Raw genomic sequence first — 56,533 nt, forward strand, 5'->3', positions numbered from 1 at the left:
CGCCTCCGGCTGTTCCGTGTCGTAGGCGGTGGCCGCGGCGTTGTAGCGCACCATGTACGAGGCGAAGCGGGCGAGGTCCTCCTCGGGCCAGCCCGAGAGCCGCTCGCGGAACAGCGCCCGGCGGCTGCGGGTCACCAGGGCGAGGACCGCCGTGCCCACGGGCGTCAGATGCAGGACGTGGACCCGGTGGTCCTCCGGGTCCAGGCGCCGCTCGATCAGCCCGGCCCGGTCCAGCGCCGTCACCTGACGGCTCACCGTGGACTTGTCCAGCGAGTAGTGCGCGGCGAGGTCCGTGGCCCGGCAGCCGCCGACCTCCTGCAGGTGGCCGAGGAGGGTGTACGAGACCAGGGACAGCTGGGGGTGCATGCGTTCCGCCGAGGCCCGGGCCCGGCGGGCGAACGCGGTCATCTCCCGCTGGATGATCTCCACCGCCGCGTCGGCCGTCACGCCGTCGGCCGTCACGCCGTCGGCCGTCACGCCGTCGGCCGGCGATCCGGCGCCGTCGACGTGTCGAACGGACTCCTCGGATGCCATGACAGGACCTCCTCGAGCTCCCCTGGTTGCAGGGTACAACTTGGGGCGTAAGGCGCGAGAGCGGCACGGATCGGCCTCGGGGGATCCGGTGACGGGCGGACGGCACGCGATCGCGCTCCGTCCCCGCCCGCCGGTTGATCGTTCCTGTAATGTGGCCGTCCCGGCCGTGGACCGCATCGGCCGACGAGTCGCCGAGGAGGTGGGACCCATCACCGCTGTGTCAGGTCGGGTGCTCCCCTCTCCGGGCAGCGCGGCCGCCGTCTGACGGTGGCCGTGGGAGCGCCCTTCGGTTCGTCGAAAGGCCCTCGGTCTCATGCCTCCCTTCTCCCCAGATGTCCCCGGCGCGGAAGACCCCATGGTCGCCGCGCTCCGCTCCGCCGGCTGTGTCTTCGCCGAGGACGAGGCGGAGCTGATCCGCTCCGCCGCCCGCACCCCGGACGAGGCCGCCGCGATGGTGGACCGGCGCGTCGCGGGACTGCCCCTCGAACACGTCCTCGGCTGGGCCGAGTTCCACGGTCTGCGCATCAGCCTCGACCCCGGCGTCTTCGTGCCGCGCCGCCGTACCGAGTTCCTGGTCGAGCAGGCCGTCGCGCTCGCGCACGGCGCGTCCCTCGTGGTGGACCTGTGCTGTGGCTCGGGCGCGGTCGGCGCCGCCCTGGCCGCTTCCCTCGGCGGCCCCGAACTGCACGCCGCCGACATCGACCCGGCGGCGGTGCGCTGCGCCCGCCGCAATGTCGCGCCGTTCGCGGGCCGGGTCCACGAGGGGGACCTCTTCGCGGCGCTGCCCGCCACACTGCGCGGCCGGGTCGACGTCCTGGCCGCCAACGTGCCGTACGTCCCGACCGACGAGGTCGGCCTGCTGCCGTCGGAGGCCCGGGACCACGAACCCCTGGTGGCCCTCGACGGGGGCGCGGACGGACTGGACCTCGCCCGCCGGGTCGCCGCCGAGGCGCCGCGCTGGCTCGCCCGCGGTGGCTGCCTCCTCGTCGAGACGAGCGAGCGCCAGGCCCCCACGGCCGTCGAGGCCTTCGCCCGCGCCGGACTGATCGCGCGGCTGGCCGTCTCGGAGGAGCTGTACGCCAACGTGGTGATCGGCGTGAAGCCCTGACCGGGCGGGCCGGACGCGGGCGACATGCCGCGTTCGGCCCCTGGTCGGCCGATCTCCCCGCCCCGCGCGCCACACTCCGACCGACCGCAGGTGTCAGAGGGAGGCCCGGACATGAGCAGCACCCCCGAGAAGTTCGACGCGTGGGACATCAAGGAGTCGGGTCCCGCCGACGCGGACAGCCGCGTCCTGCTGCTGCCCGGCGGCATGTGCGGCACCGTGTTCTACGACGACCTGATGGCCGCACCGCCACTGGCCTCCGCGCCGGTGCGGCTGGTGGCCGCGACCCTTCCGGGGCACGCGGGCACCACACCGCCGCGCGATCTCTCCATGGAGAACTACGCGGCGCTGGCGGGCGCCCTGGCCGCGGAGCGGGGCTGCGGCGTCGTGGTCGGCCACAGCATCGGTGCCAATGTCGCCCTGGAGATGGCGGCCGGCGGGCACTTCACCGGACCCGTCGTCCTGCTCTCCCCGACGTTCTCGGCGTCCGACGAGGCGAAGGCGCTCGCGATCGCCAACGGCCTCGGGCGGGTGCCGGGCATCGGGGCGCTGACCTGGATCGGCATGGTCAAGGCGACACCGCGGGTCGTGGGGCAGATGCTGCCCCCGGAACGCCGTGAGGCGCTGGGCGCCGACCTGGCGAAGAACGATCCGGAGTTCTGCCGGCAGGTGATCCGGCGCTACTTCGACCACCTGGACCGGTACGGGACCCTGGTCTCCCGGCTCCGCGACTCGGGCGTGCCCGCCTGGGTCGTACGCGGCGACCGCGACGAGGTCGGCCTCACGGACGAGGAGCGGTCCGGCCTCGAGGCCAGCCCCAACGTGACGATGGTCCCGGTCGCCGACGCGGGCCACGTGGTGATGGTCGACCAGCCCGACGCGGTCGCCGAACTCGTGGCCCGGGTGGCCCTCGGCTGACCCCGCCTCCGCCTCCTGCAGAGTGACCCTCCTCATTGTGCAACTAGTTGCATAACGCGTGGCCCGTCGTCTACAACAGACGTACGACACCGCGCACGGAGGGCCCGATGAGCCGTTACCCGCACCTGCTGAACCCGCTCGACCTGGGCTTCACCACGCTGCCCAACCGCGTACTCATGGGCTCCATGCACGTGGGCCTGGAGGAGGCCGAGCGCGGCTTCGAGCGCATGGCGGAGTTCTACGCCGCCCGCGCGCGAGGCGGCGTCGGTCTGATCGTCACCGGCGGCATCGCGCCCAACGACGCCGGACGGCCGTACGAGGGCGGCGCCAAGCTGACCACCGAGGCCGAGGCCGAGCAGCACGCCGGGATCACCGCCGCGGTGCACCGCGAGGGCGGGAAGATCGCGATGCAGATCCTGCACTTCGGCCGGTACGCCTACCACCGGGACCTGGTCGCCCCGAGCGCGCTCCAGGCCCCGATCAGCCCCTTCGTGCCGAACGAGCTCAGCGACGCCGAGATCGAGCGGACCATCGACGACTACGCCCGCGCGGCCCGGCTCGCCCGGCAGGCCGGCTACGACGGCGTCGAGATCATGGGCTCCGAGGGCTACCTCATCAACGAGTTCATCGCCCTGCAGACCAACCGGCGCGACGACCGCTGGGGCGGCTCGTACGAGAACCGGATGCGCTTCCCCGTCGAGATCGTCCGCCGCGTGCGCGAGGCCGTCGGCGACGACTTCATCATCATCTACCGTCTGTCGATGCTCGACCTGGTGCCCGGCGGCTCCTCGCTCGACGAGGTCATCACGCTCGCCCGCGCCGTCGAGGCCGCCGGAGCGACGATCATCAACACCGGCATCGGCTGGCACGAGGCCCGCATCCCCACCATCGCGACCTCGGTGCCGCGCGGCGCCTACGCCTGGGTGACCAAGAAGGTCATGGGTTCGGTCTCGATCCCGCTGGTGACCACCAACCGCATCAACACCCCGGAGATCGCCGAGCAGTTGCTCGCCGACGGCCACGCCGACATGGTCTCCCTCGCCCGGCCGATGCTCGCCGACCCGGACTTCGTCACCAAGGCCGAGGCCGGACGCCCGGAAACCATCAACACCTGCATCGGGTGCAACCAGGCCTGCCTCGACCACACCTTCAGCGGCAAGATCACCTCCTGCCTGGTCAACCCGCGCGCCTGCCACGAGACGGAACTCGTCCTCGCCCCGACCCGGCTGCGCAAGACCGTCGCCGTCGTGGGCGCCGGTCCCGCCGGACTGGCCTGCGCCGTCAGCGCCGCCGAACGCGGTCACGACGTCACCCTGTTCGACGCCTCGGACGACATCGGCGGCCAGCTCAACGTGGCCCGCAAGGTCCCCGGCAAGCAGGAGTTCGACGAGACGATCCGCTACTTCCGGACCCAGCTCGAACTGCACGGCGTGGACGTCCGGTTGAACACCCCGGCCACCGTGGAGACGCTGGAGACGTACGACGAGGTCGTCATCGCCACCGGCGTCACCCCGCGCACCCCCGAGATCCCGGGCGTCGACCACCCGAGCGTCGTCGGCTACCTCGACGTCCTGCGCGACGGAGCGCCCGTCGGCGACCGCGTCGCCGTCCTCGGCGCCGGCGGCATCGGCTTCGACGTCGCCGAGTTCCTCACCGACAGCGGCGACAAGGCGAGCGAGGACCCGGCGGCGTACTTCCGCGGCTGGGGCGTCGACATGGACTACCGGGCCCCCGGCGGTCTCGCCGCCCCCGAGCGGCCCGCCCCGCCGCGCACGGTGCACCTCCTCCAGCGCAAGGCGTCCAAGGTCGGCGCCGGACTCGGCAAGACCACCGGCTGGATCCACCGCACCGAGCTCAAGCACCGGGGCGTCACCATGGTTCCGGGCGTTCAGTACGACCGGATCGACGACGCCGGACTGCACGTCACCGTGGACGGGCACAGCCAGGTCCTGGAGGTCGACACGATCGTGCTGTGCACCGGGCAGGAGCCGCGCCGCGACCTGTACGAGGCGCTGCGCGCCACGGGCCGCGGTGTCCACCTCATCGGCGGCGCCGACGTGGCCGCCGAACTGGACGCGAAGCGGGCCATCAAGCAGGGCACCGAACTGGCGGCGGCGCTCTAGCGACGGGTCGCAGAGATACGTCGGCGGTGTTCGGGGCGCCGGCGGAGACGAACCACGAGAGGGCTGTCGTGGTGTCCGGGGACACGGCCGGGCACCGGGCAGCCCTCGCGGCCCTCCCTAGGATGACCCCATGTCACTCCCGCACGCGATCCTCACCGCTCTGCTCGAGAAGCCCTCGTCGGGCCTCGAACTGACCCGGCGGTTCGACAAGTCGATCGGCTACTTCTGGTCGGCGACGCATCAGCAGATCTATCGCGAGCTGGGAAAACTGGAGGCCGCGGAATACATCCGGGCCCTGCCCCCGCAACAGCCCACCCGGGGCCAGAAGAAGAGCTACGAGGTCCTGCCCGCCGGCCGGGCCGAACTCGCCCGCTGGACGGCCGCCTCCCAGGACCCGAAACCGCTGCGTGACACGATGCTGCTGCGCCTGCGGGCCGCGGCCGTCGTCGGCACCGAGGGCATCGAGGCGGACCTGCGCCGCCATCTCGAGCTGCACCGGCTCCAGTTGGCCGAGTACGAGGAGATCCAGGAGCGGGACTTCCCGCCGGAGAGGAACACTCCCGAGGACCGTCTGCGGCACCTCGTCCTGCGGGCCGGCATCGATCTGGAGACCTTCTGGACCCAGTGGCTGACCCACGCCCTGACGGAGTTCGAGGAGCCGCCGGGGCACGACGGCCTCTAGCACGCCGGTCGTGAGCCGGCGGATACGGGAGGACGGGGGCGGGCCCGGGGCCCGTGAACCACTCCCCGGCATCCGCCCCGAGTTGTCGTCAACTACCTCGCCACCAGGGCGTATACCCGGCCGAAGAGAAATCCGGCCGGGCCGGGATCCTGCCGCCGCCGACCACCGGGACGGGCGTCGCGGCCGCGCGTGAGCCCATGCGTCAAATGGGTGACCCCGAGTCGGCACCCGCATCCGGGTCCTCGCTCGCCTCGTTGCCCCCACGGGGCAGGAGCAGTGGTCCGTCGCAGCCGCACCGGCCAGCGAAACCGCGGTAACTGCGTTGCCCCGTCAGCGTTTCACCAGGTTCCGTGAACAGGTCAATGAAGGGCCGAGGATTCCATGCGCAAGCTTCAGCACGTAGCGCTCGTTGTCGCAGCAGCCGGCGGTTTGTCCGTCATCGGCGCCGGTTCGAGCTTCGCCGCCGCCCCCAACGGTGCTGTGCAGCCCTCCGTTTCGCAGTCGGGCGCCCAGGCCGCCGCGGCCAGCTCGGCCCAGGCGACCACGCAGGGCTACGGCTCGTCCGCCCCGCTGCAGGCGGCTCCGCAGCGGACCGCCGAGGTCGCCCCTCAGGTCAGCCCTCAGCTGAGCCCGCAGCTCAGCCCGGACTTCTCCCCGCGGGCTCCGCAGGCGGGGCAGAGCGCCCAGCTGAGCCAGACCAACCTCTTCCGTCCGTACCAGGAGTGCAGCCCGCAGACCCTGATCTCCGCGAACGTCCCGGTCGCCCTGCTGGGCCACTCCGAGAACAAGGGCGTCGAATGCACCCAGATCAACAGGCAGGTGAACTCACTCGCCAACGCCCAGGCGCAGTAAGGCTCTTGAAGAGCCCGGCGTCGTCGCCCGGCACGAGCCTTCGGGGATCGTGCCGGAGGGGTCCGTTCCCCGGCGCTAGGCCTTTCGGGTGGCTTCCGCTTCGAAAGTCGGCAAGTCCGGCGCGCCAAAAGCCCGTTATGGCCGTTTTGCACTACTCTTCCGAATTGTAAAAAGTCGGTCTCTCGCAGATCGCACCTCTCACTACACCGGAGATGAAATGCGCAAGCTTCGCAACGTAGCCGTCCTGATCGCCGCGATCGGCAGCATCGGACTCGTGGGCGGCACGGCCCACGCGGGCGACTACAGGGGCGACGACGGCAACAAGTTCACCGTCACGCAGAGCAGCAGCTGCAAGTCGCACGACCTGAACCTCGACGTTCTCGGCGAGGTCGGCATCCTCAACGGCCTGCTGGGCAACGCGCTCAACGGCGAGGGCAACCCGGGTGGACAGGCCACCTCGCTCGGCTCCACCCAGGGCTGCAACAACAGCGCCTTCTGAGGTTCTGACAGGCACGCGGTCGCCGACCGCTAGCCGGTCGGCAGCCGGCCGATAGATGGTCCCGGTACCCAGCCCCAGGGCAGGGTGCCGGGACCATTGCATGTGCCGCCCCGGTCATCGCCGGGACGGCACGGCGGACGGCCCCGGGGTCGAAGGGGCCTGGACCGGCCGCCGGCCGACCGGCACCGGGGCGCGGAAGCCGATGCGGGACGCGCGACGGCGGAGCCGACGGGAAAGTGGTGCCGATGCCCCGGTCCGGGGCCGCGCCGGCCGACCGGGGCATCGTCGTGAACGGCTGCGGACGACAGCCGCGCTCCGGAGTCTCTGCCGGATCCGGAACCGTTTGGGCCTGGCCGACGGCCCGGGTGCCGGGAATTCTCGTCTCGCCGGCAGGCGTGCTGCCCGAAAAGCGAAAATGCCGGACCGGGAAGGATCCCGGTCCGGCATTTTCGGCAGGACTCAAAACCTGATCTGCGGCCTCTGGAAGCCCTTGGGCAGCTCGGCCTTGTTGGAGCAGTCCACGACCGACCCGGTACCGCCGGATTCGCGGTCCCCCGGCACCGTCACGTGCGGCCGGTCGGAGGTCGAGCAGCTCTGCTCCTGCTGGAGCGTGTGCTCACCGTCCTTGTCGGTGCGGATCTCGTTCTTCTGGACGCAGACGACGCCACCTTGCGGGGTGCTCCTGCAGTCACCCGAGCGTCCGTCTGCGTACGCGTGCCCTGCCCCGAGGCAGATCGCGGCGAGACTCCCGACGATTCCCGAGACGGCGACGATCTTCTGCGAAGTGAACATGTTCTGCATTCCTTTACAACCCAAGCTCGGGCGTCTGCCATGGACCGGTGTGCGCCCGAGCTCGAGAAGGTCGAAACCGGCTGTTCTGCGTCTGGACGCCCTGTCGGTCGCGCCCGGCGGCGAGATCACCGCATCCCGGACGCACACCTGTGAGCCGCCGCGTGTCCGGACTGCCTTCGTCACGGCTGCCGTTCGGCGCACGGAATGAGTCCTCGATATGTCTTTGCAGGTCTTCGCACGCGAGCGTGGCGTCCCGTTCGACTACTGCAAGTAATCATAAGCACACGCTGGGTGGCGTATCGGGATTTACGCTCCCGGTGTCGTGCCAGACGTCCGCTGTCCGTCGTCGGCTTCTCCGGGCGCCCCTACTTTTCGGGGGAGCAGGTCACCTGGGGCCCGATCTGCATGGTCCCGTTGCCCTGGACGGAGGGCACCGTCAAGCGCTGCACCGGCAGGCAGGTCTCCTGGTGGGGCGGGAGGGTGCCGCTGGGAACCCGGCCCTCGATGTGCTGGGTGCAGCTGACGCTGCCCTCGGAGTCGCGAACGCAGGATCCCTGGCTTCCGCCGTCATGGGCCGCCCAGCTGACGCCGGTGCAGGTCGCGGCGAGGCCGCCGACGAGCCCCAGGACGGCGGCGATCTTCTTCCCGCTGAACATATGGTGCGTTTCCTTCCTAGGGGTGTCCGGGCCCGCCCGGCTCCGCTCTCGGCGCGCAGGCGGCCGACCGGGGAGGGGCCCTTCGGAGTTCGGTTCCGAAGGGCCCCGCGTCAGGCGTCGTGCCCGGTGATGCCGTCGACCTCAGTGGGTGAAGGCGGTGTTGTGCTGGCCGCAGGTCGTGTCGAGGGTGCGGGAGAGCCCGAGCACGCTGATCGGGATGTCGTTCTCGAGCACCGTCTGCGGGCTGCACTCCTGGTAGGGGCGGAAGATGTCGGACGCCTTCGGCCCGTTCTCGGGGGCAGCGGTAGCGGTGCCGACGCCGATTGCGGACAGGCCGCCCGCGGCCACCGCTGCGATCACGACCTGCTGAAACTTGCGCATGGAACCCTCAGTTCTTTGCTGGCGCATCGAGAATGATTGCGCGCTGTGACGACTCAGACACTAGCAGTAGCGGAAGGTTGCTTTCCACACGGGATGTCCCCCCAATGGGTGCGGACGCGTGGCATGGCGGCCAATTCGCCGTGCAGGAAAGCGGGTTGCTCTTCGGTGTATGCCGTCACGTCATGCGAACAGACTTCAGGCACGGCTCGGCACCCGTACAACACGGCTGGAGGCGAGAGGAGTTGCCTCAAGAGAATGCCGCCTCCACGTCCCGCAGCTGATCGCGCGCCGATACGGAGACGATCAGATCCCGCAGTCCTTCGGCGTACCGCCGCACGTTCTTGTGCGCGACGGCGGTGTCCGGGTGCCGACAGGCGAACCACAGTCCCTCGTGCAGCCGGTTGACCCAGGCGCACACCTGGTCGCCGTACGACACCCGGATCAGCCCGTACGCCTTTTCCTCGGTCCAGCGGGCCGAGCCGGGAACGGAGCGTGCGTCCACGTACGAGACGATCGAGTACAGGTCGGGTGAGGTAGGACGGAAGTCCGCGCCGAGCAGACGGAGTACGCGCGCCAGCGGGATGCGCGCCAGCGACCGGTTGGCCCGCAGTTCGGCGCGGACCGTGGCGAGCGCGCTGTCGAAGTCCCGCGCCGCGGGCACCTCGATCGGTGCGCCGCCGACGTACCAGCCCACGGAGTCCGACCACGCGGAGTTCAGCCGGGTGTGGAACGGCACGACCGTACGGTAGACCGGCTGTCCGCCGAGTTCGTGGACGATCAGGCTGGTCGCGGCCAGGATGCCCACCATGCTGCCGCCGTAGGGTCGGCAGTACGCCTCGAACGCGGCGGCGGCGTCCGCGTCGACGAGCGGCTCGCACATCAGTTTCTGGGTGGGCAGCGCGCCACCGGGGCGCAGACCGAGATCGACGGGGAACTCCGGCAGCCTCCCGTCGCACCGGCTGATGAACTCCCGCCAGCGCGCGACGATCGTGTGGGTGTCGTCGATGCCGTCCGCTTTCGCCCGCTCCTGCTTGCAGAAGTCGACGTAACTTCCCACAGGCGTGTCGACGACGGGACGCCCCGTCACACCCGCGGTGTACAGTCCGCGGATCTCGTCCGGGATGCGCTGCAGGGAGTAGGCGTCGACATTGGTGTGGTCGAAGGCCATGTACACACTGGTGGAGTCGTCCCGGACGACCGCCGTGTAGATGAGGTTCGGCCAGCCGAGCGCGTCCGCCGCGACGTCGAACCGGTCCTGCATGTACCGGGTCAGCACCACCGCGTCGGCGAAGTCGCCGATCACCTCGCGGTGCAGCGAGACGTCGTCCTCGTGGAGCGTGAACCGGTGCATGTCGTCGCCGGCCCACCTGAAGCCGCTGCGCAGCGTTTCATGGCGCAACGTCCAGCCGTGGAAAGCCTGTTCCAGCGCGTCGAGGTCGACCTGGCCCGGCAGGTCGAACGCCGTGCCGAGCCAGGTCGGCACGAACAGACCGTCCTCGCGGACCGACCGCGCCGTTCTGATGTGCGACTCCTGGATGTGGGCCGGCGGCCGTGGATCCGGCTGCAGCGCCGCGGCGGCCGCGACGGTCGCCTTGCTGAACGTCCACTCGATGAGCCGTCCGGGCCGGACCTCGCAGCGCTGAATATCAGAAATTCGCACAGTGGCGTCTCCTTCATAGAAGACACAAGCTTGATCAAGGGAAAGCCGTCCGCGCGCGGTGCTGGATGTGTCGTCCGTTTTCCAGTGAAACGTGTGATGCCTCGAACGACGAAGCGAGATCCCGGCGGTGGGCGCGCACCGCGCATCGGCCTTTCCCCAGGGCGAGTTGACGGAACCGTTGGGCGGGGAGCCCTCGGTCCGAGGGCTCCGTCCGCGATGGGGCCGTGACCGGACCGAACCCCCGCGGCGCGAACCGGCTGCCGGAGCGAGAGGCGTCAAGCCGCTGGAGCGGCAAATGGGTGACGGGGCGTGGAGTGCCGTGACCGCGGCGAGAGAACCGTCGTTCACGAGGGGAAGCGGCGCCCTTGGACCAGCGGAATTCGCCACTGACTCCGATGCGAAGTCCCGTACCGCTCAAGATGACCGCTGCTGACGGTGCGACGCGCGTATCGCACCGGCCGCACGCACGACAGCACGGAACTCGACGGGTTCCCATTTTCAGTATCGAAGGGCTTTAATGCGCAAGCTTCACAAGGCCGCGCTCATCATGGCAGCGGCCAGCAGCCTGTCCGCCGTCGGCATCGGCGCCAGCCAAGCCGACGCTCCCGCCGGACGCGACAACGCCACTCCGGCGTCAGTCCCCGATCAGCCGATTGCCCAGGCCGCGGCTCCGGCGCCTGCCTCCGAGTCGGATGCGCAGTCCGCCCCGGCGGGGTCCCAGCAGACCAGTTACGCCTCCGCCTCGGCCTCGTCCCAGGGATCGGCACAGGCCTCCACCTCGCCGTACCAGCAGCAGGCCGCTCCTTCACGGCAGACCCAGGTCATGCCGCAGCAGGCCGCTCCCCAGCAGCAGGCTGCTCCTGTGCAGCAGGCCGCTCCCCAGCAGCAGGCCCAGGTCATGCCGCAGCAGGCCGCTCCTGTGCAGCAGACCCAGGCGATGCCGCAGCAGGCCGCTCCCCAGCAGCCCCAGGTCATGCCCCAGGTCATGCCGCAGGTCGCTCCGCAGGTGGCCGTGCCCCAGCCCTTCGGCCCGAACGCTCCGATGCATGTCGCCCCGCAGGTGAACCCGCAGCTCAACCCGCAGGTGAACCCGCGACTCAACCCGGAGGTCGGACAGCTCGGTTCACCGCAGCTGCCTCCGGTCGGCCTCGGACAGGTCGCGGCGCCCCCCGTCGGCCAGCTGGGGCTTCCCCGACTCGGCTGAAGGCCTGCCCGTAATCACCCGTAGTCCCGATTCGATGTCGCGGATCCGATCCGCTCGACCAACGGAGAACCAATGCGCACGTTCCAGAAGGCAGTCCTCGTGGGCGCCGCTCTCATCGGCAGTGTCGGCACCATCGGCGCCAACACCGCCTTCGCGTACGGCGATGAGGGCCATGACAATTTCGACGTCACACAGGGTGTCGAGTGCCGCTCGCACGACATGAACGTCCAGGTGATCGGCGACCTCGGTGCCGTCACCGGCCTGGCCGGCAACCTGCTGAACGGCGAAGGGGCCCCGGGGGCGCAGAAGAGCAACCTCGGTTCGAACATGGGCTGCAACAGCCGGGCGTTCTGACCGGCCCCGCCACCGCTCACTCCGGCCCGCACGGATCGTCTCCGGGGTCGGCCGAGACCCCAGGTCATGTCTGTGACCTGGGGTCTCGTGGTGTCGCGGGGCGGACATGTCCGGATCAGAGCCGGTGGGGCTTGGACCGGCGGCGCAGGAACCACACCGCCGCCACCGTGCCGGTCACGACCAGGGCCCCGCCACCCACGACCGTGGCCGTGCCGTAGTCCTTCACGGCTCCGCCGAGCCCGCCCATGACACCGCGCGACGGCGACGGCGACACCCTCGTCGAGATCGTGGGGGTCGCGGGGGCGGTGCTGGCCGCGCTCGCCGCGACGATGATCGACTGGGTGCCCGCCGTCGTGCCGTCCTGGCAGACGACGATGACCGTGAAGGTTCCGGGGCTCACGCCCGTCCAGGCCGCCGACTGGCTGCTGCTCGTCCCGGTGAGCGGCATCTGGCGCCCCTGGGCGAAGTTCGTCTGCCCGCTGGAGAGCAGCGAGGCGTTGCCGAAGCTGCTTCCGTTGCTCGGGCAGGCGCTGGTGGTGACCGAGACCGAGGTGCCACTGGTGCTCACGGAGATCCCGGAACCCCATGCGACGGCCGCCGGGGCGGACAGGGTGAGGGGAAGCGCAGCGGTGGCGGCCACGGTCAGGCCCGAGCGAAGAAGTTTCTGAGTGGTACGCATAGGAACCGCCCTCCAGCGGCACGGTTGGCGGTACATCCCATGCGCCGCCGAGGATCGGAAGGCCCGTGCTGCCTCAGTGCGAGCCAATGCGTCCCGGGCCTGGCCCGCATGCGGACGGGGACCGGGCAGGTGACGGATTCCGCCGTCCGGCGGACTGCCGGCACGGCCGACGGTCCGATCCCTCCGAGGGGCCACCGCCACCGCGTCCGGCACCAGGCGCGAGAGGACGCCTCAGCCGCGGCCCGTCGTCACCGTGCGCTCCGCGGAGAGCGCGCCCCACGTGCCGTCGGGCAGTTTCGCCCGGATCCGCACCCGGTACGTCACGTCCGCCTCCCGGCCGATGTAGAAGCTGTGGGTGCAGGTGCCGCTGGGCGGACTGCCGCCCCAGACGAGCGAGGTCACGGCACGCCCGTCGAGCTGGATCCGGTACTCCGTGATCACCCCGTCGACCTCGGGCGCGGTCCACGCCAGGTCGATGTAGTACGCCCCGTCGCGCCGGTGGGTCGTCGCCCGGAAGCCGGCGGGCGCCGTGTCCCGGCCGTCGTCCGGCCCCGGCGCGGTGGTGATCCGGACGGTGCCGCTCGGCGGCGAGACGTTGTCCGCGGCGTCGCGGGCCCGCACGGTGAAGACGTAGGCCGTGCCCGGCCGCAGTCCGGTGACGACGGCGGCCGTCTGTGCGCCGCCCACGCTGTGGATCTTCGATGCGCCCTGGTAGATGTCGTACGACGCCACGCCTCGCGCGTCGGACGACCTCGTCCAGGAGAGCTGGACCGCCCGGCCGCCGACGGCCTTCCCGCGCGGGCCGCCGGGGCGGGTGGGTGCGGTGCGGTCGGCCGTGACCGCGGCGGGGGTGGTGGCCCGCACCGGTTCGCTGAGCGGCCCCGGTACCCCGTCGGCGTTCCGGGCCCGGACCCGGAAGACGTACGAGGTGGACGGTTCGAGCCGGGTGATGTCCACCATGTGCTCCGAACCGGGCACCTCCTTGACCTTGGTGGTGCCGCGATACACCTCGTAGCGGGTGATCCTCGGGTCTTCGGAGGCGAGGTTCCACATGACGTGCACGCTGGTCGAGCTGCCCGCCGCCGCGGTCACGCCCGTCGTCGCGGCGGGCAGCCGTGCGCCCTGGCCGGACGCCGGGGCGCCCCATCCGCAGGAGGAGAGCGCGAGCAGCGCTCCGCACACCAGCGCGTGAGGGACGGCGGGGGGAACGGGTCGCACGGGTCTGTCCTCCCTCGGCGGGGATCGGCCTGCGCCTGATTGGTCTGTACCTATAAGACACGGATGGCGCGGTCACATCAAGAGGGCGGACGTCATCGACCGGGCCGTCGCGGGGTGCGTGTGCCGGTCCCCGACGCGATGTGAACTCACCGTGCCCCCGGGGGAGTTGCTGTTCGCGGCGCGAACAGCTGTCGTCGCCGGTACCGCGCCGCCGTGCGCGGTCGGGCGGCCGGAGCCGGTTCCGGCTCGGGCCCTCGGCCGTGCGGCGCCCGCGGAAACGGCCGTGCACCGTCCGGCCCCCTCCCGGTGGACGCGCTGTCGGACCCCCACCAGATTTGGGCAGATGAGCGTCCATGTCCCCCAGGAGAGGGTCTCCCATCGTGCGTGTCCAGTCGCTGGCGCTGGCCGCGGCCGCGTCGGCCGCCCTGCTCGCCTCGGCCCCGGTGGTGCTGTCCACGACCTCCACCACGGGCCGCCCCGGAAGCCCCGCCGAACCCGTGCGGGAAGGCTCCGTCCGGGCCGCCGACCTGCTGGCGAAGCTCGATGGCTGTACCGCCGTCTCGCGCGGGCGTTACCGCAGTGACGACGGAAAACGTGCCGACATCCCGGTCTGCGGCACCCGGGACGCGGTCTTCTGGACGGCCGACATGGACATCGACTGCGACGGCAGGGCGGGACCCCTGTGCAACAGCCGCACCGATCCGCTCTTCTCCGAGACCACGGCCTTCCAGCAGCCCGACGGCCGGTACCTGAGCGCCGAGACCCTGCCCTACATCGTCGTACCGGCGCCGAGCGGCATCTGGAACTACCGGGACCACGGCATCGGGCCCGGCTCGGTGGCGGCCGTGATCTACCGCGACCGCGTCCAGTACGCCGTCGTCGGTGACGTCGGCCCGCAGGACATCATCGGCGAGGCCTCGTACGCCACGGCCGCGGGGCTCGGTGTCCGCCCGGATCCCCGCGGCGGCGGCGCGCCTTCCGGGGTGACCTACCTCGTGTTCAAGAACGCCCGGGTGTCGCCCGTCCAGGACCACGGCGCCGCGGCGGCGGAGGGGGAGCGGCTGACCCGGAAGCTCCTGGGGGACGGCTGAGGCCGGCGGACCGTGGGCTCACCGGCCCGTCCACCCCGCCGGACCGCTCCACCGCGGTGCGGCTCGTCGCCGCCAGGGGACGGAAAGTCCTCGGAGCGGTGCGGAGATGGCTAGGATCACCGCAGCCCTGGGCAGCATCCGCGGACGGAACCGGGAACCGAGGAGTCATCAGTGCCGGACGGCGCGATCGGCGAACGCCCCGGTCCGGCTCGGGGCCGTACCGGACGGCCGCCGCTCACCGACGAACGCAGGGCCGAGATCCGGCTGGAGATCGCCCGCGCCGCTGTGGAACTCTTCGTGACCCAGGGCGTGACCGCCACCACCGGGGACCAGATCGCCCGGGCCGTCGGCCTGTCCACGCGGACCCTGTGGCGCTATTTCCCGGGCAAGGAGAGCTGTGTGAGCCCGCTGTTCGCGGCGGGCATCGACGCGATCGCCGCGGCGCTGCGGGCCTGGCCCGTGGGCGCTCCCCTGGAGGACGCCCTGGAGCAGGTGTCCACGAACGGCGAGGGGACGATGGCGATGCCGGAGCCGCCGAGGGTCCGCACGCTGCTGAGGCTCACCCGTACCGAGCCGGGACTGCGTGCCGTCTGGCTCCAGGCCCATGACGAGGCCGAGCCGGCGTTCGCCCGCGCGCTCGCCGACCGCGCCGGGCTGGGCGCCGTCGACCTGCGCTCGGAGATCCAGGCAGCCATGCTCAACGCGGCGCTGCGCGCGGCGGTCGAGCACTACGCGTGGCACACCGACGAAGCGGAGCCCGATCCCGCGACGGCCCGGGCGGAGCTGGCGGGCACCATCCGCTCGGCCCTGATCGTCGCGGCGGACGGAATCGCCTGACCCCGGCCCCCGCGCTTGCCGGATCCCGTACGTCCCGGCGCTCGGGCGGAGCGCTCCCGCGGCCCCGGGTCCCGCGCCCGCCGGTCCTCAGACCTTCCGGTAGGTGTACGCCTCCGCTGCCGCCGCCTCCACCGCGGCGAGGTCGGCGCCCGCCGAGGCCGTGACGACCGCGGCCACCGCTCCCTCGACAAAGGGGGCGTCCACCAGCCGTGTGCCGTCCGGGAGTTCGTCGCCCTCGGCGAGCAGAGCCTTGACGGTGAGCACGGCACTGCCCAGGTCGGTGAGTACGGCGACCCCGGCGCCGCGGTCCACGGAGGCCGCGGCGGCGGCGATCACGTCCGCGCTGGTACCGAGTCCTCCGTCCAGGGTGCCGCCCGCCGGCGCGACGGGAGCGAGCGTGCCGCCACCGGCCAGGCCCGTGGCCAGTTCGGCGACGGACGCGGCGACGGCGGCGCTGTGCGAGACCAGCACGATGCCCACGAACCGTTCCCCGGTGTCACTCACCGGCCGCCTCCACGAGTGCCGCGATCAGCAGTGCCGAGGACGTGGCGCCCGGGTCCTGGTGCCCGATGCTGCGCTCGCCCAGATAACTCGCCCGGCCCTTGCGGGCCTGCAGCGGTGTCGTCGCCACGGCACCCTCCTCGGCCGCGGACTTCGCCGCGGCGAACGACTCGGCGAGCGCGTCGACCGCGGGCACCAGGGCGTCGATCATGGTCTTGTCGCCGGGCGCGGCTCCGCCCAGTGCCATGACCGCGTCGACGCCCGTGCGCAGCGCGTCCGTGAGCTGTTCCCCGGTGACCTCGGGGGCGTCCCCGAGCGCCTTGCCGGTCCGGCGCAGCAGGGTGCCGTACAGCGGCCCGGACGCGCCGCCGACCGTCGAGATCAACTGCCTTCCGGCGAGCGCGAGTACGGCACCGGGAGTGTCCGGAGCGTCCTTCTCCAGGGCGGCGGTCACGGCGGTGAATCCGCGCTGCAGATTGCTGCCGTGGTCGGCGTCACCGATGGGCGAGTCCAGCTCGGTGAGCCGCTCCGCCTCACGGTCCACCGACGCGGCGGTCACGGTCATCCAGCGGCGGAAGAAATCGGCGTTCAGCACGGAATCTCCTTGCGTGGTACGGAAGTCGGCCTGGTGTCGGTCGGTGGCCGGGTGCCGGGCGGCACCCGGCCACCGACACCGACCGGGTTCACACGCCCCAGCGGAGCCCCGGCGTCTTCACCGGCGCGTCCCACAGCCGCAGCAGTTCCTCGTCCACCTGGCACAGGGTCACCGAGGCGCCCGCCATGTCGAGGGAGGTGACGTAGTTGCCGACCAGGGTGCGTGCCACGGGGATGCCGCGTTCGGCCAGCACCCGCTGCACCTCCGCGTTGAAGCCGTACAGCTCCAGCAGGGGAGTGGCGCCCATGCCGTTGACGAGGAGCAGCACCGGATTGCGCGGTGCGAGGTCGTCCAGGACGGCGTGCACCGCGAAGTCGGCGATCTCGTGCGACGTCATCATCGCGCGCCGCTCCCGGCCCGGCTCGCCGTGGATGCCGACCCCGAGCTCGAGCTCCCCGGCCGGCAGGTCGAACGTCGGGCTGCCCTTGGCCGGAGTCGTGCAGGCGCTGAGCGCCACACCGAAACTGCGGGAGTTCTCGTTGACCTTCCGGGCCAGTGCCTCGACCGCCTCCAGGGGCGCGCCCTCCTCGGCGGCGGCGCCCGCGATCTTCTCCACGAACAGCGTCGCGCCCGTGCCGCGCCGCCCGGCGGTGTACAGGCTGTCGGTGACGGCCACGTCGTCGTCGACGAGGACCTTGGCGACGCGGATGCCCTCGTCCTCGGCCAGCTCCGCCGCCATGTCGAAGTTGAGGACGTCTCCGGTGTAGTTCTTCACGATGAACAGCACGCCCGCGCCGCTGTCCACGGCGGCCGCCGCCCGCAGCATCTGGTCCGGGACCGGGGACGTGAACACCTCGCCCGGGCACGCGGCCGACAGCATCCCCGGGCCCACGAATCCGCCGTGCAGCGGCTCGTGCCCGGACCCGCCGCCGGAGACGAGACCCACCCTTCCCGCGACCGGGGCGTCCCTGCGCACGATCACACGGTTGTCGACGTCCACCGTCAGTTCCGGATGGGCCGCCGCCATGCCCCGCAGCGCGTCCGCCACCACCGTCTCCGCCACGTTGATGAGCATCTTCATGGGTACCTCCCGGTTTCAGTGACGGACTGTCAGGTGTATGGGGTGAGGTGATGGGACGCGAGTCGGTGAGAGGGCTGTCACCCCCAGTATTGACCTTGCCGTGGCGAAGGTCACGCGCGTGGACGCCCGGGGGCGTACGCGGCACGGGGCCGAGGTCGCCGGATGAGATGATGACCGGCGACATAAGGCGACGGCGGTACGAGGAAGCCGGTGTGAATCCGGCGCGGTCCCGCCACTGTGACCGGTGAGTGAGCTCCGGCAGGCCACCGCCCCGACCGGGGTGGGAAGGCGGAGCAGGCCAAGACCCGGGAGCCAGGAGACTCACGCGGTCGCCTCCTCGAACGACACCGGGGCGGATCTCCCCGGGAGGGGAGTGGCACGCCGTGCCCGAGACGCCGTTGGAAGAGACACCGGGAGAACCCGTGCGGGCGGGCGGCGCCGTGCCGTGCCGGGTCGTCGTCTGCCGGGACTGCTGCTGCGGCAGTCCCAAGGTGACCGGAGTGGACCACGCCGTACAGACCGCGCGACTGCGCGCGGACGTACCGGTGCGTATCTCCGAGTGCCTCGACGTGTGCGACCAGGCCAACGTCGTCGTCGTGCAGCCGTCCGCCGCGGGCCGGGCCGCGGGAGCACGGCCGGTCTGGCTCGGACTCGTCAACGACCCGGACGCGACCGAGGACATCGTGACGTGGGTGCGCGCCGGAGGCCCGGGAGTGGCACCGCCGCCGGACATCCTCGACCTGTACACCTTCACCCCGCCTCGGCGCGCGACGGATTCCTGAGGCCCGCGCACCCTGCTCGGGCCGGCCGGTCCCGCACCCGGGCGTTCAGTGGAGGATGCTGACCGCCCGGGCGATGACCAGCAGGGACGTGAGGAGCGCGGCCACGCTCTGGATGCTCATCAGGAGCTTCGCGCGAGCGGAGAGGGGCATCGTGTCCGTCGGGCTGAAGGCCGTCGAGTTGGTCACCGAGATGTAGAGGTAGTCCACGAGGGTCGGCACCCAGTCGGAGGTTTTGCTGGCGCCGTCGGCGACCTCCTCCACCGCGTCGTCGTTCTCGTCCTGCGAGAACCGGAAGTCGGCCAGGGGCAGGTCGCCGCGGGGGGCCTGGGTGCGCACGACGGGGCCGCCCCGATCGAGTTCCCAGTACGCGAGTCCGAAGGCGATGATGTTCGTCAGCCACACCTGCAGCGCCGCGAGCAGCAAGGAGCGCCCGTCCTTCACCTCGGCGTGGACCATCTGGTGGATGAGGACGCCGAGAGCGGTGAGGTTGCCGGTGGCGATGAGCAGGACGAGGGTCAGCGACAGGAACCGGAAGACCTTGGTCTGCCGGGTGAGCCTCCTGGGGTTGATGGCGATGAGCGGCACCAGCAGCAGGAGCTCCAGGGCCGGCAGCACGTAGCGGGGGGCGACGAGGAGCTGCTGGGGAAGTGCCACGTACAGGGCGATGGCGATGAGCGTGGCTGCCGCGGCGGGCAGCCGCGCTTCACCGCGGCGCTCGTGCCTCGGATGCCCGGTCCGGGCGACGGCACGGCTTTTCACCACGAGCGGTGCCCTCCTTCCGATGTCGGTCAGGGCGTCACGGGGTGCTCCGGCCGCGGGGGTGACCCCGCGCGTGAGGTTCTGCCCAGGGGTGATCGACTACCCCGTGCGGAATGGCGCAAGCGGGCGGGAGCCCGTGTTCGCGCGGGTCCCCGGCGCGGGCGGCCGGAGTGCGTGAAGGTGACCTGCCGTATGCCGGCCACGACACGGGGTCCGTGGAGCTGTCGAGGGTGAAGTACCTCGAATAGCTGGAATTCGGGCGGGTACCCCGCGGTCATGAAACCGCATCTCCCCGGCCGGAACGATCATCGTGTCGACGACGAGACCCGAGGTGAGCGCGCGCCCGTGCCGCCACCCGAAGAAGTCGGCCCCTCACCCGAAGTGGAGCGGCGCGCGCCGGACACACCGACCGACCTGCCGAAGCCGGCGTGGGGAGCCGTGCTGAAGGGCAGCCTGCGCGAGTTCAAGGACGACGAGCTGACCGACCGGGCCGCGGCGCTGACGTACTACGGCCTGCTGTCGCTCTTCCCGGCCCTGCTGGTCCTGGTGTCGGTGCTGGGCCTGACGGGGAAGTCCACCACGGACGCACTGCTGAAGAACGTCGGCAAGTTCGCCCCCAGCTCCGCCCGCGACATCATCACCAGCTCCGTCCACCAGCTGCAGAACAACGCCGGCCTCGGGTCGGTCGCGGCGATCGTCGGCGTCCTCCTGGCGGTGTGGTCGGCCTCCGGGTACGTGGCCGCGTTCATGCGCGCGGCCAACGCGGTCTACGACATGCCCGAGGGCCGCCCGGCCTGGAAGATCCTCCCGGTGAGGGTGGGCCTGACGGTCGTACTGATGGTGCTCGCCCTCGTCAGCGCCGTGATCGTGGTCTTCACCGGAGCCCTGGCCCGGCAGGCGGGCTCGGCCCTCGGGATCGGCGACACGGCCCTGACGGTGTGGTCGATCGCCAAATGGCCCGTCCTGGTGCTCCTGGTCGTCATCATGATCGCGCTGTTGTACTGGGGAACCCCGAACGCCCGGGTGAAGGGGTTCAGGTGGGTGACCCCGGGCAGCGTCCTCGCCCTGGTCATCTGGCTGGTGGCGTCCGCCGCGTTCGCGTTCTACGTCGCCAACTTCGGCTCGTACAACAAGACCTACGGCACCCTGGCCGGCGTGATCGTGTTCCTGGTCTGGCTGTGGATCAGCAACCTGGCGATCCTGCTGGGCCTGGAGTTCGACGCCGAGACCGTCCGCCAGCGGGCGATCGCCGGCGGACAGCCGCCCGGCAAGGAGCCCTACACCCAGCCGCGCGACACCCGGAAGTGGGACGAGGAGGACCTGCGCCGCCTGGACGAGACCTGACACCCGTGGAGCCGTGCCGGGCGAGGCGTCCTCGACCGCACCCGCGGCGGCCGACGGCTACGACGGTCGGATCTCGCCGGTACCGGCCAGGTCACCTTCGAGCGGGTGTCCGCAGGGCGAGGAGGGCGACGTCGTCGTCGTTGTCGGCGGGCCGGACCCGGCGCAGCAGCTGGTCGGTGAAGGAGGCCAGGGGGCGGTGGGCGAGGGCGGCGGCGTGCCGGCGCAGTCGCTGCAGGCCGTCGTCGAGGGTGTGGCCGAGCTCCTCGACGAGGCCGTCGGTGTAGAGCACGAGGGTGGATCCGGGGGGTAGCAGGGTGGTCGCGTCGGGTCGTCGGCCCGCTTGGACGCCCAGGAGGATGCCGTGGCCGTCGGTGAGGTAGTCGGCCAGGCCGTCGTGGCTGATCAGCAGGGGCGGCGGATGGCCGGCATTGCTCCAGGACAGTTTCCACCCGCCGCCCTCCGCCTCCTCCACGCGGGCGAGGATCATGGTGGCCATGGTGACGTCGGTGATGTGCCGGATCGCCTCGTCGAGCCGTTCGACTATCCGGCTGGGGGGCTCCGCCTGGGACCAGGCGTAGGCACGCAGCATGTTGCGGACCTGCGCCATGCCCGCCGCGGCCTCCAGGTCGTGTCCGACGACGTCACCGATGGCGAGGGCGGTGGAGCCGTCGGACAGGGGAAAGGCGTCGTACCAGTCGCCGCCGACCTGCGAGGCGTCGGGTGCCGGCAGGTAGCGGACGGTCATCTCCAGTCCCGGCACTCGCGGCATCTGGGGCAGCAGGTGGTTCTGCATGGTCTCGGCGACCTTGCGCTGGCGCTGGTAGAGGCGGGCGTTGTCCAGGGCGAGGCCCGCACGGCGGGTGATGTCCTCGATCAGGGGCAGATCGGCGGGGGCGAAGTCTCCCGGGTGCTTGGCGCGGCCCAGGGTGAGGGCCCCGAGGACTTCGCGCGTGCTGCGGATGGGGGCGATGGCCGCCGAGCGGATGCCGGTGGCGTCGAACAGGCCGCGCTGTTCCACCGCGATACCGGAATCCGGCTCCCGCCGGTAGGTCTCGGGCCCGGCCAGAGTGGAGGCCACTCCGCGCAGCGCCCGGGACAGCGGCATCGGGGACTCCTCCGGGATCGGCGGCATCGGGCCCTGGAGTTCCTCGTGGTACACCAGGGTGTCCCCCTCGGCGTGGACGACGGCCTTGCGCCACACCTCGTCACGCTCGGTGATCAGGTCGATGACGGCCCAGTCCGCCAGCCGCGGTATGACCAGGGCCACCAGCCGGCGCAGCGCCTCCTCGACGTCCAGGGTGGAAGTCAGCCGCGTGGTGGTCTCCGCCAGCAGCGCGAGCCGCTCCAGCTCCGGCAGCGGCCCGGCCGCCGCCTCCTCCGGCCGCGAACCCGCTTCCCGCGGTCGGGCGAGGGCCTCGAAGACCACCAGCGTGCCGTTCTCCGGGCCACCGATGTCGTAGGGGGCGATCATCCAGGAGATCGGCAGCACGGAGCCGTCCCCACGGAGGAAATGGTCGTTCTCCATCTGGGCGATGCGGCCGGCGTGGAAGGCCTGCCGCATACGGCACCGGGTCCTCGGCAGGGGCTGGCCGTGGGCGTCCCCGTGCAGCAGGTCGTGCGCGTCATGGCCGAGCAGATCGCCGGCGGACCGGGCCAGCAGGTCTTCGGCGTGGGCGTTGACCGCGATGATGCGTCCCTGCTCGTCGACGACGTACGCTCCGGCCCCGATGGCTTCCAGCGCCCTTGTGAGCGCGGCGGCGGGCGCATCCCGGCCGACGTTCTCGGCGGGCACCGTGTGCTCAGGCACTGCCATCCCTCGTCCCCTCGCTGATCGGCGACTTCCTGCCGGTCGGCGGCGAGCCCGCCGCCGGCGTTCGCCTTGCCGAGTGCCCCGGCTTCGACGGATCCAGCCTCGCTCTCGAACGCGTCCGGGAAACCGGGGCGCCCTGTGCGGCAGGTACCCCTCGGGCGCGGTTTCATGAGCCGGTGCGACGGATCCGCGGACCGGCCCGCCCGCACCCGCCGCCCATACGCTGACGAGGGCGTGAACTCCGGCCGACCGGCTCGGCACGCGTTTCCTCCGGGCCCGAGGCGCTCCCGAGGGCTCAGAGCATGAGCAGCAGGCGCGTGTTCGGTACGAGCTTCCTGTTGACGCTGGTGCTCTGCACGAAGATCGTGAAGTCGTCGTTGTGGTCGGGCTTGACGCGCACCTCCACGTCGGGGAGGCCGAGCAGGGCTCGGGCCTCGGGCCCCGAGTACACCCGGTCCGTCTTCTTCTCCAGCACCGCGATCTGCTTCCGCGCCTGGATCTTCTCGGACTTGCTCAGCTGGTAGAACGCGCCACCGGTGCGGTAGGTGTGCCCGCATTCGACGACCCAGTCCCGTATCGCCGCGTCACGGGTCACCGGGACCAGTCGGTAGCCCGACGGATCCACCGCGGCGAGACCGGCCGCCTTGATGGTGTCCTCGTTGACCGCCTCCGCGCCCATGGAGAACACCGCCCGCGATCCCCGGATGCCCTGGGCGCGGCCCACCATGAACTTCTCGGTGGCCTCCCGGATGACCTGCCCGGCCTCCTCCAGGCCCTGTGTGCTCGTGGCGTCCCAGACGGCGATGTTGTCCTTCGGGAAACCGCACTGCATGGCCTCGCGCTTGCCCATCTGGTCCGGCACGAGGACGGCCAGCGTCCAGTTGTCCTCCTGCGTCGCGATCATCTCGGCCACGGCCTTGACCAGTTCACGCGGATCCCTGGAAGGGGAGTCCGGACCGCGGTGGCTCGCGTTCTCCTGCCCGTCCGTGAGCACGAACGTCAGGAAGCTGTGGTCGCCGTACAGTTGGGCCGTCTGTGCAAGCTCGTGCTGCGACTTCAGCGCGGCCGCCAGCAGAGCCGTCATTCCACCGACCCGGTACAACTGCTTCAGCGAGGGCATCCGCAGCACGTCCTTGTCGTAGATGACGCACTCCACCTTGTCCGCGAAGACGTACACCGTGACCCGGGTCTCCTGGTCCAGCTCCCTCGACCGGCGGGCGAGGTACGCGATCTGCTGGTCGGCGACCTCGACGACCTTGCGGCTCAGATGCGACATGGACGAACTGGCATCCAGCACAAGAGCGACGTGATTGATGTAGTTCTGGCTTCCGGCCATGGCGGGCCCCCCTCGTTCCGACTCGATGCATTTACTGTCTCACCCGCCACTGACAATCGATCTTGGTCGCTGGAGGGGGACGGTCATGGCATCAGGGCTTGCCGACCGGGCCTTCGGTCTGCCCCCGATGACGGACTGTCAGCCTGAAGCCGCAGGTCACGATGCCGGTGCGGGGCGCGGCCGGCACCCGGGCGGAACGGCGGCTCGGGGGAGAGGGGAGGGGAGGGGGCGAAGCGCGTTGCTCCGGCGTGGGCGCATGGATGCCGACGGCCATGTGCGCGGGCGTTCCCCGGTGAGCGCGGGTTCCGCGCTCACCGGTTCCGGACGGTGTGGCCGTACCGCTCCCGCTACCTCCCCGCGGTCCGCACCCGGAGGCTGCCGCGGTCGCTCTCCTTCAGACCGCGACCGATGATCAGACGCTGGATCTGGTTGGTGCCCTCGAAGATCTGCATGACCTTGGCCTCGCGCATGTAGCGCTCGACCGGGAAGTCGCGGGTGTATCCGGCGCCGCCCAGTACCTGGACCGCGTCGGTGGTGACCTTCATGGCGTTGTCGGTGGCGACCAGCTTGGCGATCGACGCCTCGGACTGGAACGGGAGCCCCTCGTCCTTGAGCTGGGCCGCGGCCAGCGTGGTGGCGCGGGAGACCTGCACGGCGGCGGCCATGTCGGCGAGGACGAAGGCCAGTCCCTGGTGCTCGATGATGGGCCGGCCGAAGGTCTCGCGCTCCCGTGAATAGCGCAGCGCGTGGTCCAGCGCGCCCTGGGCGAGGCCCGTGGCCACCGCCGCGATGCCGAGCCGTCCGCAGTCCAGTCCGGCGAAGGCGATCCTGAGCCCCTCGCCCTCCTCGCCGAGCCGGCGGTTCGCGGGGACGCGCACGTTCTCCAGGCGCACGGTGGCGGTGGCCGACCCGGTCAGGCCCATCTTCTGCTCCGGGGGATCGGCCACCACACCGGGCGCGTCGGCCGGGACGAGGAAGCAGGAGATGGCGCGCGAGCCCGCGTCGGACGTGCGGGCCATGACCGTGTAGAAGTCCGCGTGCCCACCGTGCGTGGTCCAGGCCTTCGCGCCGTTGAGCACGTAGTCGTCGCCGTCCCGCACCGCCCGGGTGCGCATCGCGCCCGGGTCGGAACCGGCATGGGCCTCGGACAGGGCGTAGGCGCCGAGCAGCTCGCCGCCGAGCATGTCCGGGAGCCACTCCTTCTTCTGGTCCTCGGTGCCGAACGAGGCGAGGGCGAAGCAGGACAGCGCGTGCACCGAGACGCCCACCGCCACGCTCGCCCACACGGCGGCGATCTCCTCCAGGGCCTGGAGGTAGACCTCGTAGGGCTGGTCACCGCCGCCGAACTCCTCGGGGTAGGGCAGGCTGAGCAGCCCGGCCCTGCCGAGCGTGCGGAAGACCTCGCGGGGGAAGCGCCCCTCGGCCTCCGCCTCGGCGACGCGCGGGGCGAGCTCCTTCTCGGCGAGCTCGCGGGTCAGGGCGATCAGGTCGACGGCTTCCGGCGTGGGGAGCGTGCGGGTCGCGGGCATGGCATGTCCTCGGTGGTGGCGGTCCGCCGGACGATATTGATACGCCAGGCGATACAACAGTATCGTTTTTGGTACCGCCAGGCCATGCCGGGCGCCGACGGATCCACCGGTCGCGACCGGATGCCGTGTCTCTGCGGATGAAGGGTCCCGGCTCGCGGCCGGCCGTCCCCGTGGTTCAGGGGCGGACGCGGCGGCGGGAAGCCGCGGTGCCGGGGGACGGGGAGGGCCCGGACGGGCGGGTCGCCTCGACGGCGGTACGAGTGCGCCCCGCGACGTCGCGGGGCGGGGAGGCCGGGGCGGCGGGCGTCAGGGGGAGACGGCGTGCACGATGAGCGACGCCAGCTCGGCGTAGGCCTCGGCGTCGTTCAGCCCCGTGCGCGCGCCGACCTCGCCACGCTGGATCTCCTGCATGGTCGCGGCCACGACCTCGCCCACGAACGCGGCGTGGACGTCACGGAAGGCCCCGGCGGCCACGCCGTCCGCGATCAACTGCCGGATCCTGCCCGCGGCGAGGCGCGTATTGGCCTCGTACACCTCGCGGGCCGGCTCGAACCGGGCCATGTCGTCGAGGAACTGCCGGGAGAGCGGTCGCAGCCGCTCGGCGACCGCGTTCAGGTAGACCACCACGCGCTCGGAGGGCGCGGAGGTGTCGGCCACCTGCTTCTCGACGGCCTGGGCGGCCTCCCGGAAGTAGTGCTTCACCGCTTCCCGCACCAACTCCTGCTTGCTGCCCGCCAGTTGGTACAGCGTCGTCTTCGAGCAGTGCAGTCGCTCGGTCAGCTCGTCCAGGGTGAACGCCGCGAAGCCCTCCGCCGCCAGCAACGCGACCAGCCGCTCGAGCAGGTCGGTCTGGCGTGCGGTACGTCGTGTGGACGGCATGATCTCAGAGTAACCGTTCATCCTTCACCGTGACCGCTGCCCCTCCAGGGGCGTGATCCCGGGCCCGGGAGGCGGTCGGCGCACCCGGTCGGCGGTCCCTTCGGTGCGCGGGCCGCCGACCGGACGGGGGTGTCAGGAAGCCTCCCCGGGAGAGGGCGGTGCGGGCATCCCGAGGTCCTCCGCCTCCGGGAGCCGCTGTACGTCGACCCCGCGCACCTGCGCCAACTCATGCTTGAGTGCCGCGAGTTCGACGCCGCCCGCCATGTGGTCGGTGAGTTCCTCCAGGCCGATCTCGCCGCGGTCGGCGCTGAGTTCGAGCGTGCCGAGCCGCAGCACGCTGAAATGGTCGCCGACCATGTAGGCGTGGTGCGGGTTGTGGGTGATGAAGACGACGCCGAGGCCGCGTTCGCGGGCGGCGGCGATGTACTTGAGGACGACGCCGGACTGTCTGACGCCGAGCGCGGCGGTCGGTTCGTCGAGGACGAGGACGCGGGCGCCGAAGTGCACGGCACGGGCGATGGCCACGGACTGGCGCTGCCCCCCGGAGAGCGTGCCGATCGGCTGGTCGAGGTCGTCGAGGACGATGCCCATGTCGCGCAGTTCCTCGTCGGCGGTCCGCTTCATCCGGGCGATGTCGAGCCGGCGTACCGGCCAGGGGCCCCGGGTCAGCTCGGAGCCGAGGAAGAAGTTCCGCCACACCGGCATCAGCGGCACCGTCGCGAGGTCCTGGTAGACGGTGGCGATGCCCTTGGCGAGGGCCTCGCGCGGGGTGCTGAAGCGCACCGCCGTGCCGTCCACGAGGAACTCGCCCTCGCTGTGCCGGTGCAGTCCCGAGATGATTTTGATGAGCGTGGACTTTCCGGCGCCGTTGTCGCCGAGGACGCAGGTCACCCGCCCGGGACGGACGGCGAGCGACACGTCGTGCAGGGCGCGGACGTTGCCGTACGACTTCCCGGCGCCCCGCAGCTCGACGATCGCGGCGCCCTCGTCCCCGGGCGGGGCGGCCGGGGCGGGGAGGCCCGTGCTTCCGGTTCCGTTGTCTGCCATGGGTCGGTTCACCTCCGGGTCGCCGCGCGGCGGACCCACAGATTGACGAGCGTGGCGCCGAGCAGCATCACGCCGAGGAAGGCCTTGAACCAGTCGGGGTTCCAGCCGGCGTAGACGATGCCCTGGTTCACCATGCCGAACATGAAGGCGCCGAAGACGGGGCCGATCGCGGAGCCGTAGCCGCCGGTGAGCAGACAGCCGCCGATCACCGACGCGGCGATGTAGATGAGTTCCTGGCCGACGCCCTCGCCCGACTGCACGGTGTTGAACGAGAACAGTTCGTGCATGCCGACGAACCAGGCGCCGAAGCCGACCGCCATGAACAGCGTGATCTTGGTGAAGGTCACCGGTACGCCGACCGCGCGGGCGCTGTCCCGGTCGCCGCCGACCGCGAAGACCCAGTTGCCGTACCGGGTGCGCAGCAGCACCCAGGTGGCGAGCGCCGCGAAGACGAGCCACCACACGACCGTGATCTTCACCTGGACGCCGCCGACGTCGAACGACGAGGCGAAGACCTTCTTCGCCTGGCCGAAGCCGTCCATGTCGCTGATGTCGTCGGTGGCGACGTTGTCGGTGACCAGTTTGGTGACGGCGAGGTTCACGCCCTGCAGGATCAGGAAGGTCCCCAGGGTCACCAGAAAGCTGGGCAGTCCGGTGCGGACCGTCATCCAGCCGTTGAACGCCCCGATCGCGAGCGAGAGGACGAGCGCGATCACGACACCCGCCCAGACGTTCACGGTGAGCTGATAGCTCAGCATGCTCGCCGTCAGCGCCGAGGTGATCACCGCGACACCGGCGGACAGGTCGAACTCGCCGCCGATCATCAGCAGGGCCACGGGCAGGGCCATGAGGCCGATCGTCGATGACTGGTAGAGCACGGTCGCCATCGAACCGCCGGAGCGCACCGACGGCGCCGCGATCAGGAAGAAGACGAACACGGCGGCGGCGCCGAGGAACACCCCCACCTCGGGCCGGGCGAGCAGCCGCAGCGCCGGCGAACGCCGCGTGGTCCGCCCGTCGGCCGCGCGGGGGCCGGGAGCCGGCGGCACGCTCGCCGTCGGCCCGGCCGCGCTCATCAACGGGTGCCCTTCGCGGCGAACCCGGCGACGGTGCCGACGTTGCCCTTGTCCACGAACGCGGGACCGGTGAGCACCGGCTGCTCGCCGCCGCCGCTGTAGTTGCCGTTGTTCTTGTAGAGCCACAGCGAGTCGATCGCCAAGTAGCCCTGGAGGTAGGGCTGCTGGTCGACGGCGAACTGGATGGTGCCCTTGTCGATGGCGCCGGTGAGGTCCTTGTTGAGGTCGAAGGTGGCGATCTTCGCCTTGCTGCCGGCGTCGCTCACCGACTGCACCGCGGTCAGGGCGTACGGGGCGCCCAGCGCGACGACGTAGTCGATCGCGGAGTCCCGCTTGAGCTTCGCGGTGATCGTGGACTTCACGGACGGCATGTCGGTGCCGTTGACGTACAGGTTCTCCGTGGTGCCGCCGAACGTCTTCTTCACGCCGTCGCACCGTTGGGTCAGGCCGACGTTGCCCTGTTCCTGGATCACGCAGACGGCCTTCTTGGCACCCTCCGCGTTCAGTCTCTTCCCGAGTGCCTCGCCCGCGACGGTCTCGTCCTGGCCGAAGAACTCCATCAGGCCCAGCTTCTTCCAGTCGCTCAGGCCCGAGTTGAGACCCACGACGGGGATGCCGGCCGAAGTCGACCTGCCCACCACGGCCTTCATGGCGCCGGGCTTGGCCAGGGTGACGGCGATGCCGTCGACCTTCTGGTCGACCGCGTTCTGCACCAGGTTGGCCTGGTCGCCCGCGTTCGGGCTGTTGGAGTAGACGAGCCGGATGTTGTCCTTGGCGGCCGCGGCCTCGGCGCCCTTGCGGACGATGTCCCAGAACGTGTCACCGGGTGGCTGGTGGGTGACCAGCGCCACCGTCATCCGCGGTGTGTTCGCCTTCCCCGCGGTGCCACCGCCCGCGCTCTCCTCGGCCTTCTTGCCGCCCGAACCGCTGGAACAGCCCGCGGAGAGCAATAAGGCCGCGGCGGTCAGGGCGACGAGCGGGGTGATTCTCCGTGAACGGGGGCGGAACGTGCGATCCATCTTCCAGCACCTCACTGTGCGACCGGGGCCTGTGCGTCTCTTCACGTACATCCCCAGCAACAGGCGCCTCACGCATATGAACGGAATCAGGCCGACGGACAACGCCCTTGAACAGGAACCGCCTTGAGCCCCTGGCGGCGCGCGGAGTAGGCGAGGGGGAGGTAGCGCAGCCGCTCCGGGAGCAGGGGGACGGTCCTGCGTACGAGCGCCCCGAAGCGGCGCAGCCGGCGTTCGTCCCGGTCGCTCCACGTCAGGCCGAGCCGCTCCCGTGCCGCGGGTGGCAGCAGTCCGGTCGTGACGAAGACGTTCAACCGCGCCAGCGGCGGGCGCAGCAGGGGCCAGAGGCGGCGGAGCAGGGCGGGCGATCCGTCCGGCGGCGCGACGGGGCGGTGCGGGTCGAGGAGTTCCCGGACGACGGCCGTCGCCTCCAGCTCGTCGCGGACCATCGCGTCGAAGTACCGCCAGAACGCCTCCGGTGTGGGCGGCATGTCACGGCGGTGGATGCCGAGGATGTCACCGAGCCGGAGGAGTTCCTCGTAGAGGCGGTGCTGCTCGTCCTCGTCCAGGGGACGGGAGAAGCAGTCCGCCGCCCGCAGGAAGACCGGGTAGGCGGTGGCGTGGACCCAGGCGTAGTAGGCCGGAGTCAGGGCGTGGTAGGCGCGGCCGTTGTGGTCCGTGCCCGAGATCGTCCTGTGCAGGCGCCGCAGCCGGCGCCCCTCCTCCAGGGCCTGCTCGCCGCCGTAGATCCACAGTTGCAGGGAGTGCAGCGAGCGCCGCGCGCGGCCCCAGGGGTCGGTGCGGAAGACCGAGTGGTCGTCGACACCGGCACCGACGGCCGGGTGCGCGACCTGGAGCACCAGGGCGGTGGGCAGGGCGAGCAGCATCCGTACGTCACCCGCGATGTCCCACAGAAGGGAGCCGGGTGCGAACGGGACCGGCTCGGGCGGCGGCGTCCGCACCGTGCCATCGGGTCCGGACGCCTTCGGCAGACCTGGCATGGTGCCCCCGTCCCTCGTTCCGGCCGGGGTGCCGACGCCCCGGTGGACAGGCGAAGAGCTTCTGCGGCTTCGCCGCTGTCGACGATACGCCCCGCACCTTCCGCCCCTTCGGCGGAGTCCGGCTCCGGGCCCCCTCTTCACCGACCGCCGGTACGACCGCTCAGTCCTCGGCCGGCATCACCCGGGTCACCTTGCCCTTCAAGTCGGCGTCCAGATAGCCGGTGACGTGGTCGTCGGCGAGATAGACGGCCAGTCCCAGCGGGGTGTCGAACGTGTCGTCGGCGGGGCGGACCAGGACGTAGCGCATGGTCGGCCGCTCTACGTTCAGGTCCTTCTTCGCCCGCTTCAGCAGAGGGGGAAGGACGTCCCAGTCGAAGCTGTCGAGACTGAAGGGGCGGTCGCCGCCGATGATGGCGCCGCTGATGATGCCCTTCTCGACGCCCCGGCCCGGGCGGTAGGTGTAGCTGTCGTACTTGGCGTCGCTGCCCTTGACCATGATTTCCGCGGAGACGTACTCCGGATAGACGGTGAAGTCGCATGCGCGGTCCGTGCCGGTCGCGGCCTTGATCTCCTTCACCGCCGTCCGGATGCCGTCGGGGGTGAGCAGATCCGTCTTCGCGTCGGCCTGGGCCGCCGGGGCCGAGCGGGACGGTGTGGAAGCGGGGTCCGTCGTCCTGGTCGAGGTCGCGTCGGAGGAACCGGTGGGCTTACCGCTGTCCTTGTCGCCCCCGTCCGGCAGCTGGGTCCACACCAGGACTCCCACCAGCACGGTCCCGACGACGGACGAGGCGATCGCCGCTCGCCTCTTCGCCCGGCCGCCCGGCGGCCGTGCCGACGTCGGCCGTGTGGGGCCCGCCGGGTACGGAGTCGGCGGGCCGAAGCCCGAGGCCGACCCGAAGCCCGAGGTCGGCCCGAAGCCGGAGGGCGGTCCGAAACCGGCAGGTGGCCCGAAGCCGGAAGCCGGTCCGGACCCGGCCGGTGCGGAGGGCGTGGACGCCGGACCCGGCGGAGGGGCCAGCCGGTACGACGTGGTTCCGTCCGCCCCGCCGGGAGCGCCTCGCCCCGTGTCGCCGCCCTCGATCGCCTCGGCGAGCAGCCGGTCCGCGGTCTTCACGTCCGCCCGGTCGGCCGGGTCCTTGACGAGCACGGCGTTCAGGAACCCGGTCAGCACTCCGGCCCGGGCGGGTGGCGGAAGCTGCTCGCTCAGCATCGCCGCCAGCGTCGCGAGGGTGGTTCCCCGGCGCAGCGGGTGATGTCCCTCGACGGCGACGTACAGCATCATCGCCAGCGACCACAGGTCGGAGCCCGGGTCGCCCTCGCCGCCGGAGATGCGCTCGGGTGCCATGTAGTCGGGCGTGCCGATGACGGACCCGGTCGCGGTCAGGGCGGTCGAGTCCCTGATGGTCGCGATGCCGAAGTCGGTGAGGACGGGACGTCCGTCGGGCCTCAGCAGCACGTTGGCGGGTTTCACGTCCCGGTGCTGGATGCCGACGTCGTGAGCGGCCCGTAGCGCGGCCAGGATCTCGCGCCCCAGCCGGGCGGCGTCGACGGGTGCCATCGGCCCCTTCTCGAGCCGGTCCTGCAGCGATCCTCCGGTCACCAGTTCCATGACGAGCCACGGGTAGGTGTGCTCCCCGCCGTCCACCACGTGGTGGATGGTCACCACATTGGGGTGATCGACGCGGGCGAGCGCCCGTGCCTCGCGCAGTACCCGGGCCCGGAGCATCGCCGCTCCCTGCGGGTCGTACTCGGCGAGACCCGGATCGGGCGGCCGTACCTCCTTGAGCGCCACGGCCCGGTCGAGGACCAGATCGCGTGCACGCCACACCGTGCCCATGCCACCGCCGCCGAGCCGCTTCTCCAGCTCGAAGCGCCCCTCTATGACCCGTCTGCCGGAATCACCCTCACTCATGGCCGGAAGCCTACGAGATGCCGGTGACACGGCCCCACGCAGGTGACGCAACGCTCGCGGTCTGCTAGGCCTCCAGCGTCACCCATGCCCCCGACGCCGCCGAGCGCGCCATCGCGTCGAGTGCCGTCGCGCTGCGGACCGCGTCGGCCAGGGTGGCCCCGTACGGCCTGTCGTCGGCGATGGACCGCAGGAAGGCGTGCGCCTCGACGACCTTGAGGTCGTCGTAGCCCATGCCGTTCGCCGCGCCGGGCTGGAAGGCCCCGTAGTCCCCGGCCCCCGGACCGACGTACACGGTGCTGACCGGCTGGTCCTGGTACGACGTCCCCCGGCTGACGCCGAGTTCGCCCATCCGGCGGAAGTCCCAGAACACCGCGCCCTCGGTGCCGTGGATCTCGAACCCGTAGTTGTTCTGCTCGCCCACCGAGACCCGGCACGCCTCCAGGACGCCGCGCGCGCCGGAGACGAAGCGCAGCAGACAGTTGACGTAGTCCTCGTTCTCCACGGGCGCCGGCTCGCCGCCCGACGCGCGCGCGTGACCCGCGGTCGCGCCGGCCGGACGGGCCCGCAGCGGCACGAAGACCGCGGTGTCCGCCGCCAGCGCCTCGATCTCGCCCAGCAGGAAACGGGCCAGGTCGACACCGTGCGAGGCCAGGTCCCCGAGGACGCCGCTGCCGCCCCGCTCCCGTTCGTAGCGCCAGGTCAGCGCACCTTCGGGATGGGCCGCGTAGTCGCTGAAGAGGCGGATGCGCACGTGGGTGACGTCACCGATCCCACCGGAGACGATCAGCTCGCGGGCCGCCACGACGGCGGGGGCGCCCCGGTAGTTGAAGCCGACCGTGCCCCGTACCCCGGCCTCGGCCACCGCACTCGACACCGCCCGGGCGTCGTCGGCGGTCAGTCCCACCGGCTTCTCGATCCAGATGTGCTTGCCGGCCCCGGCCATGGCCACACCGATCTCACGGTGCAGGAAGTTCGGCGCGGTGATGCTCACGGCCTCGACCCGGGGATCGGCGGCGATCTCCCGCCAGTCGCGTACGGCGGTCGCGAAACCGTACCGCGCGGCGGCCTCCTCGGCCCGGCCGGGCACCTCGTCGGCGACGGCGACCGGTTCGGGACGCAGGGAGAGCCGCGGGAAGTGGTGGAGGACGCGGGCGTACGCCTGTGTGTGCACCCGTCCCATCCAGCCGAACCCCACGACAGCGACACCGAGCGCACGCACCATGACCGCCCTCCTTCGTGCCGGCCGCTCCGACCCGAAGCGCGCCGGGCCGACCGGACCCGAAACGCGCCGGGCCGACCGGACCCGAAACGCACCGGGCCGAACCCGGCCGGATCGAACCGGACCGCGCCGGAACGGGCCGAAACCGGTACCGCCCGCGACCAGGCTAATGCGGACACGCGGCCTTCAGCGGGTGGCGGACGCCCGTTGTTCCAGGACCAGCAGCGCCCGTTCCGCCCAGTCGATGATGGCCCGCTCGAAGGCGCGTCCCCCCAGGAGGGTGAGATACGGGCCGACGCGCTCGGCCGAGGCGAGGTACTCGTCCTCGGCGCGCCCGTCGAGCAGGCGGGCGCCGATCCGCTCGTAGTGCGCCAGCTTGGCGCGCGCCCCCTCCAGCCGCTCGGTGATCGCCACCCGGACGGCGTCGGCGTCCCCCATGTCGAGCGCGTACACCTTGACCATCAGCTCGTCGCGGATCGCGGTGGGTTTCGCGGGTCCCGAGGTGAAGGAGGCCAGTGCTTCGAGCCCCGCCGCGGTCAGCGAGAAGAGCCGCTTGTTGGGCCGGCGTTCCTGCTGCACCACCCGGGCCTCGATGAGCCCCTCGGACTCCATCCGGTCGAGTTCCCGGTACAGCTGTTGCGGGGTCGCCATCCAGAAGTTGGCCACCGAGGCGTCGAACCCCTTGGCCAGGTCGTAGCCCGACGCCTCGCCCTCCAGGAGCGCGGCCAGTACCGCGTTGCGCAATGCCATCCCGCAAGGCTAGACGGCCCCTGCCCACAGGACTAATCTTATCTGCACTTAATCAATTAATTGAGTAGAGGAGATGGGTGCGATGAACTCCTTCCGCAAGGCCGTGGAGGCCGGAGACCTCGACGCGGTCGAGGAGCTGCTGGCCGACGACGTCGTGTTCACCAGCCCCGTCGCCTTCAAGCCCTACCCGGGCAAGCCGATCACCGCGGCCATCCTGCGCGGCGTCTGGCGCGTCTTCAGCGACTTCCGCTACGTCCGTGAGATCGCCGGGGCCGACGGCCGTGACCACGCGCTGGTCTTCACGGCCAAGGTGGGCGACAAGGAGATCAACGGCTGCGACTTCCTGCACTTCGACGAGGACGGACGCATCGACGAACTCATGGTGATGGTCCGCCCGTTGTCGGCGGCGCAGGCGCTCTCCGAGGCCATGGGGGCGCAGTTCGAGCAGATCTCCCGGGAGGCGGCCGGCGCCTGAGGCCCGGCCTCGCGCCGTTTGAACCGACTCCCTCCGGCTACCCGCCTGTTCGTGACGACGACGCCTTCACAGCAGGAGCTGTTCCGGTACCTGGAGGACCGCTTCGAGTGCGCCCGGGCCTGTGCCGAATGCGCCAGGACCTCCACGCTGCGCGCGAGCCTCATGGATCCCGGCGGGCCGAAGAAGCAGGAGACCGCGCGGCGTTCGGGCATTCTCTGCGCGGAGGTGTGCGAGGCGACCTGCCAGGTGCTGTCCCGTCATCCGGGGCTGAGCGACCGGGAGCTCCGCGCCCGGCTGGAGTGGTGTCGTGACGTCTGCCTGGAGTGCGCCGAGGCGTTCGACGAATGTCCCGGGGCGGAGGCCGCCGCGCAGAACTGCCGTGACTGCGCCCGGTCGTGCTCGGACTTCATCGCCACGCTGCGATGAGGTCGCGCGCCGCCCGGAGCGGGCCGGTCAGACGAGCGGGCGTCCGGCGCGGACGTTCCAGCGCCCCGCGCGCCCGCTCAGCTCCGTGACGGTGAGCGGCGGCACGTCCACCCGCCAGAACGCCGACTCCGGTGCCCCCAGCGCCCGTACCACCAGGGCCCGTACGACCTCGGGCTCCACCACGGCGACGGTCCGTCCGCTGAACTCGGCCGCCGTGTCGAGGTGTTCCGCCACCCGGTCGCAGAACTCCCGCACCGACTCGCCGTCGTGCGGCGCCGACACCGGATCGGCGAGCCACCGCGCCACTGCCTCCGGCTCCTTCGCGCCCACCTCGGCGAGCGTCGCCCCGCGCCAGCGGCCCACGTCCAGAGGGGCCAACTCCGCCGTCTCGAGGCCGTCTTGAAGCCCGAGTGCCTCGGCGGTCTGCCGGCACCTCACGGTGGGGGAGACCCACAGCCGCCCGCCGGCCGGAACGGCACCCGCTTCGGCCGCCGTCCGGGCGGCTCGCAGGCCCGAGGCGTCCAGCGGACTCCCGTCGTCGAAGCGGGCCTCGCGCAGTGCCTCGCCGATCGCCGCTGAAACCAAGAACATCCGGGTGGTCATACCGTCATTCTCACAGTACGCCGGGGGCGTGCGCCCTTGGCCGGGGTGAGGCTTCGCGGTACGGTCGCGTGGATATTGACGACGGTTCGACGGAAGCCCGGTGGAATTCCGGCACGGTCGCGCCACTGTGAGCCCGGCGCACGCCACTCCGGCCAGGGGTGACGGACGCGGGTGAGTCAGACCCGTGGCCGTCGTCCCGTGCACCACCGAGATGGGACGCGAGTTCCCCAGGAGGTTCTGCCCCATGGCGCAGTCCGTCGTCCAGCCGACCGTCACGCCCACCGCCGTTCCCGCCAAGCTGCCGATCGGCGCGATCGTCCCCTGGGCGGCGTTCTTCGGTGTCCTGATGCTGGTCCTGCTCTACTTCGTCGGTGCCGAACAGGGCGCCACCTCCCTGGTCTCCGGCGAGAACGTCCACGAATGGGTCCACGACGCCCGACACCTGCTCGGCTTCCCCTGCCACTGACGGCCACGGGGGCGTACGAGCGACGGCATTCCGCGACGGCCGGGGGAACCCGGCCCGCACGAGGGGCGGTGCCCGGGTGACCGGACACCGCCCCTCGCGTGTGCGCGCACGCCCCTCGCGGCCGGCGGCCCGCCCGCACCCCTTGGCCCCGACGCGCGTCCAGGCGGCGCCCGTGTCATCGGCATTCCCAATTTCTGGAACACGTTCTACGGTGTGCGCCGTCAGGTCGGGCCCGGGAGGCAGGAGGCGCCGTGCATCTCGAATACACGCCGGAGCAGCAGCGGTTGCGGACCGAACTTCGTCTCTACTTCGCCGAGTTGGTGCCGGACAACGCCTACGCGCGCCACGGCGACCCGGCGGCGCAGAAGCGCTTCTACCGCGAGACGATCAGGCGGCTCGGCGCGGACGGCTGGCTCGGGGTCGGCTGGCCAGAGGAATACGGCGGGCGGGGCCTGACCCCGATGGAGCAGTTCATCTTCTTCGACGAGGCGGCTCAGGCCGGGGTGCCGCTGCCGCTGATGGCGCTCAACACCGTGGGGCCGACGATCATGCGGTTCGGTACGGAGGAGCAGAAGGCGTACTTCCTGCCGAAGATCCTCTCCGGCGAGATCGACTTCGCGATCGGCTACAGCGAGCCGGGCGCCGGGACCGACCTCGCCGCGCTCCGGACCAGGGCCGTACGGGAGGGCGACGAGGAGACCGGCCACTACACGGTCGACGGCCAGAAGATCTGGACGACCAACGGTGACACGGCCGACTGGGTGTGGCTCGCGGTCCGCACCGATCCGGACGCCCCGCCGCACAAGGGCATCACCATGCTCCTCGTGCCGACCTCCGACCCCGGCTATTCGTGCACCGTCATCAACACGCTCGCCTCGCACGACACCACCGCCAGCTACTACGAGAACATCAAGGTCCCCGCCACGCGCCGGGTCGGCGAGGAGAACAAGGGCTGGCGGCTGATCACCAACCAGCTCAACCACGAGCGCGTCACCCTCGCCGCGCACGGCACCATGGCCATCCGCGCCCTGCACGACGTCCAGCGCTGGGCGACGGAGACCAAGCTCGCCGATGGCCGCCGCGTCGTCGACCTCCCCTGGGTGCGCCGCCTCCTCGCCCGCACGCACACCAGGCTGGACGCCATGAAACTCCTCAACTGGCGCATGGTGAACGCCGTCCAGGAGGGCACGCTCACCCCGCAGGACGCCTCCGCCGTCAAGGTGTACGGCTCCGAGGCGCGCCGGGACGCGTACGCCTGGCTGATGGAGATCGTGGCGGCCCCCGGTGTCCTCAAGGAGGGCTCCGCCGGCGCCGTCCTGCACGGCGAACTCGAACGCGGCTACCGATCGGCCGTGATCTTCACCTTCGGCGGCGGCAACAACGAGATCCAGCGGGAGATCATCTCGTGGATCGGACTGGGGATGCCCCGGGTGCGGCGCTAGGCCCGTGTGACGAGGCTTTTCAGTCGGCACAAAAGCGGGACAGTCGGCACCGAACCGTCGGCACGGACTGGAGGGGAGTGTGACTCGGCACGCTGACTGTCGGGTCAGCACCGGATCTGTCGTCCACCTGCAGCCCCACTGAAGCGCGACGTCTCCCTCGGTCTCCGGGCTGCCTGGGTGCGCTACCTGGTCGAGTCCTTCGCTGCCGGTGCCCTGACCCGCGGTCGATCGGTCGAACAGTTCCTCGGCCCCTCGGACCCACTGGACGGTTTCGAGCCCAGAGTCGACCGTCGTGTGCTGCAGGCTGCCCTGCCGGCCCCGATTCCCGGGGGTCGGCAGGGCAGCCTGTTCCTGGTCAGTCCCGGCGGGCGCCCTGGATGATCCGGTCGATAACGGCTGCGGCCTGTTCCGGGTGTTCTCCCAGCCACCTGCCGAGGTGTTCCTGGACAGCCTGTTCGACGCAGGCGCGCACGGCGGCGTTACCCAGCCGGCCGCGCGTGGAGCCCTCGAACTCGGGATGGTCCAGCTTCACCGACACGACGGCTGTCAGACCGTCGCTGATCCGATCGGCGTCAAGGTCGGGATCCGTCGCAGTCAGCAGCCGCCGCTCCCGTGCGTATGCGGTGACTGCGGCCGCCACCCCGTCGCGGAAGCCGCGCTCGTGTGTGCCGCCGTCAGTGGGCCGGCTGTTGGCGAAGCTCCGGACCCGCTCGTCATGGGAGGCACGCCAACGCAGGGCCACCTCCACCGTCCCCGCCATCCGCGGTTCCTCCCGTTCGAAGCCGATGATGTGCGAATGAACGGGTTCCTCCTTCTGCTCGTCAAGGACGGCCACGAAGTCCCGCGCGCCGTCGGGGTACTGGAACCGCGCCGACCGCGCCTCGCCCGGTCGGCGCCGGTCGGTCAGAGAGATCTCCAAGCCCCGGTTCAGCAAAGCCAGTTCCCGGAAACGCTCGGCCAGCCCGTCGAACGAGTACTCCGCGGTTCCGAAGATGTCAGCGTCGGGCCAGAAGGTGATGGTGGTACCACTACCGGTCGACGTGCCCGCCTCGGTGAGCGGGGTGACGGCCACGCCGCGCGCGTACTCCTGAACCCAGCGGGCTCCCCCGCGCCGCACCTCGGCCGTCATCCGGCTCGACAGGGCATTGGCGACGAAGGGTCCCACCCCGCAGAAGCCGAGCGTCACATCGTGGCGGTCGCCGGGCCCCGGCCCGGTCTGCACGCGGGTCAGCAGGGCTTCGAGGCCGGAGATGCCCGTGTCCCCCGCTTCGTCGACGCGGACGCCCCGCCCATCGTCGGCGACACACACGCCGCTGTCGGATGTGAGAGCAATGTCGACGCAGCCGGCGTGGCCGGCCAGGACCTCGTTCACAGCCCGGTCGGCGACCTCGAACACCAGGTGGCGCAGGCCGCGTTCACCGGTCGAGCCGATGTACATCCCGGGCCGCTTCCGGATAGCTTCCCACCCCTCCAGCACCTGGATCCGGCTGGCGTCGTACTTGCCGACTTCCTCGCTCATGATGTCCCCTCCGATGCTGTCCGGCAGAACTCCTCAGCCTAGGCGGATCCCTGGAAAACACCAGGTCAGGCCATGTTTATCGAGTGCGCAGACGGGCGGGTGAGAGCCTGTCCGGAGACGGTCGATCCCGAGCGCGAACTGGCGCCGGATCGCCGCCACGGGCCCGGTGAAACCGCGTACGACACCGTTTTTTTGGCGGCCCCGAGGTCCCCCATTTCAATGATTTGCACGTCAGTCCGGAATTCCATGTCTGTCGGCTTCGCCGCCGCACTTTTCCGGTAGAAAGTTGCAGGTCACACCGGAAAACCTCGGGGCGTCCGGTTGCCCGGTCGGTCCGGATCGTTCGCCAAAGGATCGAGCATCGTGTCCTCTCGTCGAGTCGTCGTCATCGGTGGCGGGGTCATGGGCTCGTCCGCCGCGTGGCGGCTTGCTGCCCAGGGTGACCGCGTCACCCTGTTGGAGCGCTTCCCGCCCGGCCACGACCGGGGCAGCTCGCACGGCACCTCGCGGATCTTCCGGCTGGCCTACGCGGACCCCTTCTACGTCGGTCTCGCCGTGCGGTCTCTGCCGCTGTGGCGGCGGCTGGAGCAGGAGACGGGACGGCAGGTGCTCACCCTCACCGGAGCCGTCGACCACGGCCCGGCCGCCACGACCGAGGCACTGTACGAGACGCTGACCGTTGCCGGACGCCCCGCCGAGCGGCTGGCCCCGGAGGAGGTCGCCGAGCGCTGGCCGGGGCTGCGCGCCGACACCGGTGCGGTCTTCCACCCGGAGGCCGGACGCCTGCACGCCGACGAGGCGGTCACCGCCTTCCAGCAGGCGGCGCGGGCGCACGGCGCGGAGGTCCGGCACGGCGTCCGGGTGACCGGGCTGTCGGTGCTCGGCGACGCCGGGGTCCGGGTGGTCACCGGCACGGAGGAGGAACTGCGCTCCGATGCCGTCGTGGTCGCGGTCGGCGGCTGGGCGCCCGGAATGCTGGGCGGCGGTACCGCTCCGCCGGTCGGCGGCGTGCCGGTGCTGCGTGTCACCCAGGAGCAGCCCGCGCACTTCCCCGCGGCGGACGCGCTCGCCTGGCCCAGCTACATCCACCACCCGGGCGCCGCGCTGCCCATGGACGGCCTCACCGCGGACGGGGTGTACGGACTCGGCAGCACCGACGGCGTCAAGGCGGGCTTCCACGGCGTCGGCCCGGTCGTCGACCCCGACCGGCGCGACCGTACCCCGGACGCCGCGATCCTGCGGGAGCTGGCGGCGTACGCCGAGCGCTGGCTCCCCGGCGTGGACCACACCGCGCCCGAGGCCGTGACGTGCCTGTACACCACCACCCCCGACCATGACTTCGTCATCGACCGGCAGGGCCCGGTCACCGTGCTGGGAGGGTTCTCCGGGCACGGGTTCAAGTTCGCGTCGGTCATCGGCGAGCTGGCGGCCGCTCTGGTACGCGGAGAGCCCGGACCGAGCCGGTTCGCACTCGGACGCCCGCGTCCCACGAGCCACTGAGCCGTCCCGAGGAAGGGGCACCTCCCACCCATTCTCTCCAGCGCGGGCAGGAGGAACCGGCCACTTGTCCCGTCCCGTCCCGCCGCGCCCGCGCACCGAGGATCTGCCCTCGCCACGGTGTCCGGCCATGGGGCGGGGAGGTCGGACCATGGCCGCGCTGACGTCGATGTCCAAGGATCTTTCTGCATCGCGGGCCTTTGACAGGAGCGAGGCGTAGCGATCGAGGCGTTGTCGAAGAGCGCGCCGGGGTGTCAGAAGTTCCCCGCAGTGGATTCCTGCTCGGGCAACGGCGCAGTGCGCTTCAGGGCCGCCGTTTGCTCGCAGTGCCATGATCCGGGGACCGAGTGCGTGCTCTCCTTTCGTGACTTCGCACCGCACCAAGACACGGCGGGAAGGCTGCTTGCCGCTCCAGGAGGCGAGGCGCTCCCCGTGGCCGACTTCGTCACCCGCCCCGGTGCGCGGGTCCTGATCCGTCACCTTCCGCCGCCACGGCGGCCCGCACCCGCTGCTCCTCGCGAGCAGAGCCGACGTCCCGTTCCAGGGGTGTGCGGCTCACGGCTGTCGCGAGGTCTTCCAAGGCCCGTTTTTGCAGCTCCGCCTCGCGCCGCACGACCGAGCTCCCCTTGCCGGCGGCGTCCTCCCACGCGTGGAGCGCCTCCTCCACGCGTCCCCAGTCCGGATTCCTGTGCTCGCGCACGGCGACTGCCGCCTTCGCGGTGTCCGTCTCCAGGGCCTCCGCGAACCGCTCCGCCTCGGGGACGACACGGCTGTCGGCCCGCGGAACGTGGCTCTCCATGAGCATCGCCGCGCGGCCGAACCCCCTGAGCGCCTCCTGCGCATCCTGCGCCTCGCGCGATGTCAGCCCCCTGGGGCGGACCGGTTCCTGTCGTGCCCGGTCGTATGCCTCCTGCCAGGCGGCACGTGCCTCCCTGCTCGCCAGCAGTGCCCTGCGCATGTCGACGTGATGCTCCCGGGTCGGTTCGGCGTAGTCGCGGAGCACCGCGGCCGCGTAGCGGCCGTTGGCGGCGAGCCAGTCCGCGAGCCGACCCGGCAGCCGGGGTGTCTCCCATGCGGGGAACACCACGTACGCCAGCATCGCCAGGGCTCCGCCGAGCAGGGTGAGCACCACCCGCTCCGGGACCGTCTGCTCCCATGTCTGGCCGCCCATGCCGAGCAGGAAGACGACGTACGCGGCGGTGAAGCACTGGGAGTATGCGTAGCCGGTACGGATCAGCGTGTACGACAGGCCCGCCGAGACCACCGCCAGCGCGCCGAACACATGGGCGTCCGGTCCCAGGGCCCGCACCGTCCCGGTGGCGAGCGCGACCCCCGCCAGGGTCCCGGCGAGACGGGCCACCGCACGCGCGTACGTCCGGTGGAAGTCCGGCCGCATCACCATCACCGAGGCGATGGGCGCCCAGTAGCCGTGGCCCAGGGGCAGCCGGGCGGCGATCAGATAGCCGAGCGTGGCCACCGCGGCCAGGCGGACGGCGTGCCGGAACACGGGCGAGTCCCGGCGGAGTTCACGGCGGACCCCCCGGACGACGACCGGGACCAGCCGGAGCATTGTCGGGCGCACCAGGAACTGGGCGCCGACGAGGTCGGGCGGCGTGGGTGTGCTCCAGGGCTCGCAGCCGCTCCCGGCGATCTCCAACGCCTCGCCGAGCAGTTCCACGAGCCGCTCGGCGGCTTGCCGCGCGGGGCCCTGCAGCACCTCGTGCTCCTCGTCGACGCACAGGACGTCCGTGCTCTCGGGCCGCACCTCGGCGGGAGTGCCGCGGCGGATCGAACGGGCGGCCGCATCCAGGACGTCGGCGGCCGCGTCGAGCAACTCCCGCGCGCGGTCCCGTCCGGGTCCCTCCGCCGGGGCGCCCACGTCCGGGTCGGCGAGCGCCGCGACCACCGGCCGAATGCGCTCGGCGAGTCCCCGGGGCCCGTGCAGGACGGGGGGACGGGTGCGGGCCTGCGACGGCGTCACGGCGGCCGCGTCCCGGGCCGTCATCAACGGCTCCGGGTCGAACGGGGCGGTCGGGTCGTGCCGCAACCGGCGCGCGTAGTCCGCCACGGCGGCCAGGGCGTCGGCGAGCGCGTCACGATGCGCCCCCCAACGCCGGATCGGGAACAGCAGGATCAGCACGGCCTGCACCACGCCCCCGAGCGCGATGACCCCGGCGTGCTCCAGGGCTCGCCCGATGCCCGTGGGCAAGGTGATGGTCACCAGCATGCTGCCCACGGTCGTCGCTGCGACGATCCCAGTGGTCGATCCGACGGCCCACGCCATTCCCGCGGCAAAGGCCCATACGGCCAGCAACGGCAGGAACGTCACGAGTCGCCCCGCCGCCAGGTAGCCCACGAAGGTGCTGAGCGCCAGACCCGCGCCCGCGCCGAGCGCGATCACCTTGCGTGGACGCCAGGTGCGCTGGAAGGTGGCCCCACCCGCGGAGTAGGCGCCGAGGGCGGCGGACGCGGCATACGCGGGGGAGACCAGCCACAGCGCCGACCCGATGACGATCGCCATCCCAGCGGCCGTGCGCAGCGCGAGCAGGGGCTCCAGCCGCGTCTCCTCGATCGTGAGCGCGGATCGCACGACCTCCCCGAAGGCCCGCAGCCACGTCACGGGTGTCCGCCTGACCGGAATGCCCTGCCGGGTCGCGTCGGCCTGGTCGAGGTGTGGCAGCCGTCGGGCAAGGAAGCCTCCCACACGGGTCGCCGGCCGGCGGCCGCAGTCGCTGGACGGGGTGCTGCCACTGCGGACACTGCTGAGCGTCCGCAGTCCGTCCTCCGGGCCGGAGCGCGGGCAATCGTTGTTGGTTCAGGTCCGGCCGGAGCGCGGCGATCGCCCCCGACCCGGCCGGGGGACGGGCGGATCGCCACCCGTCCCCGGACCGTTCCAGGGGAAACAGGGGGCACGGCGGCCCCGGGTCCCTTACCGCTTGTGGCCGTTGCCGTGTCCGTCGGGATGCAGGACCACCTTGGTCCAGCCCTCGTCACGGGCGTCGAAGTGCTCGTAGGCGGTGGGGGCCTCGTCCAGGCTGAGTTCGTGGGAGACGACGAAGCTCGGCTTGGCCTTCCCGCCGGCGATCAGGTCCCGCAGCGCCCGGTTGTACCTCTTCACCGGGGCCTGCCCGGTCCCCATGCGCTGGCCCTTGAACCACATCATGCCGAAGTCGATCGGGACCTTGCCCTGAGCTTCCAGCTCCCCCTGGGCCTCCGCGCCGCCGGGGTCCTGGGGCAGGAACACGCCCACCACGCCGATGTCGCCCGTGAACCTGACCGAGTCGATCAGGCCGTTGAGCGTGAGGCTGGCGTCCTCGTGTCCCTCGGGGTCGTGTGCCTGGTAGCCGACGCATTCGCATCCGTTGTCGGCACCCAGACCGAGGGTGGCCTCCTTGACGACCTCCGCCGGGTTCTGCTCGGCGGTGTTGATCGGGATGGCCCCGATCTCCTCCGCCTTGCGCAGCCGGTCGGGCTGGTGGTCGGCCGTCCAGACGCGGCCGGCGCCCCTGAGGAGGGCGGAGTAGGTCGCCATCAGCCCGACGGGACCGGCACCGAAGACGATGGTCTGGTCGCCCGGCTTGACGTGGGCCATCTCGGTGGCGTGGTAGCCGGTGGGGAAGATGTCGGCGAGCATCACGTAGTCGGTCTGCCGATCGGCGGCGTCCTCGCCCAGACGCAGCGCGTTGAAGTCGCCGTAGGGCACGCGCAGCAGTTCCGCCTGGCCGCCCTGGTAGGGGCCCATGTCGGCGAATCCGTAGGCGGCTCCGGCGAGGGCCGGTTCCGGCTGCATGGTCAGGCAGTAGTTGGTCAGGCCCTGCTCGCACTGCTTGCAGAAGCCGCAGGCGATGTTGAAGGGCAGGACCACGTACTCGCCGACCTGGACCTTGCGCACGGCCGGGCCGACCTCCACGACCTGGCCCATGTTCTCGTGTCCCAGGGTGCGGCCGGACTCGAACGAGGTGCGGCCCTCGTACATGTGCAGGTCCGAACCGCAGATGTTGGTGGTGGTGATCTTGACGATGATGTCGCAGGGGTGCTCGATCTTCGCGTCCGGCACGTCCTTCACCGTGACCGTTCGCGGTCCTTCGTATACCGCTGCTCTCATGATGACTTCCCTCGATGTCGCGGCTGGCGGTTCTGGAGACGGCGCGAAGAGCCCGACTCTCGGAAGTGCTGCGACGGGGGCCGGGGCTCCGGCACGCCTCTACGGGCCGTTCACCTGGATCAGACGGAACGGCCATCTGCCGTCGGCCCGCCAGGCGGAGCTTCGCGTTCCGGCGGCGTTGCGTCCGGGTCCCCGTCGGCCCCGAGGTGAAACCACCACGCACCGACCGATCCGCGGAATCTCCGGACCCGGACGACCACCGACCGACGGCACATCTCCGACCGAGGTCACCCGCTAGTCCCTGTGGTCGTCCTGCAGCACGCTGAGACGCTCCTGTTCGCGCTTGGAGTAGGCGGCTGCCCGGATCGCCTCGTCGCTCTCCAGGCCCGATCCAAGGGCGCCGCCCACGGTGGCGACCGAAGCGACGAACCAGGACAACGTCCAGTACTCCGTGGCGTGCAGCGGCGTTCGTGTCGTGGAAGCGAACACCTGGCCGTTGAGGATGAACAGCGCCCACAGCAGGTTGATGACCACCAGACCCACGTAGCAGACGATCACCCCGATCCCCACGGTCACGACGGTCGAGGCGTTGTAGAGAGCCGCCCTCTTCCTCGCCTCCGGCGAGCTCTCCGGTGATCGATGCCACAGGTTCGCGTCCACGATCAGCCAGCCGATCATGATCGCGACAGACCCGACCATGGCGATCACCAGGCGCGGCGTGCTCAGGTAGGTGGCCAGGCTCCAGACGGTGGAGTTCACGGTGGCGACCGCTCCCGTGGCGAGCGCGGCCGCCAGGGCTTTGGACAAGCCCGGCACCAACCGCCACGGCCGGTTGGCGCGGACCATGCCGGCGAGCACCCTCAGGTAACCGCGCGGCCCACTGACGACGTACCGCAGATCGGCGATCTCCTCCTCACCGACCTGGCCCGGATGGATCGGCGCGAGACGATCGATGAAAGGCCCCCGCAGCGGCTGACTCCCCGGGGGCTCCCCGGCCCCCGTGGCCTGCGGGCCCGCCAGGCTGAGCACGGCTTCTTCCACGGCCTGCCGGGCCCTTGTCTGCAGCCGAAAGCCCCCCAGCGTGGGAAGGGACAGCAGAGCCAAGCCGTGTTCGTGACTCAGATCCACCACGAGCTTGAGCCCGTGCGAGTGCAGCGGAAGGTCGGTCAGGGCCACGACGACGTCCCAGTCCTCCTCACCTCCGCGGTCCATGATCCGGCGCATCAAGGTGGACAGGTCCTCGGTTCCCGCGGTGAAGGGCTCGCTGACCACCTCGACGTCGAACCGTCGCCCCGGACCCGACCTGTCGGCGAGCCGATCGGGAAGCATCCGGGCCATGCGCTGCGCGATCTCCGTCGGCGTATCCGGATCCGCCAGAAGAGCCACGACCGTAACGTCCTGTGACGACACCCGCATGACTCCTTCTCGTCGGCTGCACCGCGATCGCACGTGGCCACAGGATGCCCCCGAGGTAACGCCGACGCCGCGTGACACGCTGGCCCCTGCCAACAGGTGCAGGGGTACGGTCGGATCTCCTCGTACTCCCCGTGCAGGACCTGTTTCACCACCGGCGCACGGGGGTGTGCGCCACCGCGAACACCAGCTCCGCGCCACCCCGGCCGGCACCGCACGCCGTGCCACCGGACACCCCGCTTCGTGTCCTGCCCGGAAGTGCGCAGGCAGGGGCCCGGTGACGGCGCCCGTCGCGCGGTTCCCGGCGCGATCAGGTAACCAGGAACGGTGAACAAGGACGCGACCGACTCCTTCGTGCATGTCCGGGGCGCCGGTGAGAACAACCTGCGGAACGTCGATGTCGACGTTCCGCGGGACGCGATGGTCGCCTTCACCGGCGTCTCCGGTTCGGGCAAGTCCTCGCTCGCGTTCGGCACGCTCTACGCGGAGGCCCAGCGGCGCTACTTCGAGTCCGTGGCACCGTACGCCCGAAGGCTGTTGCAACAGGTCGGCGCACCGCACGTGCAGGAGATCACCGGACTGCCACCGGCCGTGGCCCTGCAGCAGCGACGCGGGTCGCCCAGCTCGCGCTCGACGGTCGGCACCATCACCACGCTGTCCAATCTGCTGCGCATGCTGTACTCCCGCGCCGGCACCTACCCGCCCGGGGCCGCACGGCTGGAGGCCGAGTCGTTCTCACCCAACACCGCGGCCGGCGCCTGCCCGGAGTGCCACGGACTGGGCGTCGTGCACGACGTCGCCGAGGAACTGCTCGTCCCGGACCCCTCGCTGAGCATCCGCGAGGGGGCGATCGCCGCCTGGCCGGGCGCCTGGCAGGGCGCCAACCTGCGCAGCGTCGTGAGCAACCTGGGGATCGACATCGACCGACCGTGGCGCCGGCTCAGGAAGAAGGACCGGGACTGGCTGCTGTACACGGACGAACAACCCTCCGTGTACATCGAGCCGGAGGAGGACCGCGTCGACTACGGCTACCAGGGCAAGTTCTGGAGCGCCCGCAAGCACGTCATGCACGTCCTCGCCGACTCCAAGAGCGAGAAGATGCGCGAACGGGCGCTCCGGTTCGTCAGGAGTGTGCTCTGCCCCGAGTGTCACGGGAGCGGACTGCGGCCCGAGGCGCTCGCCGTGACCTTCGCCGGACGTTCCATCGCCGAGGTCAACGCGATGCCGCTCACCGAGGTCGTGGCGCTGCTGCGGCCCGTCGCGGGGCGGTCCGAGGCCGACGCCACCACGTCGACCGCCCGATCCGGGGAGACGACCGAGGTCGCGGTCCGCATCTGCGGCGATCTGGTCGCGCGGATCGACGTACTGCTCGACCTGGGCCTCGGATATCTCGGCCTCGGGCGCCGCTCGACGACCCTGTCGCCGGGTGAGGCGCAGCGCCTGCGGATCGCCACCCAACTGCGCTCGGGGCTGTTCGGCGTCGTCTACGTCCTGGACGAACCCTCCGCGGGCCTGCACCCGGCCGACGCGGAACCGCTGCTGGACGTGCTGGACCGCCTCAAGGCGGCGGGCAACTCGCTGTTCGTCGTGGAGCACGACATGGACGTCGTACGGCGGGCGGACTGGGTGGTCGACATCGGCCCCGGTGCGGGCGAGGGCGGCGGACGCGTGCTGTACAGCGGGCCCGTCGCCGGTCTGGAGCAGGTGGGGGAGTCGGCCACGGGCCAGTACCTGTTCGGGCGCGCCCAGCCGGTCGACCACCGTCCGCGCACCCCGCAGGGCTGGCTGCACCTGCGCGGCGTCTCCCGCCACAACCTGCGCGACGTCTCCGTCGACGTACCGCTGTGCGTACTGACGGCGGTGACGGGCGTGTCCGGTTCCGGAAAGTCGACGCTGGTGACGCAGGTGCTCGCCGAGGTCGTCCGCGGCCACCTCGGACTCGTACCCGAGGAGCCCGACGAGGCGCAGTTGGAGGTCGACGTCCAGGACGCGTCGGGGGTCGAGTCGTTCGACCGGCTGGTCCGGGTCGACCAACGGCCCATCGGCCGAACCCCCCGGTCCAACCTGGCCACGTACACCGGGATGTTCGACGCGGTGCGCAAGCTGTACGCGGCGACGGACGAAGCCAGGGCGCGCGGCTACTCGGCCGGGCGGTTCTCCTTCAACGTGCCCGAAGGGCGGTGCGAGACCTGCCAGGGCGAAGGATTCGTCGCGGTGGAACTGCTGTTCCTGCCCGGCACCTACGCGCCGTGCCCGACCTGCGAAGGCGCCCGGTACAACGCCGAAACGCTGGAAGTCACCTACCGGGGCAAGAACATCGCGGAAGTACTGGCGCTGTCCGTCGACGCCGCCGCCGAGTTCCTGTCCGCCGTCCCGGCCGCCTCCCGCAGTCTGGAGACGTTGCGCGAGGTGGGACTGGGGTACCTGCGGCTGGGCCAGCCCGCGACCGAACTCAGCGGCGGTGAGGCGCAACGCATCAAACTGGCCACCGAACTGCAGCGAGCCCGCCGCGGGCACGCGCTCTACCTGCTCGACGAGCCGACGGCGGGGCTGCACCCCTCGGACATCGCGCTGCTGCTGCGACAGCTGCACCGGCTCGTCGACGCAGGCAACACGGTCGTCCTCGTCGAGCACGACCTGGACACGATCGCCACCGCCGACTGGGTCATCGACCTCGGCCCGGGCGGCGGCGACGCGGGCGGGCGGGTGGTCGCGGCGGGTCCGCCGGCCAAGGTGGCGAGGGCCCGCCGCAGCGCCACGGCCCCCTATCTCGCGGCCCGGCTCGCGCGCTCCTGACGACAGCGCGAGGAGCTGAGCACCGGTCAGCCGGGTTCGGGGTCAGCCGGGTTCGGGGCGCGGGGTCGCGCGCGTCGCCATGCCGCGTTCCGGCTTGTGGCGGAAACGGCCCTCGAGGTGTCCCGCCGGGGCCCGTTCCACGATGAGTTCGGCGACGTGGCGCACCTTGATGTGCACTTGATGTGCACTTGGGCGTGCCGGCGTTCGACGGCTGCGCGATGCCACGGACGGCAGCCGTACGGAGGCGACCGCCCAGGCTGACCGGCCCGTGGGGTGGAGAGCGGGCCCAGCGGGCCCACCTGCGCCGTGCACCGCCTGCGACCAGGCCGCCGGGTCAGCCGGGCATGGGGTGGTGTGCCCGGGCGAACTGCTCCACGACGGCGGCGCAGAAAGCGGGCAGGTCGGCCGGGCCGCGGCTGGTGACCAGCTGCCCGTCGACGACCACCTCCTGGTCGGCGACGACCTCCGCGCCGGCGTTGCGAAGGTCGGTGCGGATGCTTGGCCAGGACGTCAGGCGGCGGCCGCGCACGGCGTCGGCCTCCACCAAGGTCCACGGGCCGTGGCAGATCGACGCGACCGGTTTCCCGCTGGCCATGAAGTCCTTGACGAACTGCACCGCGTCGCGGTCCATGCGTAGCTGGTCGGGGTTCATGGTGCCGCCGGGCAGGAGCAGGGCGTGGTAGTCGTCGACGGAGGCGTCGGCGACCAGGCGATCCACCGGGAAGGTTCCGGCCGGGTTGAGGTCGAACTGGCGGGCCTGGATCTCGCCGTGGTGGAGCGAGACGATCTCGGTCTTCGCCCCCGCACCCTGCAGCGCACCGCGCGGTTGATCGAGTTCCACGCGCTCGACGCCGTCGGTGGCCAGAATCCCCACCCGCATCCCCCGGAGTTCCTGTGTCATGGCACGGCTCCCTTCACGAGTCGCTGGTTGTGGGACGCGAGCGGTTGGGACACCCGGCAGGGCCTGTCCGCATCCCTTTCCGGGCCGGACCGCAAGGCCCGAAGGTGCCCCGAGCGCATGTCTGCGCGCGGTCGGCAAAAGCTGCCGTCCGAGTGGGGACGGCCTTCGTCCGGCCGTCGTCGCGGGCGCCGACATACTGGTGCCGTGTATCCGTCTACCGCCTTGTCGCGTACGAGTTCGTGGGAGACGATCCGGAGCGCTCGGCCTTCCGGGGCTGAGACGGGTCCGGCGACACGCACCGGAGCGCGAGTGCTACAGCAGCCGGTCGAACGCCGCGGTCACGCCTTCCCAGTGGCTGGTCTGCGGGTTCTTGACATCCGGATACATGATTTTGAACGTCTCGGCCAGGGCGACGCCGAGACCGCCGATGATCTCGGGGTAGCGCTCTTCGGTCTCCTCGGTGGGTGTCCTGTCGAGGGGAGGGTGTGCGGCGAGCTGTTCCAGGATCGGCTTCAGCTCGACCTCCTCGTCGAGCTGCCAGAACCGGTGGATGCTCTCCTGGAGGCCCTTGGTGATCGGTAGGTCCCACGGTTCGACGGTGTCCCTGCCGTTGGCCTTGGCCGACGCCTGGCCGACGACCAGAAGGTCGTAGAGCTTGGCGTCGACGAAATCGCCGTACCGCTTCAGGTCGTTCTTGTCCACGTCGAGGCTTGCGGCGGCGCGGAAGAACCTCTCGAACTTCGACACACCCGTCACGGTCATGCCTCTCGCCTCCTCACCGGGAACGGACGGCGCCGTTCGTTTTCGCCCGCGCCGTCATCGGCTGTTACCCGGTCGAGATTCGCAGAGCCCCCTGCTGAGCGCCTCCGCACTCCAGGCCGAAAAACGGCGCCCCCTCCTCCCCTGGCAGAGCAGCATGAAGCGCCCGGACATCCGCTCCCCGCATGAACGGGCAAGGTATGGCACGGCCTCTTGGGTTCCGAAGCTCGAGGACGGCCGACGGTGCCCTGCGGACGTGAGCGTGCGGACCTGGTGCGCCCGGGGCCCGGGCGCGTAGGGTCTCCCACGCGCTCATGTCCGCGGAGGCCGACACCCGCCGCAATGCCGAATACGGGCAGGTCAACGAAGAACGCGCCAACCACCGCAACGGCTATCGCCCGCCGAGTGGGACACGAGGGCCGGGACGATCGAACCGGCCATCCCCAAGCCGCTCCAGGGCAGTTGCTTCCCGCACCGGCTGCCGGAGAGATGCCGACGGGGCGAACAGGCCCTCATCTCGGTGGTCGCCACCGCCTGCCTGCTCGGCGTCGGCACACGCGACGGTGCGCGCGGCGACCCCTCGTTCCGCGACGAGCGGGGCGCGCCCCCTGGCAACTCCTTCAGAGCATCTCCAGGGGCGTGGGCCCGTCGGGCAGCGGGAACGCCTCGTCGAGGGCGTCGAGCGCCTCGGCGGGAAGGTGGAGGTCCACCGCGCCGTGGTTCTCCCGGACGTGGTCGGGTGATCCGGAACGCGGGATCCCGGCCACCCCCTGTTCCAGCACCCAGGCGAGTGCCACCTGGGTCGGCGTGGCTCCGAGGTCCCGGGCCACGGCATCCAGTGCCTCGACCCTCAGGAGCCGCCCCTGCTCGATCGGGGAGTAGGCCATGACCGTCACCCCGGCCTCGCGGCACCAGGGGAGAAGATCCCACTCGATGCCGCGCCGGGAGAGGTTGTACAGCACCTGGTCGACGGCCGCGGCGTCGCCACCGGGGAGGGTGGTCAGCTCGGCCATGCCGGCGACGTCCAGATTGCTCACGCCCCAGTAACGGATCTTCTCCGCCTCCATCAGGTCGGTGAATCCCGCAAGGGTCTCCTCGAGTGGCCACCGTCCCCGCCAGTGCAGCAGGTACAGGTCCAGCCGTTCCGTACGGAGCCGCCGCAGGCTGCCCTCGCAGGCGGCGACGGTGCCCTTCCGGTCGGCGTGGCCGGGCAGCACCTTGCTGACGAGGAAGACCTCCTCCCGGCGTCCCCGGAGGGCCTCCCCGACGAGCTCCTCGGCTGCGCCGTCGCCGTACATCTCCGCCGTGTCGACGACGGTCATGCCCATGTCCACGCCCAACCGCAGCGCGGCGATCTCCTGTTCACGCCGGGCCGGGTCCTCGCCCAGGTACCAGGTGCCCTGCCCGAGCGCCGCGATCTCCTCACCGGAGGGGAGCGCGATCGTTCTGGCCGATTCCGCAGTCATCTCGGGCCTCCCGTCCGCCGCGGATCCGTGTCACGCGCACCCGCACCGGGTGCCCAGGTCGGCACCTCCCAGACAACCGGTGCCGGATACGCCGCAGGGAGGTCAGGAGGGGCGAGCGGATTGCGCCGAGAGCCCGCCGGGACCGGTTGCGCGATCCCGCAACGCGACGGCCACCGACACGACGGCGCCGCAGGAGAGGACCGTCGCGAAACCGATCATCGCGGTCTGCACGGCGAAAGTGCCGCAGGGCGATGCCGAACAGGACGGAGGGCAGGCCCATGCCCAGGTACGCGACGACGAAGAACACGGCGAGGACCCCCGCGCGTGAGGCGGGCTCGGCCACCGAACCGGCACGTTCGACCCCTCCCTTGAACAGCAGCCCGGAGCCGGCTCCCGACAGGGACACGGCGACCAGGTAGAGCCAGAGCGCCGGGTGGTGGAGGGCGACGGCGCACAGGACCAGCCCGACCGGAAAGACCACTGCTCCCACAGTCAGGAGCCGGGGCAGTGGGAGGCGGCCCAGCACCAGTTGGGCGGCCGCCGCGGAACCGAACATCAGGAAGGCCGCCAGGCCGACCACGAGATGCGAGTCGGTGTGCAGGGTGCCGTGGAGCACGCTCGCCCCGAGGGAGGAGATCAGGCCGAGGATCGCGAAGGCGAAGGCGCCCAGCGCGCCGGCCGCGCCGAACGCCCGCCGGCCGCCGGGGCGCAGGACGAACCTGCTGGGCGGTCGGGCGGCGGGCAACTCCAGGTCCACGGTCTCCGGGGTGCACAGCACCAGCGCCAGGCACACCGCCATGGCGAGCGTGAAGATCGCCTGGGCGGTGATCAGGGGCATGGGAAGCCACTCGGCGGCGGCTCCGGCGACCAGGGGCCCTGAGGCCAGGCCGCCGAGGTTGGCGGCGGTGGCCACGATGCCGGGCAGCACCGAACCCGTCCGTTCCGGACGGACCTCGTGGTGGAGGTCGTGCAGGTACGTCGTCGCGGTCGAGGCCATCAGCCCCAGTCCGACACCGTTCAGGATCCTGCCCGCGATCAGCCCCGGCAGGTCCCGCCACACGATCAGTACGACCGACGCGACGATGCCGACCAGCAGCGCCGGGACGATGATGCGCCGCCGGCCGAGCCGGTCCGACAGGTGCCCCAGCCCCAGGAAGGCGGCCGCCGCGCCCACGACCATCGAGGCGTACGCGACCGTGACCGTGGTCGCGCCGAAGTGGTCCCGGGCCTCGTACAGCGGCCACAGCGGGGTCGGCGCGGTGCCGAAGGCCATCAGCACGGTGAAGGCCACCGCCACGAACCAGAAGCCGGTCGTGTGCGAGGCACGGCGCCGGGCGGGGGCGCGGGGCGGCAGGTCGGCGGGAGCGGGCGGTGGGATCCGGTGGGGCGGGTCGTCGGGGGCGTCGGCTGTGGAACGGCCCAGCGGCGTCGGAACGGCAGGCAGGGGTACCCCTCCTCGGGCGGAAGCAGATGGTGCTTTCCATCCTCCTCACCAGCCAGAATCAATGCCAACGAATGTTTTTGCTGGGCTCCAGCAATGCGAGTGATACTTCACGCGTGGAGCTGCGTCAGCTGGAGCACTTCGTCGCGGTCGCCGAGGAGCTGAGTTTCACGCGTGCCGCCCGTCGGCTGCACGTGGTGCAGTCAGGGGTGTCCGCCGCGATCCGCTCGCTGGAGCGCGAGCTCGGCTGCGCGCTGTTCGAGCGCACGTCGCAGCAGGTCCGGCTCACCGGGGCGGGCGCCGCGCTGCTCCCGGAGGCCCGGGCCACCCTGAACGCCGCCCAGGCCGCCCAGGACGCCGTGGGCGCCGCACAGGACACGCTGCGCGGCACGGTGAACGTGGGCGCCATGGCCTCGGTCGAGGTGGTGGACCTGCCTGCGCTCCTCGGGCAGCTGCACGCGCGGCATCCGGCGATCGACGTCCGGCTGCGGCTGGCGACGGCCGGGTCGGCGGGACTGGCGCACGCGCTGCTCAGCGGGGACCTGGACGTGGCCTTCCTGTCGCTGCCCGAACGCAAGCCCGCCGGGATCGACGCACGGGAACTGGCCACCGTGCCGCTCGTCCTGGTGGTGAGCGCCGCCCATCCGCTCGCGCAACGGGGAAAGGTGGCACTCGCGGACCTCGCGGGGGAGCCCTTCGTGGACTTCCCGCCGGGCTACGGCAACCGTGAGGTGGTCAACCGGGCGTTCGCGGCGGCGGGCGTCGTGCGCAGGGTGGCACTGGAAGTGCCCGACATCGACATGGGGGCGGCTCTGGTCCGGCACGGTCTGGGCATCGCCTTCCTGCCCGCGTTCGCCGTTGCCCGCACTCCCGGCCTGCACGTCCTGGACGTCCACGACACCGTGCTCCGCTGGAGCATGCATCTCGGCTCGTCGTCGACCCGGCGGCCCAGCTCGGCTCTGCGGGCGCTGCTCGACCTGGTCGACCTCCATGTCATCGCCCTGTGACGATGGTGTCCGCCCCCCCGCGTCCGCCTCGCTGCGGCCGCGACATCCGCCGCGGTATCCGCTGCCGTCGCCCATGGACGGCGTCGGACACCTTCTCGTCCCCCGGGCCGGTGCCTGAGGCGTGCCGATCATCGCGATGGCGGTGATGAACCGGGCCGGGGAGAGGTAGCGCCGACACCGGGCGGTCCGTGGTTCCCCGGCGTACCGCCTTCGCGAGGCCCTAGGTGATCAGGTCCCTGGCCTCACCGGGGCTCAGCAGGTGTGAGCAGGTCCTGTGTGGAGACTCGAGGTGCCCCGACTGCAGGGAGGCGTCATGGACGCCCATGTCACTGCCCAGGGAAGCCCCATCGCCACGGTCAACCCGTACACCGGTGAAAGGATTCGTGAGTTCCCGGCGCTGAGCGCGGAAGAGGTGGGGCGCGCGATCGACGCGGCCCACCGTAACTTTCCGAACTGGCGTGCCCGGTCGACGGCCGACCGGGGGGCCCTCGTGCAACGCGCCGGCCGGCTCATGAGGGAGCGCAAGGAGGAACTGGCGCACCTCCTGACGCTCGAGGTCGGCAAGCTGATCAACTCGAGCCGTGCAGAGGTCGACCTCGCGTCCGACATCCTCACCTACTACGGCGAGCACGGCCTCGAGCTGCTGGAAGAACGACCTCTGCCGGTGCCCGAGGGCACGGCTGTGCTGGTGAACGAACCGCTCGGCGTCCTTCTCGGCGTGATGCCGTGGAACTTCCCGCTGTACCAGGTGGCCCGCTTCGCGGCTCCCAACCTCGTCCTCGGCAACACGATCCTGCTCAAGCACGCGAGCAGCTGCCCCCAGTCCGCACTGGCACTCGAGCAATTGTTCATGGACGCGGGTGTGCCGAGCGGGGTCTACACGAATCTTTTTGTGCGGGGGAGAGACGTCGGGAAGATCATCGACGACTCTCGAGTGCAGGGAGCGTCACTGACCGGGAGCGAGCGGGCGGGCGTGAGCCTGGGCGAGATCACCGGCCGCAACGTCAAGAAGTCCGTCCTCGAGCTGGGTGGCAGTGATCCATTCGTCGTGCTGGACGGTCACAACCTCGAGCGCACCGTGTACGCCGCGTTCCTCGGCCGGATGGGCAACACCGGGCAGTGCTGCGTGGCGGCCAAACGCTTCATCGCCCTTGCCGATGTCTACGAGGCCTTCCTCACCGGGTTGCGTGACCGGATGAGCGAACCGCGACCGGGGGATCCGGCCGACCCCGCCACCACGCTCGGCCCGCTGTCCTCCGAGGCCGCGGCCGAACTACTGATGGAGCAGGTTCGTGACGCGGCGGACAAGGGAGCCACGGTGGTGCTGGGCGGCGGGCGGCCCGACCTGCCGGGTGCCTTCGTCGAGCCGACCCTGCTCACCGATGTCACACCGGACATGCGGGCCTACCGGGAAGAGCTCTTCGGCCCCGTCGCCACGGTCTACCGGGTCGCCGACGAGGACGAGGCCGTGGCACTGGCCAACACCTCCCCCTACGGCCTGGGAGGCGCGGTCTTCGCCGCCGACCCGGAGCGTGCTCGCGGGGTCGCGGACCGGCTGGAGGCGGGCATGGTGTGGATCAACCACCCGACCGCGTCCCGACCGGAGCTGCCCTTCGGCGGCATCAAGCGCTCCGGCTACGGGCGCGAACTCGGCGACGCGGGCATCGTGGAATTCGCGAACCGCAAGCTCGTGCGCTACGTGGACGCCGACGCCCCGATCGGAGAAGTGCTGGGCTGAACCACGAGCCGGCCGGCCGCGACCCCGCGGCGAGCTGGTGTTCGGGAGCGGGACACGCCGGCGTTCGAGCGGCCTCGTGGCCTTCGACCCGGCCCACCGAGGCGACGTCCGGACCGACTGGCCGTACGCGCGGCGTCGGGCGGCGACGGAGGCGCCTTCCGGCGGTGCTGGTCACCACGGCCGGTATCCAGGACTTCCCGGCCGGCACCCGGGCGCTCGACCGGGTCGCCGCCGGCCGTCCCGACATCCGCAGGGCG

The 56,533-nt window shown here is 71.4% G+C and carries 52 protein-coding genes, 1 pseudogene and 2 riboswitches (1 of these 55 only partly in view); of the genes and pseudogenes, 21 read left to right on the forward strand and 32 right to left on the reverse strand.

From position 1 onward, the window contains the following. Positions 1-408: the 5' portion of a MarR family winged helix-turn-helix transcriptional regulator gene (locus ACICHK_RS35080; protein ID WP_225860452.1), read on the reverse strand. The gene continues 18 nt to the left of window position 1, outside the view; 408 of the gene's 426 nt are visible here — the first part of the coding sequence; the start codon lies at positions 406-408; its stop codon lies beyond the left edge, outside the window. A 439-nt stretch (positions 409-847) separates the two neighbouring features. Here ACICHK_RS35080 and ACICHK_RS35085 point away from each other — a divergent pair, with 439 nt between their 5' ends. The 6 genes from ACICHK_RS35085 to ACICHK_RS35110 all read left to right on the forward strand — a co-directional run bounded on the left by ACICHK_RS35085 (position 848) and on the right by ACICHK_RS35110 (position 6,713). Continuing rightward, the gene (locus tag ACICHK_RS35085) at positions 848-1,642 is read left to right on the forward strand and encodes a putative protein N(5)-glutamine methyltransferase (RefSeq protein ID WP_406840060.1); all 795 of its coding nucleotides are present in this window, start codon (positions 848-850) and stop codon (positions 1,640-1,642) included. Positions 1,643-1,753: 111 nt separating this feature from the next. After that, positions 1,754-2,557 carry an alpha/beta fold hydrolase gene (locus tag ACICHK_RS35090; protein ID WP_406840061.1) on the forward strand — a complete coding sequence of 268 codons (804 nt, stop codon included), beginning with the start codon at positions 1,754-1,756 and terminating at the stop codon, positions 2,555-2,557. A 107-nt stretch (positions 2,558-2,664) separates the two neighbouring features. Further along, on the forward strand, positions 2,665-4,680 hold the full coding sequence (locus tag ACICHK_RS35095; protein ID WP_406840062.1) for an FAD-dependent oxidoreductase: 2,016 nt from the start codon (positions 2,665-2,667) through the stop codon (positions 4,678-4,680). Positions 4,681-4,810: 130 nt separating this feature from the next. Then, on the forward strand, positions 4,811-5,362 hold the full coding sequence (locus ACICHK_RS35100) for a PadR family transcriptional regulator (protein WP_406840063.1): 552 nt from the start codon (positions 4,811-4,813) through the stop codon (positions 5,360-5,362). A gap of 381 nt (positions 5,363-5,743) precedes the next feature. Further along, positions 5,744-6,214, forward strand: a complete 471-nt coding sequence (locus ACICHK_RS35105) for a hypothetical protein (RefSeq protein ID WP_151468881.1) — start codon at positions 5,744-5,746, stop codon at positions 6,212-6,214. 217 nt (positions 6,215-6,431) lie between these two features. After that, entirely contained in the window at positions 6,432-6,713 is a 282-nt protein-coding gene (locus ACICHK_RS35110; protein ID WP_151468880.1) for a hypothetical protein, read from the forward strand. A 459-nt stretch (positions 6,714-7,172) separates the two neighbouring features. Here ACICHK_RS35110 and ACICHK_RS35115 read toward each other — a convergent pair whose 3' ends face one another. The 4 genes from ACICHK_RS35115 to ACICHK_RS35130 all read right to left on the reverse strand — a co-directional run bounded on the left by ACICHK_RS35115 (position 7,173) and on the right by ACICHK_RS35130 (position 10,202). Next, on the reverse strand, positions 7,173-7,505 hold the full coding sequence (locus tag ACICHK_RS35115; protein ID WP_406840064.1) for a hypothetical protein: 333 nt from the start codon (positions 7,503-7,505) through the stop codon (positions 7,173-7,175). A gap of 365 nt (positions 7,506-7,870) precedes the next feature. Then, entirely contained in the window at positions 7,871-8,161 is a 291-nt protein-coding gene (locus tag ACICHK_RS35120; RefSeq protein WP_406840065.1) for a hypothetical protein, read from the reverse strand. A gap of 141 nt (positions 8,162-8,302) precedes the next feature. Then, complete coding sequence (locus tag ACICHK_RS35125; RefSeq protein ID WP_406840066.1) at positions 8,303-8,542, reverse strand: hypothetical protein; 240 nt, start codon at positions 8,540-8,542, stop codon at positions 8,303-8,305. 247 nt (positions 8,543-8,789) lie between these two features. Further along, entirely contained in the window at positions 8,790-10,202 is a 1,413-nt protein-coding gene (locus tag ACICHK_RS35130; protein WP_406840067.1) for a condensation domain-containing protein, read from the reverse strand. Positions 10,203-10,719: 517 nt separating this feature from the next. Here ACICHK_RS35130 and ACICHK_RS35135 point away from each other — a divergent pair. After that, a complete protein-coding gene (locus tag ACICHK_RS35135; RefSeq protein ID WP_406840068.1) occupies positions 10,720-11,406 on the forward strand; it encodes a hypothetical protein in 687 nt (228 codons plus the stop codon). A gap of 72 nt (positions 11,407-11,478) precedes the next feature. Further along, positions 11,479-11,760: a hypothetical protein gene (locus ACICHK_RS35140; RefSeq protein WP_103550377.1), complete on the forward strand. Its 282-nt coding sequence runs from the start codon at positions 11,479-11,481 to the stop codon at positions 11,758-11,760. A 115-nt stretch (positions 11,761-11,875) separates the two neighbouring features. Here ACICHK_RS35140 and ACICHK_RS35145 read toward each other — a convergent pair whose 3' ends face one another. Both ACICHK_RS35145 and ACICHK_RS35150 read right to left on the reverse strand, forming a co-directional pair. Further along, a complete protein-coding gene (locus ACICHK_RS35145; RefSeq protein ID WP_406840069.1) occupies positions 11,876-12,439 on the reverse strand; it encodes a hypothetical protein in 564 nt (187 codons plus the stop codon). Positions 12,440-12,670: 231 nt separating this feature from the next. Further along, a complete protein-coding gene (locus tag ACICHK_RS35150; protein WP_406840070.1) occupies positions 12,671-13,657 on the reverse strand; it encodes a fibronectin type III domain-containing protein in 987 nt (328 codons plus the stop codon). Positions 13,658-14,037: 380 nt separating this feature from the next. On the opposite strand from ACICHK_RS35150, the gene ACICHK_RS35155 reads away from it, so the two are divergent. Continuing rightward, a complete protein-coding gene (locus tag ACICHK_RS35155) occupies positions 14,038-14,748 on the forward strand; it encodes a glycoside hydrolase family 75 protein (protein WP_406840071.1) in 711 nt (236 codons plus the stop codon). Positions 14,749-14,919: 171 nt separating this feature from the next. Next, positions 14,920-15,585, forward strand: coding sequence for a TetR/AcrR family transcriptional regulator (locus ACICHK_RS35160; RefSeq protein WP_406840072.1), 666 nt, complete (start codon positions 14,920-14,922; stop codon positions 15,583-15,585). 87 nt (positions 15,586-15,672) lie between these two features. On the opposite strand, the gene ACICHK_RS35165 is transcribed toward ACICHK_RS35160, so the two are convergent. The 3 genes from ACICHK_RS35165 to dhaK all read right to left on the reverse strand — a co-directional run bounded on the left by ACICHK_RS35165 (position 15,673) and on the right by dhaK (position 17,762). Then, on the reverse strand, positions 15,673-16,089 hold the full coding sequence (locus ACICHK_RS35165; protein ID WP_151468871.1) for a PTS fructose transporter subunit IIA: 417 nt from the start codon (positions 16,087-16,089) through the stop codon (positions 15,673-15,675). Then, a complete protein-coding gene (gene dhaL / locus ACICHK_RS35170; protein WP_151468870.1) occupies positions 16,082-16,681 on the reverse strand; it encodes a dihydroxyacetone kinase subunit DhaL in 600 nt (199 codons plus the stop codon). Before dhaL ends, ACICHK_RS35165 begins: the two co-directional genes overlap by 8 nt. A gap of 88 nt (positions 16,682-16,769) precedes the next feature. Further along, a complete protein-coding gene (gene dhaK / locus ACICHK_RS35175; RefSeq protein WP_151468869.1) occupies positions 16,770-17,762 on the reverse strand; it encodes a dihydroxyacetone kinase subunit DhaK in 993 nt (330 codons plus the stop codon). Positions 17,763-17,960: 198 nt separating this feature from the next. Next, a riboswitch (cobalamin riboswitch) is annotated at positions 17,961-18,085 on the forward strand. Between the two features lie 60 nt (positions 18,086-18,145). Here dhaK and ACICHK_RS35180 point away from each other — a divergent pair. Then, entirely contained in the window at positions 18,146-18,544 is a 399-nt protein-coding gene (locus tag ACICHK_RS35180) for a (2Fe-2S) ferredoxin domain-containing protein (protein WP_406840073.1), read from the forward strand. Between the two features lie 45 nt (positions 18,545-18,589). Here ACICHK_RS35180 and ACICHK_RS35185 read toward each other — a convergent pair whose 3' ends face one another. Continuing rightward, positions 18,590-19,306 (reverse strand): hypothetical protein, encoded by a 717-nt coding sequence (locus ACICHK_RS35185; protein ID WP_406840074.1) that lies wholly within the window; start codon positions 19,304-19,306, stop codon positions 18,590-18,592. A gap of 273 nt (positions 19,307-19,579) precedes the next feature. On the opposite strand from ACICHK_RS35185, the gene ACICHK_RS35190 reads away from it, so the two are divergent. Beyond that, positions 19,580-20,647, forward strand: coding sequence for a YihY/virulence factor BrkB family protein (locus ACICHK_RS35190; protein WP_406840075.1), 1,068 nt, complete (start codon positions 19,580-19,582; stop codon positions 20,645-20,647). Between the two features lie 91 nt (positions 20,648-20,738). Here the strand turns inward: ACICHK_RS35190 and ACICHK_RS35195 are convergent, their stop codons facing one another. The 11 genes from ACICHK_RS35195 to ACICHK_RS35245 all read right to left on the reverse strand — a co-directional run bounded on the left by ACICHK_RS35195 (position 20,739) and on the right by ACICHK_RS35245 (position 34,222). Continuing rightward, the gene (locus ACICHK_RS35195) at positions 20,739-22,460 is read right to left on the reverse strand and encodes a SpoIIE family protein phosphatase (protein ID WP_406840076.1); all 1,722 of its coding nucleotides are present in this window, start codon (positions 22,458-22,460) and stop codon (positions 20,739-20,741) included. A gap of 292 nt (positions 22,461-22,752) precedes the next feature. Continuing rightward, on the reverse strand, positions 22,753-23,793 hold the full coding sequence (locus ACICHK_RS35200; protein ID WP_151468865.1) for a vWA domain-containing protein: 1,041 nt from the start codon (positions 23,791-23,793) through the stop codon (positions 22,753-22,755). A 347-nt stretch (positions 23,794-24,140) separates the two neighbouring features. After that, positions 24,141-25,322, reverse strand: coding sequence for an acyl-CoA dehydrogenase family protein (locus ACICHK_RS35205; protein ID WP_406840077.1), 1,182 nt, complete (start codon positions 25,320-25,322; stop codon positions 24,141-24,143). 306 nt (positions 25,323-25,628) lie between these two features. Continuing rightward, positions 25,629-26,201 carry a TetR/AcrR family transcriptional regulator gene (locus ACICHK_RS35210; RefSeq protein ID WP_151468863.1) on the reverse strand — a complete coding sequence of 191 codons (573 nt, stop codon included), beginning with the start codon at positions 26,199-26,201 and terminating at the stop codon, positions 25,629-25,631. Between the two features lie 132 nt (positions 26,202-26,333). Further along, positions 26,334-27,248, reverse strand: coding sequence for an ATP-binding cassette domain-containing protein (locus tag ACICHK_RS35215; protein WP_406840078.1), 915 nt, complete (start codon positions 27,246-27,248; stop codon positions 26,334-26,336). A gap of 8 nt (positions 27,249-27,256) precedes the next feature. Then, on the reverse strand, positions 27,257-28,324 hold the full coding sequence (locus ACICHK_RS35220) for an ABC transporter permease (protein ID WP_406840079.1): 1,068 nt from the start codon (positions 28,322-28,324) through the stop codon (positions 27,257-27,259). After that, a complete protein-coding gene (locus ACICHK_RS35225) occupies positions 28,324-29,343 on the reverse strand; it encodes a sugar ABC transporter substrate-binding protein (protein WP_406840080.1) in 1,020 nt (339 codons plus the stop codon). Before ACICHK_RS35225 ends, ACICHK_RS35220 begins: the two co-directional genes overlap by 1 nt. An 86-nt stretch (positions 29,344-29,429) precedes the next feature. After that, positions 29,430-30,341, reverse strand: a complete 912-nt coding sequence (locus ACICHK_RS35230; RefSeq protein ID WP_406840081.1) for an oxygenase MpaB family protein — start codon at positions 30,339-30,341, stop codon at positions 29,430-29,432. 160 nt (positions 30,342-30,501) lie between these two features. After that, on the reverse strand, positions 30,502-32,253 hold the full coding sequence (locus ACICHK_RS35235; RefSeq protein WP_406840082.1) for a protein kinase domain-containing protein: 1,752 nt from the start codon (positions 32,251-32,253) through the stop codon (positions 30,502-30,504). Between the two features lie 64 nt (positions 32,254-32,317). Continuing rightward, a complete protein-coding gene (locus ACICHK_RS35240; RefSeq protein ID WP_406840083.1) occupies positions 32,318-33,475 on the reverse strand; it encodes a Gfo/Idh/MocA family protein in 1,158 nt (385 codons plus the stop codon). 183 nt (positions 33,476-33,658) lie between these two features. Beyond that, entirely contained in the window at positions 33,659-34,222 is a 564-nt protein-coding gene (locus ACICHK_RS35245; RefSeq protein ID WP_151468856.1) for a PadR family transcriptional regulator, read from the reverse strand. An 82-nt stretch (positions 34,223-34,304) separates the two neighbouring features. Between ACICHK_RS35245 and ACICHK_RS35250 the strand changes: the two genes are divergently transcribed. Then, a complete protein-coding gene (locus tag ACICHK_RS35250) occupies positions 34,305-34,697 on the forward strand; it encodes a nuclear transport factor 2 family protein (protein ID WP_151468855.1) in 393 nt (130 codons plus the stop codon). Positions 34,698-34,748: 51 nt separating this feature from the next. Continuing rightward, the gene (locus ACICHK_RS35255) at positions 34,749-35,123 is read left to right on the forward strand and encodes a ferredoxin (protein ID WP_151468854.1); all 375 of its coding nucleotides are present in this window, start codon (positions 34,749-34,751) and stop codon (positions 35,121-35,123) included. A 27-nt stretch (positions 35,124-35,150) separates the two neighbouring features. Here ACICHK_RS35255 and ACICHK_RS35260 read toward each other — a convergent pair whose 3' ends face one another. Next, the gene (locus ACICHK_RS35260) at positions 35,151-35,726 is read right to left on the reverse strand and encodes a histidine phosphatase family protein (RefSeq protein WP_406840084.1); all 576 of its coding nucleotides are present in this window, start codon (positions 35,724-35,726) and stop codon (positions 35,151-35,153) included. Positions 35,727-35,771: 45 nt separating this feature from the next. Continuing rightward, a riboswitch (cobalamin riboswitch) is annotated at positions 35,772-35,933 on the forward strand. 37 nt (positions 35,934-35,970) lie between these two features. Here ACICHK_RS35260 and ACICHK_RS35265 point away from each other — a divergent pair. Continuing rightward, positions 35,971-36,192 (forward strand): CbtB-domain containing protein, encoded by a 222-nt coding sequence (locus ACICHK_RS35265; RefSeq protein WP_103550006.1) that lies wholly within the window; start codon positions 35,971-35,973, stop codon positions 36,190-36,192. Between the two features lie 251 nt (positions 36,193-36,443). Further along, positions 36,444-37,634: an acyl-CoA dehydrogenase family protein gene (locus ACICHK_RS35270; protein WP_151468852.1), complete on the forward strand. Its 1,191-nt coding sequence runs from the start codon at positions 36,444-36,446 to the stop codon at positions 37,632-37,634. A gap of 355 nt (positions 37,635-37,989) precedes the next feature. Here the strand turns inward: ACICHK_RS35270 and ACICHK_RS35275 are convergent, their stop codons facing one another. Then, positions 37,990-39,153, reverse strand: a complete 1,164-nt coding sequence (locus ACICHK_RS35275) for a DNA gyrase subunit B (RefSeq protein ID WP_406840085.1) — start codon at positions 39,151-39,153, stop codon at positions 37,990-37,992. Between the two features lie 363 nt (positions 39,154-39,516). Here ACICHK_RS35275 and ACICHK_RS35280 point away from each other — a divergent pair, with 363 nt between their 5' ends. Continuing rightward, on the forward strand, positions 39,517-40,653 hold the full coding sequence (locus tag ACICHK_RS35280; protein WP_406840086.1) for an FAD-dependent oxidoreductase: 1,137 nt from the start codon (positions 39,517-39,519) through the stop codon (positions 40,651-40,653). A gap of 442 nt (positions 40,654-41,095) precedes the next feature. Here ACICHK_RS35280 and ACICHK_RS35285 read toward each other — a convergent pair whose 3' ends face one another. The 3 genes from ACICHK_RS35285 to ACICHK_RS35295 form a co-directional block, all read right to left on the reverse strand. Next, positions 41,096-43,270 (reverse strand): FUSC family protein, encoded by a 2,175-nt coding sequence (locus ACICHK_RS35285; RefSeq protein WP_406840087.1) that lies wholly within the window; start codon positions 43,268-43,270, stop codon positions 41,096-41,098. Positions 43,271-43,579: 309 nt separating this feature from the next. After that, complete coding sequence (locus tag ACICHK_RS35290; RefSeq protein WP_406840088.1) at positions 43,580-44,755, reverse strand: glutathione-independent formaldehyde dehydrogenase; 1,176 nt, start codon at positions 44,753-44,755, stop codon at positions 43,580-43,582. A gap of 294 nt (positions 44,756-45,049) precedes the next feature. Beyond that, positions 45,050-46,171, reverse strand: coding sequence for a hypothetical protein (locus ACICHK_RS35295; RefSeq protein WP_406840089.1), 1,122 nt, complete (start codon positions 46,169-46,171; stop codon positions 45,050-45,052). 324 nt (positions 46,172-46,495) lie between these two features. Here ACICHK_RS35295 and uvrA point away from each other — a divergent pair, with 324 nt between their 5' ends. Then, positions 46,496-48,964, forward strand: a complete 2,469-nt coding sequence (uvrA, locus tag ACICHK_RS35300) for an excinuclease ABC subunit UvrA (protein ID WP_406840090.1) — start codon at positions 46,496-46,498, stop codon at positions 48,962-48,964. 42 nt (positions 48,965-49,006) lie between these two features. On the opposite strand, the gene ACICHK_RS35305 is transcribed toward uvrA, so the two are convergent. The 3 genes from ACICHK_RS35305 to ACICHK_RS35315 form a co-directional block, all read right to left on the reverse strand. Next, positions 49,007-49,141 carry a hypothetical protein gene (locus ACICHK_RS35305; protein WP_406840091.1) on the reverse strand — a complete coding sequence of 45 codons (135 nt, stop codon included), beginning with the start codon at positions 49,139-49,141 and terminating at the stop codon, positions 49,007-49,009. 157 nt (positions 49,142-49,298) lie between these two features. Beyond that, on the reverse strand, positions 49,299-49,865 hold the full coding sequence (locus tag ACICHK_RS35310) for a type 1 glutamine amidotransferase domain-containing protein (protein WP_406840092.1): 567 nt from the start codon (positions 49,863-49,865) through the stop codon (positions 49,299-49,301). Positions 49,866-50,177: 312 nt separating this feature from the next. Next, a complete protein-coding gene (locus ACICHK_RS35315; RefSeq protein WP_406840093.1) occupies positions 50,178-50,627 on the reverse strand; it encodes a DUF1931 family protein in 450 nt (149 codons plus the stop codon). A gap of 302 nt (positions 50,628-50,929) precedes the next feature. Here ACICHK_RS35315 and ACICHK_RS35320 point away from each other — a divergent pair. Continuing rightward, positions 50,930-51,183: pseudogene (locus ACICHK_RS35320) on the forward strand (transposase); the annotation flags it as partial. Positions 51,184-51,244: 61 nt separating this feature from the next. On the opposite strand, the gene ACICHK_RS35325 reads toward ACICHK_RS35320, so the two are convergent. Next, positions 51,245-52,090, reverse strand: coding sequence for an aldo/keto reductase (locus tag ACICHK_RS35325; protein ID WP_406840094.1), 846 nt, complete (start codon positions 52,088-52,090; stop codon positions 51,245-51,247). Then, the gene (locus ACICHK_RS35330; protein ID WP_406841402.1) at positions 52,047-53,534 is read right to left on the reverse strand and encodes an MFS transporter; all 1,488 of its coding nucleotides are present in this window, start codon (positions 53,532-53,534) and stop codon (positions 52,047-52,049) included. The genes ACICHK_RS35325 and ACICHK_RS35330 overlap by 44 nt, the downstream gene beginning before the upstream one ends. Before the next feature lie 113 nt (positions 53,535-53,647). On the opposite strand from ACICHK_RS35330, the gene ACICHK_RS35335 reads away from it, so the two are divergent. Next, on the forward strand, positions 53,648-54,538 hold the full coding sequence (locus ACICHK_RS35335; RefSeq protein ID WP_406840095.1) for a LysR family transcriptional regulator: 891 nt from the start codon (positions 53,648-53,650) through the stop codon (positions 54,536-54,538). Between the two features lie 313 nt (positions 54,539-54,851). Then, entirely contained in the window at positions 54,852-56,276 is a 1,425-nt protein-coding gene (locus ACICHK_RS35340) for an NAD-dependent succinate-semialdehyde dehydrogenase (protein WP_406840096.1), read from the forward strand. Positions 56,277-56,533: the final 257 nt, after the last annotated feature.

Source organism: Streptomyces sp. AHU1, from assembly GCF_045343905.1.
Taxonomy (GTDB): Bacteria; Actinomycetota; Actinomycetes; order Streptomycetales; family Streptomycetaceae; genus Streptomyces; species Streptomyces triticiradicis.

Coding starts and splice junctions, on each gene's coding strand:
- ACICHK_RS35085 (WP_406840060.1), top strand. CDS start 848: ATGCCTCCCTTCTCCCCAGATGTCCCCGGCGCGGAAGACCCCATGGTC.
- ACICHK_RS35090 (WP_406840061.1), top strand. CDS start 1,754: ATGAGCAGCACCCCCGAGAAGTTCGACGCGTGGGACATCAAGGAGTCG.
- ACICHK_RS35095 (WP_406840062.1), top strand. CDS start 2,665: ATGAGCCGTTACCCGCACCTGCTGAACCCGCTCGACCTGGGCTTCACC.
- ACICHK_RS35100 (WP_406840063.1), top strand. CDS start 4,811: ATGTCACTCCCGCACGCGATCCTCACCGCTCTGCTCGAGAAGCCCTCG.
- ACICHK_RS35105 (WP_151468881.1), top strand. CDS start 5,744: ATGCGCAAGCTTCAGCACGTAGCGCTCGTTGTCGCAGCAGCCGGCGGT.
- ACICHK_RS35110 (WP_151468880.1), top strand. CDS start 6,432: ATGCGCAAGCTTCGCAACGTAGCCGTCCTGATCGCCGCGATCGGCAGC.
- ACICHK_RS35115 (WP_406840064.1), bottom strand. CDS start 7,505: ATGTTCACTTCGCAGAAGATCGTCGCCGTCTCGGGAATCGTCGGGAGT.
- ACICHK_RS35120 (WP_406840065.1), bottom strand. CDS start 8,161: ATGTTCAGCGGGAAGAAGATCGCCGCCGTCCTGGGGCTCGTCGGCGGC.
- ACICHK_RS35125 (WP_406840066.1), bottom strand. CDS start 8,542: ATGCGCAAGTTTCAGCAGGTCGTGATCGCAGCGGTGGCCGCGGGCGGC.
- ACICHK_RS35135 (WP_406840068.1), top strand. CDS start 10,720: ATGCGCAAGCTTCACAAGGCCGCGCTCATCATGGCAGCGGCCAGCAGC.
- ACICHK_RS35140 (WP_103550377.1), top strand. CDS start 11,479: ATGCGCACGTTCCAGAAGGCAGTCCTCGTGGGCGCCGCTCTCATCGGC.
- ACICHK_RS35145 (WP_406840069.1), bottom strand. CDS start 12,439: ATGCGTACCACTCAGAAACTTCTTCGCTCGGGCCTGACCGTGGCCGCC.
- dhaK (WP_151468869.1), bottom strand. CDS start 17,762: ATGAAGATGCTCATCAACGTGGCGGAGACGGTGGTGGCGGACGCGCTG.
- ACICHK_RS35190 (WP_406840075.1), top strand. CDS start 19,580: ATGAAACCGCATCTCCCCGGCCGGAACGATCATCGTGTCGACGACGAG.
- ACICHK_RS35195 (WP_406840076.1), bottom strand. CDS start 22,460: ATGGCAGTGCCTGAGCACACGGTGCCCGCCGAGAACGTCGGCCGGGAT.
- ACICHK_RS35200 (WP_151468865.1), bottom strand. CDS start 23,793: ATGGCCGGAAGCCAGAACTACATCAATCACGTCGCTCTTGTGCTGGAT.
- ACICHK_RS35205 (WP_406840077.1), bottom strand. CDS start 25,322: ATGCCCGCGACCCGCACGCTCCCCACGCCGGAAGCCGTCGACCTGATC.
- ACICHK_RS35210 (WP_151468863.1), bottom strand. CDS start 26,201: ATGCCGTCCACACGACGTACCGCACGCCAGACCGACCTGCTCGAGCGG.
- ACICHK_RS35215 (WP_406840078.1), bottom strand. CDS start 27,248: ATGGCAGACAACGGAACCGGAAGCACGGGCCTCCCCGCCCCGGCCGCC.
- ACICHK_RS35220 (WP_406840079.1), bottom strand. CDS start 28,324: ATGAGCGCGGCCGGGCCGACGGCGAGCGTGCCGCCGGCTCCCGGCCCC.
- ACICHK_RS35225 (WP_406840080.1), bottom strand. CDS start 29,343: ATGGATCGCACGTTCCGCCCCCGTTCACGGAGAATCACCCCGCTCGTC.
- ACICHK_RS35230 (WP_406840081.1), bottom strand. CDS start 30,341: ATGCCAGGTCTGCCGAAGGCGTCCGGACCCGATGGCACGGTGCGGACG.
- ACICHK_RS35235 (WP_406840082.1), bottom strand. CDS start 32,253: ATGAGTGAGGGTGATTCCGGCAGACGGGTCATAGAGGGGCGCTTCGAG.
- ACICHK_RS35240 (WP_406840083.1), bottom strand. CDS start 33,475: ATGGTGCGTGCGCTCGGTGTCGCTGTCGTGGGGTTCGGCTGGATGGGA.
- ACICHK_RS35245 (WP_151468856.1), bottom strand. CDS start 34,222: ATGGCATTGCGCAACGCGGTACTGGCCGCGCTCCTGGAGGGCGAGGCG.
- ACICHK_RS35250 (WP_151468855.1), top strand. CDS start 34,305: ATGAACTCCTTCCGCAAGGCCGTGGAGGCCGGAGACCTCGACGCGGTC.
- ACICHK_RS35260 (WP_406840084.1), bottom strand. CDS start 35,726: ATGACCACCCGGATGTTCTTGGTTTCAGCGGCGATCGGCGAGGCACTG.
- ACICHK_RS35265 (WP_103550006.1), top strand. CDS start 35,971: ATGGCGCAGTCCGTCGTCCAGCCGACCGTCACGCCCACCGCCGTTCCC.
- ACICHK_RS35275 (WP_406840085.1), bottom strand. CDS start 39,153: ATGAGCGAGGAAGTCGGCAAGTACGACGCCAGCCGGATCCAGGTGCTG.
- ACICHK_RS35290 (WP_406840088.1), bottom strand. CDS start 44,755: ATGAGAGCAGCGGTATACGAAGGACCGCGAACGGTCACGGTGAAGGAC.
- ACICHK_RS35295 (WP_406840089.1), bottom strand. CDS start 46,171: ATGCGGGTGTCGTCACAGGACGTTACGGTCGTGGCTCTTCTGGCGGAT.
- ACICHK_RS35310 (WP_406840092.1), bottom strand. CDS start 49,865: ATGACACAGGAACTCCGGGGGATGCGGGTGGGGATTCTGGCCACCGAC.
- ACICHK_RS35315 (WP_406840093.1), bottom strand. CDS start 50,627: ATGACCGTGACGGGTGTGTCGAAGTTCGAGAGGTTCTTCCGCGCCGCC.
- ACICHK_RS35325 (WP_406840094.1), bottom strand. CDS start 52,090: ATGACTGCGGAATCGGCCAGAACGATCGCGCTCCCCTCCGGTGAGGAG.
- ACICHK_RS35340 (WP_406840096.1), top strand. CDS start 54,852: ATGGACGCCCATGTCACTGCCCAGGGAAGCCCCATCGCCACGGTCAAC.